The sequence below is a fragment of the Pseudomonas sp. GM30 genome (assembly GCF_000282275.2).
Taxonomy (GTDB): domain Bacteria; phylum Pseudomonadota; class Gammaproteobacteria; order Pseudomonadales; family Pseudomonadaceae; genus Aquipseudomonas.
In genome coordinates this window covers 1-54,900 of the sequence record NZ_AKJP02000019.1, presented here as the reverse complement: position 1 = coordinate 54,900, position 54,900 = coordinate 1, and the positions used below count along the sequence as shown (strand labels likewise).

Here is a 54,900-nt window from a genome sequence, read left to right as displayed (position 1 = left end):
CGAAATCGACACGGTTCGCAGTTCCGTCAGTTTCACCCTGGGGGCCAACGTCGAGAACCTCGTCCTGACCGGCAACGCCGTGACCAACGGTTTCGGCAACGACCTCAACAACACCCTGACCGGCAACGACCAGGCCAACACCCTCGACGGCGGCCTCGGCGCCGACATCATGATCGGCGGCGACGGCTTCGACACCTACTATGTCGATAACGTCGGTGATGTGGTTATCGAGACCGATGCCTCGCTGACGGCACTAGACCGTGTGTTCGCCTCCATCAGCTACACCCTCGGTGCCAACGTCGAGAATCTGATTCTGATTGGCAACGATTCCATCAACGGCACCGGCAACTCGGTCAACAACCGCATCACCGGTAACGACGCAAACAACACGCTCGACGGCGGCGCCGGTATCGATACGTTGATAGGGGGCGCAGGCAACGACACGTATATCGTCGACAACTCTGCCGATATCATTATCGAGACCAGTATCCTGACAACCGAAATCGATACCGTACGGTCTTCAGTCGATTGGACGCTGGGGGCCAATCTGGAAAATCTCGTGCTGACCGGCAGCGCCATCAATGGCACCGGCAACGACCTGAACAACATGCTCACGGGTAACAGCGCCAACAACACGCTCAATGGCGGCGCCGGTGACGACACCCTCGATGGCGGTCTTGGTGCCGACACCATGATCGGTGGCGACGGTTTCGACAGTTACTACGTTGATAACGTCAATGACGTCGTCATCGAGACCGACGCCTCGCTGACGGCACTCGACCGTGTGTTCTCCTCCATCGACTACACCCTCGGCGCCAACGTCGAGAATCTGGTCCTGATTGGCAGTGCCAACCTCAACGGCACGGGCAACGCAGTCAACAACCGCATCACCGGTAACATCGGCAATAACATCCTCGATGGCGGCATGGGTGCCGACACCATGATCGGGGGCGCCGGCGATGACACCTATGTCGTAGACAACGTCAACGATGTCGTGATCGAACAGGCTGGCGAAGGCCACGACCTGGTCCGAACCGGCTTTGGCTATACCCTTGGCGCCAACATCGAAGACCTGACGATGACGGGCAATTTCGATGGCTCGCTGAAGGGCAACGAGCTGGACAACGTCATCACCGGTAACGCGGGCCACAACTATATCGATGGCGGGCTTGGCGCGGACACCATGATTGGTGGCGCCGGCAATGATGTCTACTTCGTCGATAATCTTCAGGACGTTGTCATTGAGCTTGCCAATGAAGGAAATGATACCGTTTGGTCCAGTGTCGATTTCACGCTCCCGGACAACGTCGAAATCGGTTCCTTGATTGGCAACGCCAATCTGAATCTGACGGGTAGTGCGCAGAATAACTTCTTGAATGGTAACGAAGGCAACAACATTCTCGATGGCGGCCTTGGTGCCGATCAAATGTTTGGCGGGGGCGGCGACGATACCTATATCGTGGATAACGTCAATGACGTCGTGATGGAGGCCCCGGATAAAGGTCACGACCTTGTCCTGACCTCGGTCGACTACACCCTTGCGTATGACCTCGAGGACGGCACGATAACAGGCAATGCAGATGTGTACCTGAGAGGCAACAATCGCGATAACATCCTGATCGGAAACTCTGGCAATAACGAACTCCAGGGCTTTGACGGTATCGACCAGCTGTACGGTGGAGCAGGTAACGACACGCTATACGCCGGAATCGGCAATACCACACTGAACGGTGGCACCGGTGCCGACACCTTTGCCTTCACCAACCTGTTCCTTATCAATGCCGCAATGGGCGGACCCTCTCCTCAAAACGTCATTACCGATTTCAACGCCCTGGAAGGAGACAAGATCGACTTCTCCACCTTTGACGGCAACCCGACGACCGTCGGCATCCAGCACATGACCTTCATTGGCTCGAATGAATTCACCGGCTTCGGGCAACTGCGTTTCGTGGATAGTGTTTTGTCGGGGAACATGAGCGCCGACGCAGGCGGTTACTTCGAAGTGCACATGGTGGGTGTCAACTCGCTCAATGCCAACGACGTAATCGTCTAACCTCTGCACGCTCGAGCAATCGAAACCGATCAATAAAAACACCCCGCCTCGGCGGGGTGTTTTTATTCGCGCAAGTTATTCCTTAAGCCAGCAACCCCAGCTCCTTGGCCCTGGCCACTGCCTGTGTGCGCCGCTCGACCCCAAGCTTGCTGTTGATATGACTGGCGTGAGTTTTGACGGTGTGCAGTGAAATGAACAGCTGTTCGCTGATTTCCTGATTGGAACAGCCCTGGGCAATCAAACGCAGCACCGCCAGCTCCCGGCTGCTGAGTTGTTCGGCTGCGGTGGACTCAACCACCGGACGAGTAGCCACCAGCGGAAAATGCACCAGCAACTGCTGCCCTGCCAGCGCCGGTGAGGCGTGCAATTGGCTGCGCAACCAGTCCGGATATTCTCTGATCAGTGCGTCAAACGGCTGTATCACACCGCCAGCCGCCGCTTCCAGCGCCTGGCTCAACGCCTTGCGCGCTTCCGGTTCGCGGCCAGCGCCCAGCAACAAGGCGACCTTCTGCGCCAGCGCCATTACACACAGCAACTGTCGACCGGTTTGCTGACCGTTTTCCAGCAGCACATTCAACCGCCCTTCGGCGAGCATCGGCTGTCCCTGAATCACATCGAGCAGCGCTTGCTGCAGTTCGACATGCAATGGCAACTGTGGATGAAACTCCGGCGGCGCCGCTGCACGCTCGCCGGTGTAGGTCTGGCCCAGTCGTGCCAACCAGGCTTCAGCCAAATCGGTACGTCCCTGCATCAGCCACAGTTCGCATTTGACCAGGGTGATCATCGCCAGGTAGTAGATCGGCGGTACGTCCCAGATATGCATCAGGCGCTCGGCTTCGGCGAGTTCGGCAAAGGCCTTGGCAAACTCGCCTGAGCTGCCGTCCAGACGAGCGATCACGCAATGGCCGATCAACACACTGATATCACGGCAGGCCCGCGCTTCGGCCAGACCGCTCAGCAATCGAGCCCGGGCCTGCTGTGGCTGCAGACGCATGGACAACAGAAAACCTTCGTACAACGTCAGTCGCGCACGCACCGCGTACAGACGTTGCGCCGACAACCCGCGCAGACGATCAAGGCCCTGATGCACCTCATCCAGTGCCCGCAGAATCTCGCCACGGGCCTGCAACACCCGCGCCCGGTCGTAATGCGCCAAGGCTTCGAACAACGGATTGCCAACCCGCTGCGCCAGCTCGAGGGACTCACGGTTCAAGCCCCGGGCGCGCCACAGGTCGCCATCGGCAATCGCCAGATTGGATAACGTGGACAGGCACATCAGCCGCTGCCCATAACGTTTGACTGGCAGGCTTTCCAGCGCCTCGCTGCAATAGCGCTGGGTCAGTTCTCGATGTCCACGCCCACGGGCGATGATCCCGCTGAGCGCCAGCCACTGTGCAAGCATCGACTTCTGTGCGGAGGCCGAAGGCGCCGGCAGAAAGCGACTTAAATGACTGGCCAACTCCTCAGCGGCATCCAGCTGACAGGCCAGCCCCAGCGCCCAGCTATAGAGCACGATCAAGCGCGGCGTACTGATCAGCAGGCTGTCGGGCAGGTCCATCTTCCAACGCAGCAACATGCCGACGTTCTGCTCGGCGAGCAGTTGTTCCTCAGACAGGTTCTGCACCAGATTCGCCGCCACATCCAGATGGCCGGCACGCAGCGCCTGCTCGACCGCTTCATCGAGAAGGCCCTGCGCATTGAACCAGCGGCAGGCACGCAGGTGCAGTGTGGCGGCGGGCACTATCGCCCGAGCGATGGGCCGGCTGCGCAGCAGATCGGAAAACAGATGGTGATAGCGATACCAGTGCCCGTGCTCGTCCAGCGGCACCAGAAACACTTGATGCGCCAACAGAAACCGCAGGATTTCGCCGCTGTCGTGGGCTTCACGTACCGCGTCGCACAGCTCGCTGCAAAAGCGCTCCTGAGGTGCGGTGTCGTAGAGAAATGCCTGCACCTCGACGGGCAGGCAATCGATGACTTCTTCGAGCAGGTAGTCGCGAATCAGCCCTTCCCCGCCGTTCAGCGCTTGCGGCAATGCGGTTTCGTTGCCGGCTTCGGATGCCGCCAGCAACCAGAAACGCAGCCCGGCCACCCAACCTTCGCTGCGCTGAATCAGGTTTTCCAGCGCTTCGCCACGCAGCGACGTGCTATGCCGATCAAGCAGGGTCAGGGCTTCGTCATGGGTCAGGCGCAGATCCTGTTCATGCAGTTCGAGCAGTTGCCGCGACAGGCGCAGCCGCGCCAGATGCCAGTCCGGGCGCTGCCGACTGGTGACCATGACCAGCAAGCCATCGGGCAGATGATTGAGGAAAAACTGCAGGCAACGGTCGAGTACCGGGCCTTGGGCGAGATGGTAGTCGTCGAGCACCAGCAACAGCGGCGCCGTCGGTTGCAGTTGCAGGGCCAACTCATCGAGCAAGCCGTCGAGCCATTCTTCGAAGGCAAAGGGCTGATGACGCTGGCGCATTTTCAACAGGCCAAGCGCGCGACTGCCCAGATCCGGGAAGTAATCCTGCAGCCCTTCCAGCAACCGCTCGAGAAAGCGCCCCGGATCGTTATCCCGTGGACTCAATCCCAGCCACAGGCTTTGCCAGTGCGCCGGCAGGCTCTGACAGAACTCCACCGCGAGCGAACTCTTGCCGAACCCTGCAGGCGCGCAGACCAGCAACAGACGTCCACCGAGCCCGGCACTCAGGCGTTCACACAGACGCGGTCGCAAAACGTAACCGTCGGGCAGTGGCGGGCGAAAAAAACGCCCGTCCAGTGTCGCGACGGCAGCGCTTGCAGGATCCGGAAGCGGGGACAGATCAGTCATGGCCGGCTCTTGTTTGAATGGCTGTTGGCGGCGTAGCAGATGTCCGCAGCCTAGCCTTAAACGTAGCGGTTATGAAGGTTGCTGCTACAAATGGCTACAAAAAGACTGTCAGCGAGCCGGCAGCTCCTGCAAATCAAAGCAAAAAAAACGCCCCGAACCAGTCGGGGCGTTTTTTCGAGGATGCGGCCTCGGGTCAAAGCTTAGCGGATACCGTCCTGGCCCAGGTTGCCCGGCTGGAATTCGCTCTTGGTGGCAGAGAAACCGAAGTCATACGCCTGCTTCTCTTCGTTCTTCATGCCCAGCGCCAGGTAGCGGCCCGATTGCAGGTCGTACAGGGCTTCCAGTGCATACCACGGCACTTGCTTGTCGTAGTAGTCCTCGGCATGCGCCTCGGCCACACGCCACAGCTGACCGCGACCGTCGTAGTGGTCGATGACCGCTGCCTGCCAGGTGTCCTCGTCGATGTAGAAGTCACGTTTGGCATAGATATGGCGCTGACCCGGTTTCAGGGTGGCGACCACGTGCCAGACACGACGCAGCTCGTAACGGGTCAGATCCTGATTGATGTGGCCAGCCTTGATGATGTCGGCGTACTTGAGGGTCGGCGAGTCGATCTTGTAGCTGTTGGAGGCAATGTACATCTCCTTCTTGCCTTCGAGCTTCCAGTCGTAGCGATCCGGCGCACCGTTGTACATGTCGAGGTTGTCGGAGGTACGCAGACCGTCCGCCGCAGTGCCCGGACCGTCATACGATACTTGCGGTGCCTGACGCACACGACGCTGACCAGTGGCGTAAACCCAGGCCTTGCGCGGCTCCTTCACCTGGTCGAGGGTTTCGTGCACCAGCAGTACGGTACCGGCCAGACGTGCCGGCGCAGTCACTTTCTGCTTGAAGTAGAACAGGATGTTGCCCGGGTTGGCCGGGTCGTAGTCCTTCATCTTGTCGCGAAACACGAACTGGTCCTGGAAATACACCAGGCTGAACGAGCCGTTGGTTTGCGGCGTCGCCTGGGTCACCAGACGGGTCACGCTGCCACCGCGATAGCGGGTGATGTGGTTCCAGATCACCTCCAGACCGCTTTTCGGAATCGGGAACGGCACGGCGGTATCGAAGTTTTCCAGACCGTTGCCGCCAGCCACCAGATTGGTGGTGGTGGCGTTTTTCTTGATCGCGGCGAACACGTCATCCGGCACGGTCGAGCCGCGATGGGACGGGTAAACCGGAATCTTGAAGGTGTCCGGGTAGCGCTTGAACATCGCGTACTGGCCCGGTGCAAGCTTGTCCTTGTACTGCTCGACGTTCTGCGCGGTGATGGTGAACAGCGGCTTCTCACTGCCGAACGGATCGGACAGGAAGCCCTTGCTGTCGACCGTGCCGGCATTTTTCGGCAGCGGTTTCCAGGCCGGGATCGAACCGTCGGCGTTGCCGGCCATTTCGGCGCCCATCGGGGTCAGGCTCTTGCCTAGCTTGTCGGCTTCGGCGGCGGGAACGGCCGCCATGACGCTGGTCGCCAGCAGCGACAAGCCCAGAACACCCGCGTGGAACAGACTCTTTGTTATTTTCATATGTGTGTTCGTCCTGAAAAAACTGTGCTTAGAAGTTCACGCCGACGCTCAAGGCCACGAAGTCACGATCGTCCACGGTCGTGTAGTCGCCGCCAAAGAAGTTGGTGTAGGCCAGGCTCGCGGTGTAGGTGTTCTGGTATTCGGCATCGAGACCGAGGCTGATGGCCTTGCGACCTTCCTCGAAGTTGCCGCCAGGACCTGGCGAGTAACCTTTCACGTCATGCGACCAGGCCACGTTCGGCTTGAGGTTCACACCGGCGAACACGTCGCTGTAATCCCAGATGGCCCGAGCGCGATAGCCCCATGAGGTGGCCGTGGTGAAACCGTCGTTGTTGCAGTTGCTGGAAACGTTATCGCGCGAAGCCCCTGGACCGGCACCGTTGACCGTGGAGTTGTTGAGGATCTGCGAGCAGGTATTGAGACCACCCGTGGCAGGCAGCTCACCCGGGCCGAACACCGGGTCGCGGCCGTAACGGGCTTCGGATTTGCTTTCCAGGCCACCGACGTGGGTCACACCGACCTCACCCACCAGGGTCAGACGGTTGGCGCCCATCACCTGATCGAAGAAGTGCGTCAGGGTGGTTTGCAGTTGGGTAATTTCCTTGCGGTTGTAACCGTGCAGGTCCTGACCCGGCACGCCGTTGAGAATCGACGCGTTGGTCAACGCGCCACCCAGCGGACGTACGCCGGCGAACAGAATGTCGGTGGAGTTCAACTGCACCGGCGCATTCGGCCGGTAGCTGACCTCACCGCTCCACGCCGTACCGGTAGGCAGGGTGGTGGAGAAGCTCAGACCGTACAGGCGAATATCTTCAGGGTATTCGATGAAGTAGTTCGAGTTGCCTGCGACGACCAGTGGCCCCAGCGCCTGGAACGGCCCCGGCAATGCCGCCACGCCGTTATAGATACGTTGTGGCGCGCCGGTGGCGCTGAAGATCGGCGCACGGCTGTGGTAGTTCATGAAGTAGGCGCCGAACTCGGTGGCCAGCGGGTCGAACATGTACTTGGCGGAAACGCCCCACTGGCCGCTGTCGCGGGCGTTGCGGTTGGGCGAACGGCGCACCAGCACGCCTTCTTCGTTGACATCCACGCCGGCGGCGGCCAACGGCCCGAGCGCAATGCCCGGAATGGTCGAACGCTTGTTCAGGACCCGCAGGTTGTCGTCGCAACCGGTGGTGACGATGTCCGGCTGCGAGAAGAAGGTGCCGCAGTTGTCGGTCACGGTCTTCTGCCAGTCGATCTGGTAGAAACCTTCGGCCGAGAGGTTTTCGGTGATGCTCTGCGATACGTAGAACATGTTGACCGGAATCAGGCCTTCCTTGATTTCGGCACCCGGACGGCGGAACGCGGACACGTCGATCGGGTTGATCGAGTTGATGCCGCCACCGATGAAGGTACTTTCACCCCAGTTCACCACCTGCTTGCCCAGACGCACCGAACCCGGCTCATCGGCGATCGAGTAGTTGTGGTAAACGAAGGCGTCGAGGATCTGCCCGCCGGAGGAGCGCGCCGCGACGTCGCGGTTGTGGTTGCTGACGTCCTTGTATTCCAGGTCCTGATTCTGCAGCGCGAAGTCGTACCAGTATTTGCCCCGGACGAAGACCCCGGTGTCGCCGTATTTCAATTCGAGATCATGGATGCCCTTGAAGATCTTCGAGAAGGCTTGCCCGCTCTTGAAGTTCAGGTGGCCGTTATCGGAGGTCTGGGACAGGCCCTTTCCGCCGTTGTTGACACCAATAAGGTCCTTGTTCGGCTGCTGAGTCGAGATACTCATGCCCAGGGAGAGCGAGGAGTCGAACTGACCTTCGATTTCACCGACGTTGAAACTGACGCCGAATGCGGGCCCGGCGAGCGTAGAGGCAAGACTGACGGCCAGAGGCAGTTTAGCCCGGCGCCAGAACTGGTTTACTGATGTCATCGACGCTACTCCATGTGCATTATTGTTATGGCAGTGAGTACTTTTAAAAACGCCTGGAAGACCGGGAGCCAATAGCCGCCCGACGTCACTCCAAAGTTGCATCGCCCCTGTTCGTGCGTGTGCCCCGTTCTTAAAAATCCTTGAGCGGACTATAGCCAGCAGGGGGTACTGCTTGATCCCTCTAAAGTGTGATTTGCAACTGCCGGCCACTCTGGAACAGTCCTTTCGCCAGTCCGACAGATGTCGGCCCGGCAAGGATGGCTGATTTTTTCGATTTCACAAGCCAAGCGCTTGCTTGGTGGGTCTGGCGCGCCGGTTTCGGCGCGCCAGCAGACGCTCAGAGCGTCGAGAGGAAGGTGCTGTTGTTGGCCTGCCATTCGGTGATGTCGAGGCGAATGCGCTTCTTGTCGAGTTTGCCGACACTGGTCTTGGGAATTTCCGTAACAAGGGCGATCTGACTTGGAATCGCCCACTTGCTCAGGTGCCCCAGTTCCACGAACGGCTTGAGGTGTTCCTTGAGTTCGCGTGCGCCGATCGCGTGCCCTTCGCGGATCACCAGCAGTGCAAACGGCCGCTCGCCCCACTGCGGATCGGCGATGCCCACCACTGCTACTTCGCGTACCGCCGCGTGGCGGCTGATCAGGTCTTCCAGGTCCAGCGAGGAGATCCACTCACCGCCGGTCTTGATCACGTCCTTGATGCGGTCGCGGATGTCGATCACGCCCATGCTGTCGAGCGTTGCCACATCGCCGGTGTGCAGCCAGCCGCCGGCCCAGAGCTCGGCGCCCTTCTGCGGCTCGTTGAAATAGCCCTCGGTGAGCCATGGCGCACGCAGCACCAATTCGCCCTGGGTTTCGCCATCGGCGGGCAGGAAGTTGCCGTCGCCATCGACGATCGCCGCTTCCACCAGCGGCCCCGGCACACCGGCCTTGATCCGGTAAGTGGTGCGTTCGTCTTCGGTGCCGGCCATCAACTCGTCGTTGAGGTGCGCGCAGGAAACCAGTGGCCCGGTTTCCGACATGCCGTACGCCGCCGTCAGCTGAATGCCCCGGGCCTTGGCGGTTTCATACAGCGTGCGGTTGAGCGCGCTGCCACCGATGACGATCTTCCAGCCGCCGAAATCGGTGCCTTGCGCGCCTTTGGCATTGAGCAGCATCTGCAGGATGGTCGGCACGCAGTGGGAGAACGTGACCTTCTCCTTGCGCCACAGCTCGACGAGGAATTCAGGGTCGTAACGCCCCGGATAAACCTGCTTGAGACCAAGCATGGTCGCCACGTAAGGCAAGCCCCAGGCATGCACGTGGAACATCGGAGTGATCGGCATGTACACGTCGTTGGTCCCGAGCAGCCGTACGCTGTCGATCGCGCCCATGATCGTCGACACGCCCATGGTATGCAGCACCAGTTGCCGATGGGTGAAGTACACGCCTTTCGGGTTGCCGGTGGTGCCCGTGGTGTAGAAGGTGGTGGCGACCGAGTTTTCGTCGAAATCCTGGAAGTCGTAGTGCGGACTCGCGGCGGCCAGCAGTTGCTCGTACTCGCCGACCAGGTTCGGCAGCTCGGCGGTCTTTTCCGGCAGATCGGTGAGCAGCAGGGTTTTCTCCACCGTGGTCAGGTGCGGCGCGATGGCCTGATACAGCCCGACGAACTCGCTGTTGACCAGCACGAAGCGGTCCTCGGCGTGGTTCATGGTGTAGAGGATCTGCTCCGGCGACAGACGCACGTTGATGGTGTGGATCACCGCGCCGATCATCGGAATGGCAAACATGCATTCGAGGTAGCGATGGCTGTCCCAGTCCATCACCGCCACGGTGTCACCCGCCTTCACCCCGGCCGCCGTCAACACGTTGGCCAGCCGCGCAACCCGCTCGATCAGGGTCGGATAGCTGTAGCGCAACTGGTCTCGGTAGATGATCTCGCGGGTTTTCTCGTAACGGGCGCCGGACATCAGCAGCCGTTTGATCAGCAATGGATACTGGTAGGCCCCATCGGCCGGGGGAATGACGCGAGTCTGCAACATATGAATCCCTTTTCTGGCTGCACGGTGTTGGCGTAGAGAGCGTTACTCTAGAGCCGTTATACCCCAGTCAAATCAGCCGAAGGAATGATTTGCACAGCCGTACAAATGCTAGCTTTGCGCCAGCATTTGCCGGTATTCAGCGCGGATCAGGCGGATTGTCCTCCGGTAGGAGCTGCCGCAGGCTGCGATCTTTTGACTCTGCTTTTAGAAGATCAAAAGATCGCAGCCTGCGGCAGCTCCTACAAGTGAGTGTGATCAATGCATCTCGGTAAACGCGATTTTCACGCCGAGAGCGATCAGCACCGCGCCCATGGTGCGGTCGAACCAATGGCCCATGCGGGCAAAACCGGCACGTACACGTTGCTGACTGAACAGCATTGCCACCAGACAGAACCAGAACGCGGTCGCAACGGCCAGGTAAACCCCGTAACCCGCCTGCACCGCCAGTGGCGTGTGCGGGTTGATCACAACGGTAAACAGCGACAGGAAGAACAGCGTGGCTTTCGGATTCAGACCATTGGTCACGAAGCCCGAGGTGAACGCGCCGCGCGCCGTGCGTACGCCGGCCTCTTTGTGCAGATCATCGGCCACGACTTTCGCCGGTTGCGCGCGCAGCGCCTTGAAGCCGATGTACAGCAAGTAAGCGGCGGCGGCCCATTTCAAGGCGTTGAACAGCACGATCGACTGCGACACGATCAGGCCGATGCCCAGCAACGAATAACCGACATGCAGGAAAATCGCCGTGCCCACGCCCAGTGCGGTCCAGGTGCCGGCGCGACGGCCATGGGTCACGCTCTCGCGCACCACCACGGCAAAGTCCGGGCCGGGGCTGGCCACGGCCAGCAGATGGATCAGGGCAACGGTCAAGAATTCGGTCCAGTACATGGGGGCTCCTCTTTAATGAGTAAAACAATTCATCAACTGGCTCAAACCCTGTGGCGAGGGAGCTTGCTCCCGCTCGGCTGCGCAGCAGTCGTAAAACCTGAAACACCGGTGTGCCTGACACAGTACGGTGAATGGGTTTGGGTCTGCTTCGCAGCCCAGCGGGAGCAAGCTCCCTCGCCACAGGGTATTGCGGGCGCTGTGAGTAACCAATTGTTTCATCTGGTAGGCTCGGCAGATTACGCCTTCCGTTCCAAGCACAAAAGGTACAGTTGATGACGAACCCGCGCCGCGCCGTATTCCTTGATCACCCGTCACTGGATCTCGGCGATCTCGACCTCAGCCCGTTGCGCGCCTGCTTCGGCGACCTGCAACTGTTCGCCCAGACCGCCCCTGAACAAGTCGCCGAACGCCTGCACGGCGCCAGCGTGGCGATCACCAACAAGATCCGCATCGATGCCGCCGCGATGGCCGCCAACCCGGATCTGCAACTGATCCTGATCACCGCCACCGGCACCAACAACGTCGATCTGGACGCGGCTCGCGCCCACGGCATCACCGTGTGCAACTGTCAGGGTTACGGCACGCCGTCGGTGGCGCAGCACACGATCATGTTGCTGCTCAATCTCGCCACGCGCCTGGCCGATTATCAGAAAGCCGTCGGCGAAGGTCGCTGGCAGCAGGCGCAACAGTTCTGTCTGTTGGACTACCCGATTGTCGAGCTGGAAGGCAAAACCCTCGGTTTGCTCGGTCACGGTGAGCTCGGCGGCGCGGTCGCGCGGCTGGCCGAAGCGTTTGGCATGCGTGTGTTGCTCGGGCAGATTCCCGGCCGCCCGGCACGCCCGGATCGTCTGCCACTAAACGAACTGCTGCCGCAGATCGACGCCCTGACCCTGCACTGCCCGCTCAATGAACACACCCGACACTTCATCGGTGCCCGCGAACTGGCGGCGATGAAACCCGGCGCCTTCGTGGTCAACACCGCCCGTGGCGGGTTGATCGACGAGCAGGCCCTGGCCGATGCCTTGCGCAACGGTCACCTCGGCGGCGCGGCCACCGATGTGCTCAGCGTTGAACCGCCGGTCAACGGCAATCCGTTGCTGGTCGCCGATATTCCCCGACTGATCGTCACCCCGCACAATGCCTGGGGCAGCCGTGAAGCACGGCAGCGTATCGTCGGCCAATTGACCGAAAACGCACAGGCGTTCTTCAGCGGTGAAGCGCTGCGGGTCGTCAGTTGATAAACTGCGGCACTTTTTTTCCAGGGAGCAGTTATGGATCCGCGCAGTGAAGTACTGCTTCGTCAGGCCGAATTATTTCAGGGTTCGCTGCTGTTGGCCGGTTTGCCTGCCGACGATCTGCTCGGGCGCCTGCCCAATGCATTCGGCTGGTGCTGGCATGCCGGCGATCAGGCCGCCCTCGATGCGCGCTTCGAAGGTCGCAGCCATTTCGGCGTGAACGTGCCGGAGCGCGAGTTCGACAGCGCCGTGGTGTTTTTGCCCAAGTCCAAGGATCTGACCGATTACATCCTCAACGCCGTGGCCGCACGTCTGCCCGGGCGCGAGGTGTTTCTGGTCGGGGAAAAGCGCAGCGGCATCGAGGGTGCATCGAAGCAGCTCAACCCGTTCGGCAAACCACGCAAACTCGACAGCGCCCGTCACTGCCAACTGTGGCAAGTGACTGTGGCCAACGCACCTGAAGCCAAATCACTGGAAAGCCTGGCGCAGACCTATGAGCTGCCGCTGGCCGAAGGTCCGCTTAAAGTCATCAGTCTGCCGGGCGTGTTCAGCCATGGTCGACTGGATCGCGGCAGCGCCCTGCTGCTGGAGCATCTGGACAAGTTGCCGAGCGGCCACCTGCTCGACTTCGGCTGTGGCGCCGGGGTTTTGGGCGCGGCGGTCAAACGGCGCTATCCACACAATCAGGTGACCCTGCTCGACGTCGATGCGTTTGCCGCCGCCAGCAGCCGCCTGACGTTGGCGGCCAACGGTCTGGAAGCCGAGGTGCTGACCGGTGACGGCATCGACGCCGCGCCGATGGGGTTGAACGCGATTCTGAGCAATCCGCCGTTCCATGTCGGGGTGCATACCGATTATTTCGCCACCGAGAACTTGCTGCGAAAAGCGGCCAAACATCTGAAAAACGGTGGCGAACTGCGCCTGGTTGCGAACAGTTTCCTGAAGTATCAGCCGCTGATCGAGGAGCATCTGGGCGTGTGTGCGATCAAGGCCGAAGGCAATGGTTTCCGGATTTACCGGGCCAAGCGCGGCTGAAAATTAGCACTTGCCGAATGGGTTCTGCCTAGGCAGAATCCGCTCCGTCCTAGGGGAGTAGTCTCCCACGAGCGCCAAGCTCGTCCGGCATACGTCAACATACTTGATCCTCAGATCATGGCGTATGCGACCCAAGCGTCCGCACCAGACGGATCGCAGGGTTTGACAAGACCTATGACACGCACACCTTACCCGGGGCGGGAAGGCTGTACGTGTCATAGCCGTGTCGACCCGCCCCTTAGGAAAATCCTGATGCTGGACTCGTTACTCGTTCCCACCGCAATCGTTGCCTTGGCCGAAATCGGCGACAAGACGCAACTGCTCGCGCTGATTCTCGCCGCTCGCTTTCGCAAACCCTGGCCGATCATCGCCGGTATCGTCGCCGCGACCCTGGCCAACCACGCGGCAGCCGGTGCGGTAGGCGCCTGGTTCGGCAGCTTCTTCTCCGATTCTGTTCTGCACTGGATTCTCGCCGCGAGCTTCACCGCCACTGCGCTGTGGACACTGGTCCCGGACAAGATGGACGACGATGAAGCCAGCACCGCGCGCAAATTCGGGCCATTCCTGACCACGCTGATCGCGTTCTTCCTGGCGGAAATCGGTGACAAGACGCAGATCGCCACGGTAATGCTGGCGGCGCAATACCCAGAGCTGTGGCTGGTGATTATCGGCACCACGGCGGGCATGCTAATTGCCAACGTGCCGGTGGTATTGGCGGGTAACTTTGCCGCGGAGAAATTGCCACTGACCTTGATCCGTCGCCTGGCGGCTTCGGCGTTCTTCATTCTGGCGATCGTGGCGGTGTACAAGGCGATGCAGAGCAGCGGCTGGGTTTAATTCCAGCCTGAAGTAACACTGAACTGTGGCGAGGGAGCTTGCTCCCGCTGGGCTGCGGAGCGGCCCAACCTCTGCAATCGCGGTTTAACAGTTTCACCGCATTTGCTGCATTTACGACTGCTTCGCAGCCGAGCGGGAGCAAGCTCCCTCGCCACAATGGCCCGGTCTATCTCAGGATTTCGGGGCTTTCTCGTACAGCGGCATGACTTTCGGAATCGCCGCCTGCAACGAGGCGATCCGGCTGGCCGAGGCCGGGTGAGTGCTCATGAACTCCGGCGGTGCACCTTCCGAAGCCTTGCTCATCTTGTTCCACAAGGTGATCGCCGCATTCGGGTTGTAGCCGGCGCGCGCGGCCAGTTCCAGACCGATCAGGTCGGCTTCGTTTTCGTTGGCGCGGCTGTTGGGCAAGGTCATGCCGTAGTTGGCCACGGTGTCGGCCAGCGCCAGGCTGTCCTGTCCCAGACCGAACAACGCACCGGCACCCTGCTTGGCCATTTCAATGCCATAAGCCTTGGACATCGCTTCACGACCGTGCTCGCGCAGGGCGTGGGCGATTTCATGGCCCATGACCGCAGCGATTTCATCGTCGGTCAGTTTCAGGCTGTCGATCAGCCCGGTGTAGAAAATGATCTTGCCGCCAGGGCCGCAGTTGGCGTTGAGCTCATCGCTCTTGATCAGATTGACTTCCCATTGCCACTGCGCGGCGTCCGGACGGAAGTTCGGTGCCTGGGCGATCAGCCGGTTGGCAATCGCCTGAACCCGCTTGGCTTCGGGGCTGGTCTTGTCCAGCACGCCTTTGCTCGACGCCTCGCCAACGGTCTTCTGATAGGACTGGGCATACATCTGGTCGACCTCTTGCGAGGACAGCATGCTGAACATGTACTGCTTGCGCTCCACACCGACGGCTCCGCCGCTGGTGGTGTTGACCGACTGACAACCGGCCAGCAACAGCGCTGCGCTCAGTGCACTTACAACCAATGTCTTGTTCATTCAAAAGCTCCCTGAAAACCTGCCGCGTATCCTAGGGGGTGAATTGTATCGGCGCCAGATACAACAGACGTGTTGCAGCGTCTTTCGGAAATTTCCCACCGCTGCTGTCGTAAAAAATTCACAGCGCCGTTCAGATGCGCTGCCACAGCGTCGCGCACGGGTCCATTTGCGACATCACCCACCCAATGTTCCACTCGCTACTCATGGCGCAATGCCTGCTGCCGATACAACAGCGCAGACGTCCTCTTGCGTGCGGAGCTCCCATGAAGTTCAAGTCGATCCAGTTTTCCGTCGCCGCCCTGGCCGGCGCCATCGTGCTCAGCGTGGTTGCCGCGCTGGTGCTGTACGCGCTGTTTTCCGGCGCCCGCACCCAGGACATGGTGCAACAGCGCACCCAGGCGCAGTTCGAGCAAGTCATCGAACAGCGTCTGACCTCGCTGGCACAGACGCAGGTCAGTCAGATCCAGCGTGAACTCGAAGCGCCACTGCTGATTGCCGGCGGACTGGTGCGGGTCAACGCGTTGCTCGGCACACCGGGCGCCGACGGCCAGCCGAAACTGACCGTCAGCCGTGAGCAATTGATCAGCCTGATCAAGGAAAACGTCGAGAAGAACCCGAAGATTCTCGGCACCTACATCGGCTGGGAAAAAAACGCCCTGGACCACAATGACGCCGCCTACATCGGCACCAGCGTGGTCGGTATCGACGCGGCCAACGGGCGCTTTCTGCCCTGGTGGTTCCGCAATGACGACGGCACCCTGGGCCTGGACAAACTGGTGGACGTCGACGACCAGAAAGTCCTGTCCACCGGCGTGCGCGCCAGCGAGTACTACCTGTGCTCGAAAGAGAGCAAGAAATCCTGCGTGATCGATCCGGCGCCGTACAAAGTCGGCGACAAGGTCGTGATGCTCGCTTCGTTCATTGAACCGATCATGCTCAACGGCGCGTTCCAGGGCATCGTCGGCGCCGACCTGTCGGTGAACTTCATCCAGGAAATGCTCCTCGGCGCCAACCAGAAGCTGTACGGCGGCGCCGGGCAGATGGCCCTGATCGGTGGCAACGGCCGGATCGTTGCCTACACCCAGGACCCGAGTAAATTCGGTGAAAAGGTCAGCGACATTCTCGACGCCGAGCAGATTGCCAACATGGCCAATCTCAAACGTGGCGAAGTCACCTACTCCGTCAACAAGGACAAGGGCCGCATCGAGCTGTACCTGCCGTTCGGCATCGGCCAGACAGACGCGCGCTGGACACTGATGCTGCAACTGCCGCTGAACGCGGTGATGGCGGATCTGCAGAAACTGCAAGCCGACCTCGATGCCCAGCGCAAATCCGACACTTTCGGCATGGCCATGGTCGGCCTGATCATCGCCGCCATCGGTCTGCTGGTGATCTGGCTGGTGGGCCACGGTATCGCCCGACCGCTGAAGCAGATGGTCGCCATGCTCGATGACATTGCCAAAGGTGAAGGCGATCTGACCCGCCGCTTGAGCAGTGATCGCAGCGATGAACTGGGCTCGATTGCCAAAGGCTTCAACACCTTCCTCGCCAAATTGCAGGCGATGATCACGCAGGTGGTGACATCAGTGCAGAGCGTCAGCGATTCCTCCGAACATACCGCCGACATTGCGATTCGCACCAACATCGGCATTCAGAAGCAAATGGCCGAGATCGATCAGGTCGCCACCGCGGTGCAGGAAATGACCGCCACCGCGCAAGACGTGGCGCGCAATGCCACTCAGGCTGCGCAAGCCGCCAGCCATGCGGATCAGGCTGCCGGTCAGGGCATGCAGATTGTCCGTGACACCTCGAATTCGATTGGTGTGCTGGCGGTGGAAATCGGCAAGGCCGTGGAGGTGGTGCAGACCCTGGCCAAGGACAGTGAAAACATCAATGCGATCCTCACCGCGATTCGCGGGATCGCCGAGCAGACCAACCTGTTGGCATTGAACGCGGCAATCGAAGCGGCGCGAGCCGGCGAGCAGGGGCGCGGCTTTGCCGTGGTGGCGGACGAGGTGCGCAATCTGGCGCAGAAAACCCAGAAGGCCACCGAAGAAATCCAGAGCATGATCCAGCAATTGCAACAGGGCACCCGCGATGTGGTGCGGGTCATGGAAGACAGCCAGAACCGCACCGACGAAAGCGTGCAGCATGCGGCGAAAGCCGCCGAGGCGCTGGAGACGATTACTCAGGCGGTGTCGGTGATCAATGACATGAACACGCAGATCGCCAGTGCGGCGGAAGAGCAGAGCGCGGTGGCGGATGACATCAACCGCAACGTGATCAATATCGGTCAGGTGGCGAATGAAGTCGCGGGTGGTGCGGACGAGTCGAGTTCGGCCAGTGCGGGTCTGACCAAACTGGCGGAGCAGCAGCGGCGGTTGATCAATCAGTTCAAGGTTTGAGAGCAAGATCAAAAGATCGCAGCCTGCGGCAGCTCCTACACAGGGATATGCGTTTCCCTGTAGGAGCTGCCGCAGGCTGCGATCTTTTCGCTTTTCACATCAACCCGGGGTCAGACACTCCGGCCCATTGAGCTTCGGATCATTCACCAGATTCGCCAGCACCCGCTCGCGCAACGCGGCCGGTTCACTGGCGAGCAAGCCCTGCAGCACATGCAACGGCGTCGCAGGATCGAGCCAGGCCGCCTGCCCTGCCTCATCGAGAATCAACGGTCGGCGCTGACTGGCCGCCGGCTGCGTGATGACGGCGGTGCTCAGCCACACTTGCTCCTGCACCGGATAGGCCTCCCAGATCGCCGCAAAAAACAGCGACGAACCCTCACCCGGCGTCAACCAGTACGGACGCTTGCGCAGGTTGCCGCGCCATTCGTAGAAACCGTTGGCCGGCAGCAGGCAGCGGCGCAGGCGCAGCGCCTCGCGAAACATCGGCTGTTCGGCCACCGTTTCCGCCCGGGCATGCGCCGGGGTGCGCGACAGATCGGTCAGCCACGGCGGCGTCAGGCCCCAGCGGGCGCGGGCCAGCGTGCGTTGGCCGTCAGCCTCGGCACGCAGCATCAACACCGAATCATTGGGGGAAATGTTCCACTGCGCCTGCTGATCGGCGGGAAACCCGGGCAGGGCCGCAAAATCGCGGTTCCAGCGAAACAGAGCATAACGTCCACACATGGGGCAACACGACTCAAAAGTAAAACGAACGTCAGCCTAACAGACCAGTGTCCCGGGGAAGCTCTCCGGTTCATCGCCGGGCAGCGGCAGCGCGGCATTGTACGCGGTGATCAGTTCGCGGGCGTACTCGGCCTGATCGTTTTCGACCGACAGACCGAGCAGGCCGAAAATCGGCAATTCGCCCGTGCCGCCGAGCAGATCGCGGCCCACCAGGTGCGCCTCGATGCCTTCACTGGCGAGCATGCCCTTGAGCATCTCGCCTTCCATCAGGTTTTCCGGCTCGTAGATTCGCTGCATGCGCGCCCCTCACTCGTTTTCGCTGAAGACTTCCAGAAACCAATCCTCGCCATGCACCTGCAAGACAAACGTGATCGGTCGACAACACACCTGACAGTCCTCGATGTAGGTCTGATCGCCGCCAGACAGGTCTACCGTCGTCTCGACCGTTTCCCCACAATAAGGACATTCGTATTCAGCGGCTTCCAGCATCGCGGTCTCCCAGGTGACTTGTGCGTATAATCGCCGGTCTATTTGCAGGGCTATTTTTGTCTGGCTACTTTTTCAGACCGTGCCCCGCGGGTTTTCGATCAAAACCTTTACTTACCCTAGCCGTTTCCAACAAGAGAGCATGATGGGCGAATTCGATGCCATCCGACCTTACGACGACAGCGAAGTACCTGCGGTACTGGCAAGACTGCTCGGCGACAAGGCGTTTCTAGATATCCTCACCCACTTCCGCTTCCCGCGTTTTGCCGGTGCCTTCGGCTGGATGCTCAAACCACTTATAGCCCATCGATTGCGTCGTGAGTTTGCCGACGTGACCTCCGTGGCCACTTTGCAGGACAAAGTCGAGTTCTACGTCGACCACACCATCGAGCGCGCCACTGATGGCGTGACCTACACCGGTGTCGAGCAATTCAAGTCCGGCAGCGCCTACCTGTTCATCGCCAACCACCGCGACATCGTGATGGACCCGGCCTTCGTCAACTACGCGGTGTACCACGCCGGCCTGCCGACGCCGCGCATCGCGATCGGCGACAACCTGCTGCAAAAGCCCTTCGTCAGCGATCTGATGCGCCTGAACAAGAGCTTTATCGTGCACCGCTCGATCACCGGGCGTCGCGAGAAGATGGCGGCGTATCAGTTGCTGTCGGCGTACATCAACCACTCGATCCGCAATGATTGCGCCTCGATCTGGATCGCCCAGGCCGAGGGCCGGGCGAAGGATGGCGACGACCGTACCGAGTCGGCGATCCTCAAGATGTTCCACATGAGCCGCAAGGACGAGCCGTTCGGCGAAGTGATTCAGTCGCTGAACCTGACCCCGGTGTCGATCAGTTACGAATACGACCCGTGCGACCAGGCCAAGGCCCGCGAGCTGTACATCCGCGCCACCACCGGCACCTACGCCAAGGCGCCGGGCGAGGATGACGTGAGCATTGCCAAGGGCATCACCGGCTACAAGGGTCGGGTGCACGTGAACTTCGCCGCACCGATCAGCGAGCTGTTCGAAGACACCAAGCAATTGGCGGTCGAGATGGACAAGCAGATTCTCGGCGGATATCGCCTGTTCCCGGTGCATTACCTGGCGTATGCGATGTGGGCCGATGCCGATCCGCAATTGAACGTGCCGAAGGCCGCCGAGGTGTTCCCGGCCGATGAACTGGCCAAGGCGCAGGAAGAATGGCAGCGCCGACTGGATGCCTGCCCACAGGAACATCGTCCGTATCTGGTGCTGCAATATGCGACGCCGGTGCGTAATCAGTACCGCGTAAAGGCCGGGTTGCCGTTGTAAACAGGCATAGCGGAGCCCCTGTGGCGAGGGGATTTATCCCCGATGGGTCGCGAAGCGGCCCCAGGATTCTGCCTGAATAATCATGGGCCTGCTGCGCAGGCCATCGGGGATAAATCCCCTCGCCACAAGGTTTTGCATTCGCTTCAGAAGCGCGTACTGATCCAGGAAACGATCAGCGCCAGCCCGAGGCAGGCAAAACCGAAGCGGTAGAAAAAGCGGTTCATGCGCAACGTCGCCCAATCCAGAATCGGTTCGGCGTTCGGCTGGGCCTGGCGTTGAGCGGCGATGCTGGCCATGGCGCGTTGCTCACGACGGCGGGTCGCGTGCAGCAGCCAACTGCCCGGGAAGGCCAGGGCCAGCGCCAGCAGGTTGATCAATTTGGCGGGATGGGCAGTAAACAGCGTCATCAAGTGCAGCGACATCACAGACCTCGGAACTGAATCGGTGTGGCAGACGCCCGATCGACGACTGCGGCGCGGATTCTACCGAAACACGCCTGCACTCCCCTACCCTTTACGACAAATAACCTGACAATCGACCGATGGCTGTCCTGTGTCACGGCATCGTCATTTACATCGGCCACCATGCGCGCCTCGAAACACACATGGAACGCGACATGCTGCACGCCGAAAACCAGGATCGCCTGTACCTCATCACCCCGACCGACGAACAACAAAGCCTCGTCGGCAGCCTTGCCTTCAATGTTCAGGATCGCCACTGGCTGGTGTATTGCGCCCTCGGCGGGCATCAGCATGCGGATTTGCCGGAAACAGATCTGCTGACCGGTGTGAGCATGCTCGACTTCTACTCCCAAGCCGCCTGAACAACACCGCCCCCCTGTAGGAGCTGCCGCAGGGTCAGCGGGGAATCAGTGGACATTAAAAAGCCCGGGCCATCACTGGCACCGGGCTTTTTCACGTCAGCCGCAAAGCTTATTCGGCGAGGATCTGACCCACGGTCGGGTCCTTGAACAGACGGGTCAGGGCATCGCTCAACACGTCGCTGACCAGCTTGGTGTTGGTTTCCTGGTTCGGCGCCATGCCGAAACGCTGATCCAGCGAAGCGCCGTAGCGGCCGCTGTAGCGACGATTGCCGCTCTGCACGTCGGAGCGGAAGGTCGCGCCGATGGTGGCTTCGGTCACGTACATGCCTTCTTTCGGCGATTGGTACTTCAGCTCGGTCAGGGTCACGGTCAGTTGCGGTGCGTTCATCCCGTTGCTGGTCGGGGTGAAGCCGAGCAGACGCACGGCGGCTTCAGCCTGAGCCTGCAGCTTGGGCAGGATCTGCTCGCGCTGCACGGTGATCGCGCTGGTTTCCGGGTACAGGCCGCCACGGGTGCCGAGGGTTGGCGACGGACGACCGTCCACCACGCGCACCACCACTTGCTGACCATGGCCGACCGGGGCCAGCTGGGTGGTCAGCTTCGGTTCCGGGCTCAGTTGTTGCGGGCTGTGGGCGCAGCCAACCAGGGTCAAACTGGTCACAGTGATCAAACCGAACAACAGGCGTTGCAACATGCTCTTTTCTCCAGAATCAGGCACAGACAGGCCGGCAGTATAGCGGTGGGCCACTGCGGGTCACCAGCACTCGACAGTGAATACTGAAATGTCTGACAAACCCTGGGGAACGCGGTTCCTGTCACAGATTATTCACCGCCCATACACCTTGGCGTCACGGCCGCCCGGCACGCTTCAAACCAGTCCCCAACAAGGTACTCGGCCATGCGTTATCTGATCTCGTTGTTCGCTCCACGCCCGCTGCACCGCAGCTTTGCCCTGCTCGACCGCAACGGTCATTGCCAGGCATTCAAGCAATGCAGCCTGCAACCGATGGGCGATGGCTGGGTGGAAATCGAAGAAATCCGTCTCAACTGGTTGCACCAGCCACTGCCCGCCAGCGCCCGCGTCATACCGTCGCAGCCCCGTGCACGGGTGCAAGCGATGTTAAGCATCTGACCGGATGCCTAATAAAAGTCATTAAACACGAGCAACTGCCCGCATTTCTTCGATACAATCTCCCCCCGATTATAAGGACGTCTCCTGATCGGGCCCCGCAACAGCGTCAATGCGCATGCATCGACAACCAAATCGCCCACAGAGAGCCGCCCACACAGATCGAGTGAAGTTGGCGCGCTTGCCTGTTCTTCCGGCAAAAACCCCGCTTTTCGCGAATCTGCAGAGCTGTCATGACGCTCGGCCACCGCGTTGTTTTGCCCTTGCGGGCAGGGTGCCAGGCCTGGACAGCCCTTTTTTGAGGTTCACGTCTTCAAAAGAGCGTGAAAAAAACGGGTTTTCACAACTTCACAAGAGTGTGGCGAGCAAATGAAAAGTTTTGCGTCTGAACATGCACCATTAGCGTCTGAAACAGCCCAACGACACAGGACCGGGTATACCTCGAACATCGGAGCCTGAAGCCTGTCCGCTACGGATTTGGTTGCACAAAAACGGATGTCTCGACCATAAGTCGAATTGCCAGCCGCGTGCTGAAATGAGTTCATGGAGCTCTTGAAGCCAGGCCGCATGCATCCGTCGAAGTTGCGAAAAATTGCGAAGATTCGGACATGACGAACCTGACCATGGGTATCCGGGGCGCAACTGACCTGCCCCGTCACTCCCTGGCAGCCATGCCGACAATTTGGTGCTGCAGATTTTGGAGACGCGTTAAATGGCGCATAACGAAGCAGTCGACGTAGTTCTGGTTGGGGCCGGCATCATGAGTGCCACCCTGGCAGTACTGCTCAAAGAGCTCGACCCGGCGATCAAGCTGGAAGTCGTCGAGTTGATGGATTCCGGTGCCGCGGAGAGTTCCAACCCGTGGAACAACGCCGGTACCGGCCACGCCGGCCTGTGCGAGCTGAACTACACGCCGCAGGCAGCCGACGGCAGCGTCGATATCAAGAAAGCCGTGCACATCAACACCCAGTTCGAAGTGTCCAAGCAGTTCTGGTCGTACCTGACCAAGAAAGGCACCTTCGGCTCGTGCAAATCCTTCATCAGCCCGGTGCCGCACCTGAGCTTCGTGCAGGGTGACAAAGGCGTGTCGTTCCTCAAGGAACGCTTCAACGTGCTGCACAAGCACCACGCCTTCGCCGACATGGAATACACCGAAGACAAGGCCAAGATGGCCGAGTGGATGCCGCTGATGATGCCGGGCCGCTCGCCAGACGAAGTCTTGGCCGCGACCCGCGTGATGAACGGCACCGACGTCAACTTCGGCGCCCTGACCAATCAGTTGCTCAAGCACCTGACCAGCGCACCGGACACCCAGGTTAAGTACTGCAAGCGCGTCACCGGCCTCAAGCGTAACGGCGCCGGCTGGACCGTCAGCATCAAAGACGTCAACAGCGGCGCCAGCCGTGAAGTCGACGCCAAGTTTGTCTTCCTCGGCGCTGGCGGCGCGGCTCTGCCATTGCTGCAGGCCTCGGGCATCGAAGAAAGCAAAGGCTTCGGCGGCTTCCCGATCAGCGGCCAGTGGCTGCGTTGCGACAACCCGGAAGTGGTCAAGCACCACCAGGCCAAGGTTTACAGCCAGGCGGCAGTCGGTTCGCCACCGATGTCGGTGCCGCACCTGGACACCCGTGTGGTCGATGGCAAGAAATCCCTGCTGTTCGGGCCATACGCCGGTTTCACCACCAAGTTCCTCAAGCACGGCTCCTTCATGGACCTGCCGCTGTCGGTTCGCGCCGGCAACATCGGACCGATGCTGGCGGTGGCGAAAAACAACATGGACCTGACCAAGTACCTGGTCAGCGAAGTGATGCAATCGATGGAGCAGCGCCTGGATTCCCTGCGCCGCTTCTACCCGGAGGCGAAAGCCGAAGACTGGCGCCTGGAAGTGGCCGGCCAACGGGTACAGATCATCAAGAAAGACCCGAAAAAGGGCGGCATCCTGCAATTCGGTACCGAACTGGTCGCGGCGAAAGACGGTTCCCTCGCCGCCCTGCTCGGCGCTTCGCCAGGCGCTTCGGTGACCGTTTCGATCATGCTCGAGCTGATCGAGAAATGCTTCCCGGCCAAGGCCAAGGGTGAGTGGGCAGCCAAACTGGCGGAGATCTTCCCGGCCCGCGAGAAGGTTCTGGAAACCGATGCTGCGCTGTATCGCAAGATCAACACGCAGAACAACATCGCCCTGGAACTGGTGGAAGAAAGCAGCGAGACCCCAAGCTTCGCTTGATCTTGCGGCATAAAAAACGCCCCGCACTCAGTGAGTGCGGGGCGTTTTTTTTATGGCCGAAATTTGAAACACTGACCTCTGTGGCGAGGGAGCTTGCTCCCGCTTGAGTGCGCAGCGCTCACAAGAGTTTGGGGCCGCTGCGCAGCCCGGCGGGAGCAAGCTCCCTCGCCACAGGGACGGTGTCAGGCGCGGGCCTTGTCGATCAACTCGATGTATTCCGGGGCATTACGCTGATCCTTGATCAGATCAACAAACGTCTGACCGTGCTCATCCTTGCCATCCACGTCATAACCGGCTGCCACGAAGAACGTCAGGAAGCGCTCGAAATCGTCGATGCGCAGGCCACGATAGGCCTTGATCAGTTTGTGCAGCGACGGCGAAGTGGCGTCGACCGGCTCAAAATCGAGGAACAGCTTGATCTGCTCATCGCCGATCTCGTCACCAATCACCTGTTTCTTATCTTTACGCATTGCCGACTCCAGCTCGCAGACATTACACGGGGCGGGCAGTTTACCCCTGCCCTGCCACCCGGCTCAACGCGAACGAACGGCCCCGGTGTGCAGATCAGCCCAGATGTGGCCATTGGCATAACTGAGGAACTGTACATACACGGTGTCGTTGCGCAGCAGATCGATCACCACCCGGTACTGGGCCAGCGGGTAGAACAGGGTCAGGATTTTGCTCTTGTCGTCATAAACCGGTTTTTTCAGGCTTTTGCTTTCGCCGTCGAAATTGACCAGCACCTGGGCGATGGTTGCGCCCTTGTTCAGCGACTTGCCCTTGAGGCGAATCATCAGCGGCGACGTGACCGGAATCGGCTGCTGATTGGACTGGCGCTGCGCACCGACCACCACCGAATAATCGGTGACTTGCAGCAGTTGTTGCTGTTCGGGTTCGGCATCGCGCAGGGTCAGGTCGTCCGGCGGCAGGAATTGACTGTGCATCGGGGCGGCGGCCAGGGGCAGGCTGAGGGCCAGCAACAGGGCGGCAAGGCTGCGGATCAAGAGGCTCATGACAGGCTCCGGGGGCGTGGCCGAGCACTCTAGCATGGGTGTAGCAGATGGATCAGCACACACAAAACAACTGTGGGAGCGGGCTTGCTCCCGGCGGCGTTCCGACGAAAGCGGTTGTACATTCAAAACTAATGTTGAATGAAAAATCGCATTCGCGAGCAAGCTCGCTCCCACGTTGGATCGAGGCGTGGATTACATGCCTTTAACGGCAAAGATCCCGTTGGCGTTGCGCCAGTAGCCTTTGTAGTCCATGCCGTAACCGAAGATGTAGCGGTCAATGCATGGCAGGCCGACGAAGTCTGCTTTCAGGTCAGGACGCGCCTTGCGGTTGTGATCCTTGTCGATCAGCACGGCGGTGTGCACTTTGCGCGCGCCGGCGTGTTTGCAGAAGTCGATGATCGCGCCCAGGGTGTGACCTTCGTCGAGGATGTCGTCAATGATCAGCACGTCGCGGTCGATGAACGAGACTTCCGGCTTGGCTTTCCAGAACAGGTCGCCGCCGCTGGTTTCGTTGCGATAACGGGTCGCGTGCAAATAGGATGCTTCCAGCGGGAATTGCAGGTGAGTCAGCAGTTTTCCGGAGAAGATCAGCCCGCCGTTCATCACGCAGAACACCACCGGGTTGCTGTCGGCCAGTTGTTCGTTGATTTGTGCACCGACGCGGGCGATGGCGGCCTCGACTTCAGATTCGGTGTACAGGCAGTCAGCCTCTCGCATGATTTGACGGATATGCTCGAGATCAGCGGACATGGCGCTCTCCAGGGGGATGTTTTCGGAAAAGCGGGCAAAGGTACGCATCCCGTGAGGCCGAATCAAGCCTTAATGGACTAACGTACTCAATGTCCTATAGGACATCACCCTCGGATAGATTAATCTAGGCCGGTTTTTTTGCCCGCCGCCGGAGTTTTTCCATGCCCATCCTCGAGATCCGCCATCCGCTGATCCGCCATAAACTCGGCCTGATGCGCCGCGCCGATATCAGCACCAAGAATTTCCGTGAGCTTGCTCAGGAAGTCGGCGCCCTGTTGACCTATGAAGCTACAAAAGATTTGCCGCTCGAATCCTACGATATCGCCGGTTGGTGCGGCACTGTGTCGGTGGAGAAAATCGCCGGCAAGAAGATCACCGTCGTGCCGATCCTGCGCGCCGGTATCGGCATGCTCGAAGGCGTGCTGAGCCTGATCCCGGGTGCCAAGGTTTCCGCGGTGGGCGTTGCCCGCAACGAAGAAACCCTGCAAGCCCACACCTATCTGGAGAAACTGGTTCCGGAAATCGACGAACGGTTGGCGATGATCATCGACCCGATGCTCGCCACTGGCAGCTCCATGGTCGCGACCATCGATCTGCTGAAGAAAGCCGGTTGCAAGGACATCCGCGCGATGGTGCTGGTTGCCGCGCCGGAAGGCATTGCTGCCGTAGAACAGGCTCACCCGGACGTGACCATCTACACCGCGTCCATCGATGAGCGCCTGAACGAACACGGCTACATCATTCCTGGGCTTGGCGACGCCGGTGACAAGATCTTCGGTACCAAGCAGAAGGACGCGTGAGCATGCAGCAAGAGTTCAACGATCCGCTCTGGCGCACGGTGCTGTCCGGCGCGCAGATGCTGTTCGTGGCTTTCGGCGCTCTGGTGCTGATGCCGCTGATCACGGGCCTGGACCCGAACGTGGCACTGTTTACCGCGGGTTTAGGGACGATTCTGTTCCAGATCGTCACCGGGCGTCAGGTGCCGGTGTTTCTCGCGTCGAGCTTTGCCTTCATCACCCCGATCATTCTCGCCAAGGGCCAGTTCGGCCTCGCCGCGACCATGGGCGGCGTGATGGCGGCCGGTTTCGTCTACACCTTCCTCGGCCTGGCCGTGAAGATCAAGGGCACCGGTTTCATCGACCGCTTGCTGCCGCCAGTGGTGATTGGCCCGGTGATCATCTCCATCGGCCTGGCCATGGCGCCGATAGCCGCGAACATGGCGATGGGCAAGGCGGGTGACGGTTCCGAGCTGATCCACTACCAGACCGCGATGATGATCTCGATGCCGGCACTGCTGACCACCTTGATCGTGGCGGTGTTCGGTAAAGGCATCTTCCGTCTGGTGCCGATCATTTCCGGCGTGCTGGTTGGTTTTGCCATGTCGTTCTATTTCGGCGTGGTCGATACCGCGAAGATTGCGGCGGCGCCATGGTTCGCCCTGCCGCACTTCACCGCGCCGGAGTTCAACTGGCAGGCGATCCTGTTCATCGTTCCGGTAGCCCTGGCTCCGGCCATCGAGCATATCGGCGGCGTAATTGCCGTGGGCAGCGTGACCGGTCGTGATTACCTGAAGAAACCAGGCCTGCATCGCACCCTGCTCGGTGACGGCATTGCTACCACGGCAGCCGGTCTGTTTGGCGGCCCGCCGAACACCACCTACGCCGAAGTGACCGGCGCGGTGATGCTGACCAAGAACTACAACCCGAAAATCATGACCTGGGCGGCGATCTTCGCCATCACCCTGGCGTTCATCGGCAAGTTCGGCGCGCTGCTGCAAAGCATTCCGGTGCCGGTGATGGGCGGGATTCTGTGCCTGTTGTTCGGCTCGATCGCAGCGGTAGGGATGAACACCCTGATCCGGCACAAGATCGATCTGGGCGAGGCGCGCAATCTGGTGATCGTGTCGGTGACCCTGGTGTTCGGTATCGGCGGTGTGCTGGTCGGCACCGGCACTGGTCCGGACGACTTCGGCCTCAAAGGCATCGCGCTGTGCGCGGTGGTGGCGATTGCGCTGAACCTGATCCTGCCGGGCAATGACAGCTGGAAGCACAATAAAGCCGATGAGCCGCTGATCTAAAATCTGGCTCATTACCTGTGGCGAGGGAGCTTGCTCCCGCTTGACTGCGAAGCAGTCATAAACTCGGCGGATGCGGTTTCCTGTGAACCGCGTCCGCAGATTTTGGGGCTGCTTGGCAGCCCAGCGGGAGCAAGCTCCCTCGCCACAACAGCTACAGCGCCAGCGGCGCTCTCTCGCACAGAGTTGCCAACGCCTTCGCCCATTGCGGGTCGTCATTCAAGCACGGCACCAGCACCAACTCCTCGCCCCCTGCTTCGCGGAACTGTTCCTTGCCGCGATCACCGATCTCTTCCAGCGTCTCGATGCAATCGGCGACAAACGCCGGGCACATCACCAGAATCTTCTTCACCCCGCTTTGCGCCAGCTCGTCCAGCCGCGCTTCGGTGTAGGGTTCAATCCACTTCGCCCGCCCCAGACGCGACTGAAACGACACCGACCATTTGCCATCGGCAATGCCCGCGCGCCTGGCGAACTCGGCGGCGGTGCGCATGCACTGGGCGCGGTAACAGGTGGCAAGGACTGCCGGCGAAGCGTTCTTGCAGCAATCCGCGTTTTTCAAGCAGTGACTGCCGGTCGGATCGAGCTTGGTCAGGTGCCGCTCCGGCAAGCCATGGAAGCTCAGCAGCAAGTGATCGTAGTCCTGCTGCAAATGCGGGGTAGCGCTGGCGACCAGCGCGTCGATGTATTCCGGCTGATCGTAAAACGGTTGCAACACTGAAAGCTGCACATCGAGTTTCTTCTCGCGAATCACCCGCTTGGCTTCTTCGATCACCGTGGTCGTGGTGCTGTCGGCGAACTGTGGATAAAGCGGTGCCAGCGTGATGCGCTTGTGCCCCGCAGCCACCAGTTGCAGCAATTTGGTTTCAATCGACGGCTCGCCATAACGCATGGCCAGTTCCACCGGGCCATGGGTCCACTGGGTGGTCATCTGTTGCTGCAGACGACGGCTGAGAACCACCAGCGGCGAGCCCTCCTCCCACCAGATCGAAGCGTAGGCATGGGCCGATTGCTCAGGGCGCTTGATCAGGATCAGCGACACCAGCAACCGCCGCACCGGCCATGGCAGGTCGATCACATACGGGTCCATCAGAAATTGATTGAGGTAGCGGCGTACATCGGCCACCGAGGTGGAGGCCGGGGAACCCAGGTTGACCAGAAGCAAGGCGTGATCGGTCATGCATCGTCCTATTTCAAAGGCGGCCGGAGAGATCATCCAGGGCCGCGCGCAAATCCGTGAACTGGAAAGTGAAACCCGCTTCCAGCAAGCGTGCCGGCATGGCCCGTTGGCCGCCCAGCAACAGCAATGACATTTCGCCAAGACCGACCTTCAGGGCCAGGGCCGGCATCGGCATGAACGCCGGGCGGTGCAATACGCTGCCCAGCGTCTTGGCAAACTCGCGATTGCGCACCGGTTTCGGTGCGCAGGCATTATAAGGACCGCTCGCCTGATCGCGGTGCAGAAGAAAATCAATCAGGGCGATTTGATCATCGATGTGAATCCACGGCATCCACTGTCGACCATTGCCCAGCGGCCCGCCCAGCCCGAGTTTGAACGGCAACAACAGCCGCGACAAAAAGCCGCCCTCGGCCGACAGCACCAGCCCGGTACGCACCAGCACCACACGGATGCCCTGAGCCTCGGCACGCTGCGCGGTTTCCTCCCAGGCGATGCACAACTGACTGGCAAAATCGTCGATCACTGGCGGCGAATCTTCGGTCAGCTCGCGTTCACCGCCGTCGCCGTACCAGCCAATAGCAGAACCGGAGATCAACAACGCCGGTTTCTGCTGCCGTGTTTCCAGCCACGCCAGCAGGGTTTCGGTGAGGGTGATGCGGCTGCTCCACAGCAACGCCTTGCGCCGATGGGTCCATGGTCGATCAGCGATCGGCGCACCGGCGAGGTTGACCACCGCGTCCAGCGGCTCGTTGCCGAAGTCTTCGAGGCGCGCAATCGCGCGCACCTGCGCACCACAGATTTTCGCGACCTTTTCCGGGCGTCGACTCCACACCGTCAATTGATGGCCCTGCCCCGACCAGTGTCGGCAGAGCTGACGGCCTATCAAACCAGTACCGCCGGTCAGCAATATGTGCATGACATCTTCCTCGCGTGGCGTTTTACCCGGATCACTAGTCTATTTTTATAAGCAGGGATCTTTTCTATCGGGCAGGCTCTATTGTTTAACCATAGGCCAAGCTGTCAGAACGAGAACGCTAGAAGTTATACCAAAAAACAAAATTGTACAGGTTTCATTGACGGCGTAGTCTGTACAGAAAGGTAAACGAGGCCCCTATGACTGTACCTATCGCAATCATCGGCACCGGCATCGCCGGACTCTCCGCCGCGCAGGCGCTGACAGAGGCCGGCCATACCGTCCAGCTGTTCGACAAAAGCCGCGGCAGTGGCGGGCGCATGTCGAGCAAACGCAGCGACGCCGGTTCTCTGGACATGGGCGCGCAATACTTCACCGCCCGCGACCGGCGTTTCGTCACCGAAGTGCAACGCTGGCAAAGCCTGGGCTGGGTCGCCGAATGGACGCCGCAGCTCTACACCTTTCAGGGCGGGCAACTGAACTTGTCGCCGGACGAGCAGACCCGCTGGGTCGGCACGCCACGCATGAGCGCCATCACCCGGGGTTTGCTCGACGGTCTGGAAGTGCACTTCGCCTGCCGCATCACCGAGGTGTTTCGCGGTGAAGAACACTGGCACCTGCAGGACGCCGAAGGCTTCACACACGGTCCCTTCAGTCACGTGGTGATTGCGACGCCAGCGCCGCAAGCCACGGCGTTGCTGGCTGCCGCACCAAAACTTGCTGGCGCCGCCGCCGGGGTGAAAATGGACCCGACCTGGGCCGTCGCCCTCGCCTTCGATACGCCACTGGATACGCCGATCGAAGGTTGCTTTGTGCAGGACAGCCCCATCGACTGGCTGGCGCGCAACCGCAGTAAACCGGGACGCGACACCACGTGCGACACCTGGGTGCTGCACGCCAGCAGCGCCTGGAGCCGGCAACACATCGACCTGTCCAAGGAAGCCGTCATCGAGCAACTGCACGGTGCATTCGCCGAACTGCTGCACAGTGCGATGCCCGCTCCGACCTTCAGCCTTGCCCACCGCTGGCTCTACGCCCGCCCTGCGACCGGCCACGAATGGGGCACGCTGGCCGATGCCGATCTGGGCCTGTACGCCTGCGGCGACTGGTGCCTGTCCGGGCGTGTCGAAGGTGCCTGGCTCAGCGGTCAGGAAGCTGCACGCCGTTTGCATGAACACCTGCAATGAACCGTATCAATCCGCAGAAACTGCTGCTGTCGAAGTGGACAGCAGCCCACCCGCAAAACCGCGAAAAACATTTTCTGGTGACCCAGCTGTTCCGTGATGAGGAAGGCACGGTGCTGGAGATCGAGTTGCAGGCGGTGCTGACCAAGCGCGCCGCACGCCTCGATTGGCAGACGCTGAAGAACAACGATCACTGGCTACTGGGCTGGAAATAAACACCCTGTAGGAGTGAGCCTGCTCGCGATGGCGTCGTATCAGTCAACATCAACGCGGCCGACATATCGCAATCGCGAGCAGGCTCACTCCCACAGGGGATTGGGGGAAACCGCAAAAACTTATACAAATGATTTGACTTGTACACGCATGAATCTATGCTGAGGAAAAGTTGTACAGAGATAACTGTCTGTACAGGAATAGATTCGAGGTGCGCATGTCCGACCTTTCTGCTTCCCGGCCCAAAATCGCCATCAGCGCCTGCCTGATGGGCGCTGAAGTGCGCTACAACGGCGGACACAAGGAATCACGGCTGTGCAGCCGCACCCTTGCCGAGCATTTCGAATTCGTCCCGGTATGCCCTGAAGTCGCCATTGGCCTGGGCATCCCCCGTGAACCGATCCGCCTGGTCGGCGACCCCGACGATCCTGAAGCTGTCGGCACGGTCAATCCGCACATCAATGTCACCGAACCGCTGGCGGCCTACGGGCAGAAAATGGCCGGCGAGCTCGATGACATCTGCGGCTACATCTTCATGCAACAGTCGCCTTCGTGCGGTCTGGAGCGGGTCAAGGTCTATCACACCAATGGCGCGCCGGTGAACGGCGGTGGCCGTGGCATCTACGCCCAGGCGTTCTGCGCGCAGCACCCTGACCTGCCGGTGGAAGAAGCCGGGCGCCTGAACGATCCGGTGCTGCGGGAAAACTTCATTACCCGCGTGCTCGCCTACAGCGCCTGGCAGCAGGTGCTCGAACAAGGCTTGAGTCGCCGCGCACTGACCGAATTCCACTCGCGCTACAAATACCTGCTGATGGCGCACAACCCGGAGCAATACAAAGCCTTGGGCAAACTGCTGGGCAACATGGGCAACACCGATCCGGTCGAACTCGGCCCACACTATTTCAGCGAGTTGATGAGCGCGTTGAAGAAATGCGCCACCCGCCGCACCCACAGCAATGTCCTGCAGCACATCAGCGGCTACCTGAAACAGGCAATCAGCCCTGAAGACAAACAGGAAATGCAGCATGTGATCGGCCAGTACCGCCACGGCATCGTGCCGCTGGTGGTGCCGTTGACCTTGCTCAAGCACCACTTTCGCCAACACCCGGATCCCTACATTGCGCAGCAGGTTTACCTGCAGCCGCATCCGGAAAACCTCAGCCTGCGAAACGCCATTTGATGAACGACAAACTCGACACCAGCGCCCAGGAAGACCTGGGTGCCGACTTTAAGAAAGCCCTCGACGAAGGCTGGCTGCCGATCCGTGAAGTAGCGCGGCAGACCGGGGTCAACGCCATCACCCTGCGCGCCTGGGAGCGCCGGTACGGGTTGATCGTGCCGCAACGTACGCCCAAGGGCCATCGCCTGTATTCCAGCGAACATGTGCAACGAATCCTGACCATCCTGACCTGGCTCAACCGCGGCGTGGCGGTCAGTCAGGTCAAGCCGCTTCTCGACACTCCGCAAGCCTTTACCGAGACGGTGGAAAACGACTGGCAGCGCCAGCGCCAGGTGTTGCTCGACGCCGTCACCCGCCTCAACGAACGCAGCCTCGACGACAGCATCAATCAGGCCATGGCCCTGTATCCGCCGCGCACCCTGTGCGAGCAATTGCTCCTGCCGCTGCTGGCCGAACTCGAGCAGCGCTGGCAAGGCCAGTTCGGTGCGCAGATGGAGCGCGGGTTCTTTTATTCGTGGTTACGCAGCAAATTCGGCGCGCGCATCTACCATAACAATCGACAGTTACACACCGCGCCGCTGCTGTTGATCAATCACTCTGACCTGCCACTGGAACCGCACCTGTGGCTATGCGCGTGGCTGATCAGCAGTGCCGACTGCCCGGTGCAAGTGTTCGACTGGCCGCTACCGGCCGGAGAACTGGCGCTGGCGGTCGATCATCTGCAAGCGCGCGGCGTGCTGCTGTATTCCAGCAAGGCGATGAATCTGGCGCAGCTGCCAAAACTGCTGAATGGCGTCAGTGTTCCCAAACTGCTGGTCGGACCAACGGTATGCATCCACCAGACCGAGTTGTCCGTAAGAACTCATGAGATTGCTGATTTGATCCTGGCCGAAGACCCGCTCTCGGCGCATCAGGAACTGGTTCAGCGTGGGCTGATTTGATGGAAACCGCGATGCAATTGATCTGGCTGCGCAGCGACTTGCGCCAACATGACAACACCGCTCTCGCGGCCGCCGCAGCGCGCGGTCCGACGGTTGCCGTGTATCTGTCGAGCCCGCAGCAATGGCTGGAACATGACGACGCCGCGTGCAAGGTCGACTTCTGGCTGCGCAACCTGCGTGAATTGAGTGCCAGCCTCGGCGCATTGAACATCCCGTTGTTGCTGCGTACCGCCGACCATTGGGATCAGGCTCCGGCGGTGCTGCTTGAGCTTTGTCGGCAACTGAACATCGAGGCCGTGCACGTCAACGAAGAATACGGCGTTGACGAAAGCCGTCGCGATGCTGCAGTGGCCGTGGCCCTGAAGAGCAAAGGCATCGCTTTCCACAGCTATCTTGATCAACTGCTGTTCAAGCCCGGTACGGTACTGACCAAAACCGAAACCTACTTTCAGGTGTTCAGTCAGTTCCGCAAGGTCTGCTATGAACGCCTGCACCGCTCGATGCCAGCGCTGGTAAAAGCGCCCGGCAAGCAAGCGAAGCTGAATATCGACAGTGATCCGGTACCGGCATCCGTCCCCGGTTTTGCAACGCCGAGCGAGTCTTTGCGCGCACTATGGCCGGCCGGCGAACAGGAAGCCCAGCGCCGTCTCGACACCTTCGCCGACGCGCAGATCGACTACTACCAGAGCGAACGCGACTTCCCGGCCAAACCCGGCACCAGTCAACTCTCGGCCTATCTCGCCGCCGGAGTGATCTCGCCACGCCAATGCCTGCAGGCGGCCCTGCAAAGCAATCAGGGCGAGTTCGACAGCGGCAAGGTCGGCGCGGTGACCTGGATCAACGAGCTGCTGTGGCGCGAGTTCTACAAACACATTCTGGTCGGCTACCCACGGGTTTCGCGCCACCGCGCGTTTCGCCCGGAAACCGAAGCCCTGGCCTGGCGGGATGCACCGGACGATCTGACGGCTTGGCAAGAGGCGCGCACCGGTTTGCCGATCATCGATGCAGCCATGCGCCAACTGCTGGAAACCGGCTGGATGCACAACCGGCTGCGGATGATTGTGGCGATGTTCCTGACCAAAAACCTGCTGATCGACTGGCGTGAAGGCGAACGCTTTTTCATGCGTCACCTGATAGACGGTGATCTGGCGGCGAACAACGGTGGCTGGCAATGGAGCTCCTCGACCGGCACCGATTCGGCGCCGTACTTCCGCATCTTCAATCCGTTGAGCCAATCGGAAAAATTCGACAGCGAAGGCCTGTTCATCAAGCACTGGTTGCCTGAACTGGCCGGCCTGAACAAGAAGGAAGTGCACAACCCGGCCAGTGCCGGCGGGCTGTTCGGCGTGGCGGATTATCCGGCGCCAATCGTCAATCTGGGGGCTTCGCGCGAACGGGCGCTGGCGGCCTTCAAGAACCTGCCGTCGCGCTCGTCTATCGGAGAGGCTCATGAGTGAATTCCTGCGCCGCTTCGCCCAGCAGTTTGCCGGGTTGGATAAAGACAACTTGCAACGCCTGAGCGAGCTGTACAGCGATGACATTCACTTCACCGATCCGCTGCATGAAGTGCAGGGGCTGGCGCAATTGCGAGATTACTTCAGCGAGCTGTACGCCAACGTCAGCGAACTGCGCTTCGATTTCCACGGCTTCGACCAGATCGGTGATGGTGAAGGTTACCTGCGCTGGGTCATGAGTTACCGCCACCCGCATCTGGCTGGCGGTCGTTTGATTCGCGTCGCCGGGTGTTCGCACCTGCTCTGGCGCGACAAGGTTTATCGCCACCGGGATTACTTCGATGCCGGGGCCATGCTGTATGAACATTTACCCGTATTGGGCCGGGTGATCGCCTGGCTGAAAAGGAGAATGGGATGAGCCGTACACCTCCACGGCGTTATTGGCTGACCGGTGCCAGCAGTGGCATCGGCGCTGCTCTGGCGGAAAACATTCTGAAAAGCGGCGCGCATCTGGCTGTCAGTTCGCGTCAGGTGGCACCGCTCAAGGTGCTTTCGCAACGTTATCCGGGGCAAGTGCTGGTGGTCGCGGGCGACCTGACTGACAGTCAGACCGTGCGTGAAATCGGCCAGCAGATCGAACAGGCCTGGGGTTCGCTCGACAGCGTGATCCTCAATGCCGGCACCTGCGAATACGTGGACGCGCGCCAGTTCGATGCCTCGATCATCGAGCATGTGGTGCGCACCAACCTGCTCGCCAGCAGCTACTGCATCGAAGCAGCCCTGCCCTTGCTGCGCGAAGGCACCGCACCGCATCTGATCGGCATGGCCAGCTCCGTGACCTACCTGCCGCTGCCCCGGGCCGAGGCCTATGGCGCGTCGAAAGCCGGACTGCGCTACCTGTTTGAATCGCTGCGCATCGATCTGGCGGACGAGGGCATCGAAGTCACCATCATCAGCCCGGGTTTTGTCGAAACCCCGCTGACCGCGAAAAACGATTTCCCGATGCCGTTGAGCTGGCCTGTGGATAAAGCGGCGCGGCACATCTTTGCCAAACTCAAGGATCGTCCTCTGGAAATCGCCTTTCCGGCGCTGTTCATGGCGGCGCTGTGGCCACTGTCCAAACTGCCGGCGCGCCTGCAACTGGCGATCGGCAAGCGCATGGTGCGCAGCAATCCACCGCTGCGAGACCCGATATGAAGATCGCCATTGTCGGCAGCGGGATCGCCGGCCTGACCTGCGCCCACCTGCTCAATCGCCGACACGACATCACGGTGTTCGAGGCCAGCGACTGGGTCGGCGGCCACACGCACACCGTGCAGGTGACCGTCGATGGCCGCGAATACGCGGTCGACACTGGCTTCATCGTGTTCAACGACTGGACCTACCCGAATTTCATTCGCTTGCTCGGCCAACTTGGCGTGTCGTTCAAACCGACGCAAATGAGCTTCTCGGTCACCGACCCGGACACCGGGCTGGAATACAACGGCAATAACCTCAACAGCTTGTTCGCCCAGCGCAGCAACCTGCTGTCACCGGGCTTCTGGGGCATGTTGCGCGACATCCTGCGCTTCAATAAAGAAGCCCAGCGCGACCTCGCCGAACAGCGCATTGCCGCCGATACCACGCTCGACGATTACCTCAAGGCCGGCGGTTATGGCGAACGTTTCATCCTGCATTACATCGTGCCGATGGGCTCGGCGATCTGGTCGATGCCGATGGCCGAAATGCTCAATTTTCCGCTGCAATTCTTTGTCCGCTTCTTCAAGAATCATGGACTGTTGTCAGTCAGTGATCGCCCGCAATGGCAGGTGATCGAGGGCGGTTCAAGTGCCTATGTCGCGCCGCTGACCGCTGCATTCAAGGACAGGATTCGCCTCAGTTGTCCGGTGACGCGCATCGATCGCGACGAACACGGCGTAGTTATCCACAGCGCCGCCGGCATCGAGCGTTTCGACAAAGTCGTGCTCGCCTGCCACAGCGATCAGGCCCTGCAACTGCTCGGTACGCCAAGCCAGGCGGAACGCTCGATCCTCGGTGCCCTGCCCTATGCCGACAACGAAGTCGTGCTGCATACCGATACCCGTCTGCTGCCGACCCGCAAACTGGCGTGGGCCAGCTGGAACTATCGCTTGAGCGGCGCCGGCCATACCCACGCGGCCGTCACTTACGACATGAACATCCTGCAGGGCATTCAGAGCGACACCACCTTCTGCGTCAGCCTCAACCAAAGCGCCGGTATCAGCCCGTTCAAAGTGCTTGCCCGATACACCTACGCCCACCCGCAATTCAGCCTCGCGGCTGTGGCGGCGCAGAACCGCTGGGCCGAACTCGACGGTCAGCAGCACACCCACTACTGCGGCGCTTATTGGGCCAATGGCTTCCATGAGGACGGTGTGGTCAGTGCCCTGCGCGTGGCCGCCGCCTTCGGCGAAAACCTATGAACAGTGCCCTGTACAGCGGCTGGATCGGCCATCGGCGCTTTTCGCCCAGACGCCACGAATTCCGTTACCGGATCGGGCTGCTGTACCTCGATCTGGCGGAACAGGACGCCGTGTTCGGCCTGTCACCGTTTGCCAGTCGCAGCCGCTTTGCACCGTTTTCGTTTCGCGAAACCGACTACCTGAAAACCTTTACCGGCAGCGGCACGCGCCTGATCGATGCGGTACGCCAGCAAGTCGGCGTCGCCATCGGCCATCAACCGCAGGGTTCGATCTGCCTGCTGACCCAACCGCGCAGTTGGGGTCTGGCATTCAATCCGGTGAGCTTCTTTTATTGCCACGAGGCCGACGGGCAACTGGCGGCGATTCTCTGCGAAGTCACCAACACGCCGTGGCGCGAGCGTTATCACTACGTGCTGCCGGCCAGCGCACCGACCGACCTGCAAGACTTTCACCAGCACTTCGCCGTGGCCAAGGCCTTTCATGTCTCGCCGTTTTTGCCGCGTGACCTCGAGTACCGCATGAGCTTCAGCCCGGCCGCGCAAAAGCTCGGTGTGCACATGGCCGACTGGCAAGGTGAGCACAAGCTGTTCGACGCCACGCTCAATCTGCAGCGCGAACCCCTCGACCGTTCCAGTCTGCACCGCTACTTGCGACGTTTTCCGTGGATGACCGCGAAAACCTGTCTGGCGATTTATTGGCAAGCCGTGCGCCTGTTGCTCAAGCGTGCCCCGATTTTTGCTCATCAGGCTGCCGACGGCAGCTTTCAGATCGCCACTGTGCCTCCCAAGGAGCACCGCCATGAAATCCTCTAGCCTGTCGGTCAGTCGCCTCAGCACCAACGGTTTGACCGGTTCGCTGCTGCGTCGCGGCGTTTTGCGGCAACTCAGTCAGCTCAAACACGGGCAATTGCTGGTGGTCGAGGACGGCGAACGCCTGATGTTCGGCACGCCGGGCAGCCACCTGCTCGGCGAAATCCATGTGCAGGACGCAGCGGTCTGGGGCATGGTTGCCGGCAACGGATCGATTGGCGCCGGCGAAGCGTTTATCCACGGTTACTGGAGTTCGCCGGACCTGACGGCGGTCGTGCGCGTGTTCGTCAGCAACCTCGACGTGCTCGACGCCATGGAGCGCGGCCTGGCTCGCCTCAGCCGGCCGCTGGTGCAAGGCCTGCACTGGCTCAACCGCAACACGCGCAAGGGCTCGCAGAAAAACATCGCGGCGCACTATGACCTCGGCAACGATCTGTTCGAACAGTTTCTCGACCCGACCATGATGTATTCGGCGGCACAGTTCCTCAGCCCCGAAGACAGCCTGGAACAGGCGCAGCTGAACAAGCTGGAACGGATCTGCCAGAAGCTCGCGCTCAAACCCGAGGATCATCTGCTGGAGATCGGCACCGGCTGGGGCAGCATGGCGCTCTACGCCGCGCAGCACTACGGCTGCCGCGTCACCACCACGACACTGTCGAAAGAGCAGTACGCGTTTACCGCCAAGCGCATTGAAGCACTGGGGTTGCAGGATCGGGTGACCCTGCTGCTCAAGGACTACCGCGACCTCACCGGCGAATACGACAAACTGGTGTCGATCGAGATGATCGAAGCGGTCGGCCATCGCTTCCTGCCGACCTACTTCAAACAGTGCGCGCACCTGCTCAAGAGCAACGGCCTGATGCTGTTGCAGGCAATCACTATCCGTGAACAACGTTACGAGCAGGCCAGGCGCGGCGTCGACTTCATCCAGCGCTACATCTTCCCCGGCGGCGCCCTGCCCAGCGTGCAGAAAATGCTCGAAGTGGTCAGCCGCGAGACCGACATGAACCTGCTGCACATGGAGGACTTCGGCCTGCACTACGCCCGCACCCTGCGCCTGTGGCAGGAAAACTTTCGTCGCGCCCACGGGCGGTTGAGCGAACTGGGTTACGACGATTATTTCCTCAGGCTGTGGGAGTTTTACCTGTGCTACTGCGAAGGCGGGTTTCTCGAGCGCACCATCGGCACCGCGCAATTGCTGCTGGCCAAACCGGCGGCCATGCCCGCGCCGTTGCTCGGACGCTTCGATGCTTGAGCGGCTGACCAATGCCGCGCTGTTCCAGGTCGGCTGGCTGGCCTGTGTGCTCGGCGGCAACAGTCTGTGGTTGCTGCTGGCCCTGATGGTGCTGGTGATCCATCTGGGCTGGATCAGCAGTTGGGCGGCGGAAGGCCGTTTGATCCTCAGCGTGGTGATTGTCGGTACGGCGGTGGACAGCGTGTTGCGCGCAGCGGGAGTTTTCGATTTTCAGGATCCGGCACCGCTGATTCCGCTGTGGCTGATGCTGCTTTGGGCCTTGCTCGCCACTACGCTGCGTCACTGCCTGCAATGGAGCGCCCGACCATGGTGGCTGGCCAGCGTGCTCGGCGCGGTGGGTGGCGCCCTATCCTATTACAGCGGTGGACGCTTGGCCGGAGTGCAATTTCCCTACGGTGAACTGCCGACCCTGATCGGCATCGGCCTGCTCTGGGCGCTGCTGTTTCCGTTGCTGCATGCGATGGCTCGACGGCTGGCGCACTGAGCGTCTGTCAGGCCTTTCACACAGCAACCGGCGGCTGCCTTACACTGCGCCCCATGAAAACCATTCCCCACCAGCAAATCACCGAGCCAGCGGTCACGTGTTCGACCTGCGCAGCGTGCTGTTGCCAGCTCGAAGTGATGCTGATCACCGACACCGGCGTGCCCGAACGCTTTATCGATACCGATGAGTGGGGAGGTGAAGTGATGCTGCGTCTGGACGACGGCTGGTGCGCGGCGCTGGATCGCGACAGCATGATGTGCACGATCTACGAGAAACGCCCGCTGATCTGTCGCGAATTCGAGATGGGTGCACCGGAGTGCATTGAAGAACGCAAAGGGATTGCCACGGCCTACCGTTGATTCCGAAAAACACCACTGAAACAAATGTAGGAGTGAGCTTGCTCGCGATTGCGGAGTACCAGTCAAACAAATGTTGGCTGACACACCGCAATCGCGAGCAGGCTCACTCCTACAGAGGTGATGTATAGCGCTTACAGCGGCATCGTGTAATGCAGCGCGTAGCTTTCTACACCGTCGTTGCTGCTGGCCAGGCCGGCGTTGGAGTAGTGCGTCGCACGAATCCCCACTTCATGCCCGCCATTGAAGCGCAGACCAAAACCGATACGGTCTTCGAACTGGAAAGAGCCGCCGATGTTATTGCTTTCATATTTGGTGTTGGAGAACGCTGCGACACCAATGCCCGCCTCAACATACGGCTTGACCGACTGACCGGCAAACTCGTAAACGAATACCGGCGAGAACGACAGGCTGTTGTTGCTGGAAGTCTTGTCACCCTCCCAGTAAGTGTAAGCGCCGCTCCAGTAACCGGTCAGGCGACCGACATCACTTTGCAGCCAGCTCTGGTCCCAATCGAAATTCATGCCCAGGCGATAGGTCATGGTCGAATCGCTGGTCGCACCCACTGCAAACTCAACGCCTGCGGCTTGTGCGGTAATACTTTGCCCCATCAGTGCGGCCGCAATCGCGGCCAAGCAGAATAGTCGCTTCACGTTGAAACTTCCTTTTCCGGAACGATCGTTTGGTTTTCTAGATAACTCATCGCTATAGAAGCTAGCGCGTGATTAGAAGTTCAGCTGTTTTTTTAGTTATTTCACACTTTTTTTACAAGCTGAATTTTTCGACGTCGCCGGCAACTTGGCCCAGCAGGGGCAGGGTCTTGCGGAAGAACGCGGGATCGCTACTGGTCCAGAATCTGACCGGGCGGTTCGCCCCCTCGGCGAGCAGATCACGTTCGGCCAGCAACCGTTGCAGTTGCCGCGCTACCGCCGCGCCGGTGTCGATCAGGCTGATGCTGTCGGGAATCATCGTCTTGAGCAGCGGCTTGAGAAACGGATAGTGAGTGCAGCCGAGAATGATCGTGTCGCAACCGTTGGCCAGCAGCGGCTCGACGTAATGCTGAAGCAGGTTGCGCAACTCGACGCTGTGCAGATCACCGCTTTCAATCAGCTCCACCAGACCGGGGCATGGCTGGGTGATGACGCGAACGTCAGCGGCGAAGCGGTCGAGCAACGCGGCGAACTTGGCACTCTGCAAGGTGCCGGTGGTGGCGAGTACGCCGACCACGCCGCTGCGGGTCGCGGCAGCAGCCGGTTTGACCGCCGGTTCCATGCCGACAATCGGCCACTCGGGGAAATCCCGACGCAGATCGGCAACAGCGGCCACCGTCGCCGTGTTGCAGGCGATCACCAGCGCCTTGGCGCCCTGCTCGCGGAAAAATCCGGCCATCACGTTGCAGCGCTGGCGGATGAACTCCGGGGTTTTCTCGCCGTAGGGAATGTGCCCGCAATCGGCGAAATACAGCAGCGATTCATGAGGCAGTAAACGCTGGATTTCCGCCAGTACCGACAAGCCGCCGACACCGGAATCGAACACCGCGATCGGCGCCTCACGCATGCTGCGAACCACAGACGCTGCAACCCGGATCGCGCTTGACCCGCAGTTCACGAAAGCGCGAACCCAAGGCATCGATCAACAGCAAACGACCTACCAAGGGTTCGCCAAAACCCACCAGCACCTTCAACGCTTCAAGCGCCTGCAAGCTGCCGACCAGCCCCACCAGCGGCCCGACCACACCGGCCTCGCTGCAGGTCAGTTCGGCTTCGCTGCCATGCCCGTACAGGCAGTGGTAGCACGGACTTTCCTCGCGCCGTGGATCGAACACCGACAACTGCCCTTCCAGACGAATCGCCGCGCCGCTGACCAATGGCTTGTGCGCGGCCACACACGCGGCGTTGACCGCCTCGCGGGTGGAGAAGTTGTCGGAGCAGTCGAGCACCAGATCCACCGCGGACACGGCGGCGGCCAGGGAATCCTCGTCCAGCGCCTGACGATGAGGCACCAGTTGAATCTCGGGATTGATCGCGCCCAGACGCTTGAGCGCCGAGTCGACCTTGCTCATGCCAACGCTGTCGGTGTCATGAATGATCTGGCGCTGCAGGTTGGTCAGGTCAACCGTATCGAAATCCGCCAGATGCAACTCACCGACACCGGCCGCCGCCAGATACAGCGCGACCGGGGCACCGAGACCGCCAAGGCCGACGATCAGCACGCGGCTGTCTTTCAGCTTCAGTTGCCCATCGATATCGATGTGTTGCAGCAGAATCTGCCGGCTATAGCGCAGCAATTCCTGATCATTCAGCACGGCAGGCGCCCCAGGCTGATCCGTTGATGACCGCCCAGATCGGTGCGGCTGTGGACTTGTTCAAAACCGCGAGTGAGCAGCAGATCGCGTACGGCTTCGGCTTGATCATAGCCGTGTTCGAGCATCAGCCAGCCACCGGCTTCCAGATGATCCGGGGCCTGGGCGACGATCAGGCGCAGATCGTCGAGCCCGTCGATACCGGCCACCAGCGCACTGGTCGGCTCGAAGCGCACGTCGCCCTCGACCAGATGCGGGTCGGCGGCGGCGATATACGGCGGGTTGCTGATGATCAGATTGAAGCGCTGGCCTTCAAGGGCGCTGAACCAGTGGCTGCTCAGCACCGTGGCGTTGTTCAGGTTCAGACGCTGGCGATTGCGCTCGGCCAACGCTACGGCTTCCAGCACGCGATCCACCGCCGTGACCTTCCACGCCGGACGCTCGCTGGCCAGGGCCAACGCAATTGCGCCGCTGCCGGTGCCCAGATCGAGCACTTTGGCCGGCATTGCCGCCAACAGCTCCAGCGCGGCCTCGACCAGCAACTCGGTATCCGGGCGCGGGATCAGCGTGTGCGGCGCCACTTCCAGATCGAGCTTCCAGAACCCCTGCTGACCGAGAATATAGGCCACCGGCTCACCGCCACGACGCCGTTGCAGGTACTCGGTAAAAATCAGCACCGCTTCGCTGGGTACGATGCGCTCGGGCCAGGTGTGCAGGAAGCTGCGCGGTTTGCCCAGTGCCGCAGCCAGGAGCAATTCGGCATCCAGACGCGCGGTGGGCGAGTCCGGCAGTTCGGCGGCGCGCAACAGACTGGCAATGATGGTCATTTATTCACCTATCGCTGCAAGCTGGTCGGCCTGGTATTCGGCCAGCAAAGGCTCGATCACCGCTTCAACGCCACCGGCGAGGATTTCATCAAGGGAGTACAGGGTCAGGTTGACGCGATGGTCAGTGACCCGGCCCTGGGCAAAGTTGTACGTGCGAATGCGCTCGGAACGGTCGCCGGAACCGACCAGCAATTTACGCTCGCTGGCGATGGCATTCGCTGCCGCTGCGGTTTGCTGATCGTTGAGCTTGGCCGACAGCCAGGCCATCGCCCGGGCACGGTTCTTGTGCTGGGAACGTTCTTCCTGACACTCGACGACGGTGCCGGTCGGTATGTGCGTGATGCGGATCGCCGAGTCGGTGGTATTGACGTGCTGACCACCGGCCCCGGAGGAACGGTAAGTGTCGACACGCAGATCCGCCGGGTTGATCTCGATGGCTTCGCGCTCGTCCGGCTCGGGCAACACCGCCACGGTGCAGGCCGAGGTGTGGATACGGCCTTGGGATTCGGTGGCCGGTACGCGCTGTACGCGGTGCGCGCCGGACTCGAATTTCAGCTTGCCATAAACGTTGTCGCCTTCAATGCGCGCGATGACTTCTTTATAGCCACCGTGCTCGCCTTCGTTTTCCGAAAGGATCTCCACGCGCCAGCCACGTCGTTCGGCGTAACGCGAGTACATGCGGAACAGATCGCCGGAGAAGATCGCCGCCTCGTCGCCACCGGTACCGGCGCGAATTTCGAGAAAGACGTTACGCCCGTCATTGGGATCCTTGGGCAGCAACATGCGCTGCAAATCATCTTCCAGCCTGATCAGCAACTCCTTGGCTTCGCGGACTTCTTCCACGGCCATTTCACGCATGTCCGGGTCGCTGTCCTTGAGCAGCGCCTGGGCGCCTTCAAGATCACTTTGTACGCCGAGCAGCTTTTTATAGCCTTGTACCACCGGCTCGAGTTCGGCGTATTCCTTGGAATAAGCGCGGAATTTGGCCTGATCGGAAATGACTTCGCCGTCGCCGAGCAGCGCGGTCAGTTCCTCGAAACGGTCCTGGAGGGTGTCCAGCTTATTGAGCAGTGACGCTTTCATTGCGGTTTTTTATCCGAAAAACTATCCGGTGAGCCCTCGAGGGCAAAGAGTTCCTGGGCCATGGCCAGCGCATCGAGGCGGCCTTCGGCAGAAAGCTTTTTCAATTGCACGCTGGGCGCATGCAACAGTTTATTGGTCAGGCCACGGGCCAGCTGCCCGAGCACGTCTTCGGCGTTGCCGCCGTTGGCCAGCAAGCGCAGGGCTTTTTGCAACTCCTCGTCGCGCAGGCGTTCGCTCTGTTGCCGATAGGCCTTGAGCACATCGACCGCCGCCAGCTCACGCAGGCGCACCATGAAATCGTCGGCACCGACCGAGACCATCTCTTCCGCCGCCTGGGCTGCGCCCTGACGACTCTTGAGGTTCTCGGCGACCACTTCGTGCAGATCGTCGACGCTGTACAAGTAAACGTCGTCGAGCTCGCCGACTTCCGGCTCAATGTCACGCGGTACGGCGATGTCGACCATGAAGATCGGCTTGTGCTTGCGCTGCTTCAGCGCGCTTTCCACCGCGCCCTTGCCGAGGATCGGCAACTGGCTGGCGGTCGAACTGATCACGATGTCGCTGCGCACCAGTTCCGCCGGAATGTCCGACAGCAGCACCGCGTGCGCGCCGAACTGCTCAGCCAGCAGACTGGCACGTTCCAGCGTACGGTTGGCAACTACGATGCGCTTGACCCCCAGCTCATGCAAATGACGGGCGACCAGAGTGATGGTCTCGCCGGCACCGATCAGCAGGGCCTGGCTACGTTGCAGGTCGCTGAAAATCTGTTTGGCCAGACTGACCGCTGCAAACGCCACGGACACCGGGTTTTCGCCGATGGCGGTGTCGGTACGCACTTGTTTGGCGGCATTGAACGTCGCTTGAAACAGCCGCCCCAGCAGCGGACCGATGGTCCCGGCCTCACGCGCCACGGCGTAGGCCGATTTCATCTGGCCGAGAATCTGCGGTTCGCCCAGCACCAGCGAGTCGAGCCCGGAGGCGACGCGCATCATGTGACGAACTGCCGCATCATCTTCATGCACATAAGCACTCGCGCGCAGCTCATCGAGGCTTAAATGGTGATAATCGGCCAGCCAGCGCAGAACCAGATCAGCGGAAATCTGATCCTGTTCTATATAAAGCTCACTGCGATTGCAGGTGGAGAGGATCGCAGCTTCGCGGCTGTCGGTGAGTCGGCAGAGCTGCTGCAAGGCCTCAACCAGCTGCTCAGGGGTAAAGGCCACGCGCTCGCGGACGTCTACTGAAGCAGTCTTGTGGTTAATACCGAGTGCAAGGAAGGCCATTCAAGGTCGCTGATGGTGACGTGAAGCCGGCAATTGTCCTACTTCGTCAGATTCAGAACAACTACCGCTGACTATTGTCCCAATTGTCGGCCACTATAAAGGCCACATTCGAGACTCGGTTATGTTTGGCCGAAGGCTTGTGTCATGATGATCCGACCGCAGGTTAGTCGTCCTTCTCTTATATGAATAGATCTTCCGCGTTGCTCCTTGCTTTTGTCTTCCTCAGCGGCTGCCAGGCCATGGCACCCGTTTCGCCGGACGGTACCCCGCCGGTCGAAGACACCGCGTCCACGCCTGAAAAACCCAAGGTTTACAGCTCGTTCAGCGAGGAAACCGTTTTCAGCCTGCTGAGCGCCGAACTGGCCGGCCAGCGCAATCGTTTCGACATTGCCCTGGATAACTACGTGACCCAGGCGATCAACACCCAGGATCCGGGCGTTTCCGAGCGCGCGTTCCGCATCGCCGAATACCTCGGCGCCGACCAGCCTGCGCTGGACACCGCACTGATCTGGGCGAAAAACGCTCCGGACGACCTCGAAGCGCAACGCGCCGCCGCCGTGCAACTGGCCCGCGCCGGGCGTTACGACGACTCTATGGTGTATATGGAGAAAGTCCTGCAGGGCAAGGGCGATACCCATTTCGACTTCCTCGCGCTGTCGGCCGCCGACACTGATCAGGAAACCCGCAACGGCTTGATGAAAAGCTTCGACCGTCTGTTGCAGCGCCACCCGAAAAACAGCCAGCTGATTTTTGGCAAGGCCCTGCTCCTGCAACAGGACGGCGACAACAAAGCCGCATTGACCCTGCTCGAAGACCATCCGCCGGAAGACGGCGAGATCGCTCCGATCCTGCTGCGCGCCCGCCTGCTGCAAACCATGAATCGTGGCGACGAGGCCGTGCCGTTGCTGCAGAAAAGCATCAAGAAGTACCCGGACGACAAGCGCCTGCGCCTGACTTATGCGCGCACCCTGGTCGAACAGGACCGCATGGACGACGCCAAGGTCGAGTTTTCCACCCTGGTTCAGCAATACCCCGAAGACGACGAACTGCGTTACTCGCTGGCCTTGGTATGCCTGGAAGCGAAGGCCTGGGACGAGGCCAAGGGTTACCTGGAAGACCTGATCGCCCGCGAAAGCCACGTCGATTCGGCGCACCTGAACCTAGGCCGCATCGCTGAAGAGCGCAACGACCCGCAGGGCGCGCTGATCGAATACGCCCAGGTCGGCCCGGGCAATGACTATCTGCCGGCGCAACTGCGTCAGGCGGACATTCTGATGAACAACGGCAAGACCGCCGAAGCCCAGAGCAAACTGGCCGCCGAACGTGATGCCCAGCCGGATTACGCGATCCAGCTGTATCTGATCGAATCCGAAACCCTGTCGGCCAACAAACAGGACGACAAGGCCTGGAAAACCCTGGATAAAGCCTTGCAGCAATACCCGGACGATCTGAATCTGCTCTACACCCGGGCCATGCTCGCGGAAAAACGCAATGATCTGGCACAGATGGAAAAAGACCTGCGCCTGATCATCAAGCGCGACCCGGACAACGCCATGGCGCTCAATGCGCTGGGCTACACCCTGTCCGATCGCACCACCCGCTACGCTGAAGCCAAAGCGCTGATCGAACAGGCACACCAGATCAACCCGGAAGACCCGGCGGTACTCGACAGCCTCGGCTGGGTGAATTTCCGCATGGGCAATCTGGACGACGCCGAGAAATACCTGCGTCAGGCGCTCGAGCGTTTCCCTGACCACGAAGTCGCCGCGCACCTGGGCGAAGTGTTGTGGGTCAAGGGCAACCAGCGCGAAGCCAAACAGGTCTGGGGCAAGTACCTCAAAGATCAGCCCGACAGCACCATCCTGCGCAGCACCATCAAGCGCCTGACCGGATCCGAGACTCTTTAACTCATGTTTTTGCGCCACGTTATTGTTTTCAGCCTCATCGCCCTGCTCGCCGGTTGCGCGGGTTTCGGCGCTCGCGAATCGGTCGAGGGCCACGGCAGCCCGGCTCAGTGGGCCGCGAACAAACAACAGCTGACCGGCCTCGACGGCTGGCAGATCGACGGCAAGATCGGCATTCGCGCGCCGAAAGACTCCGGCAGCGGCACGCTGTTCTGGCTGCAACGCCAGGACTACTACGACATTCGCCTGTCCGGCCCGCTGGGTCGTGGCGCGGCACGTCTGACCGGGCGCCCGGGCAAGGTCTCGCTGGAAGTCGCCAATCAGGGTCGCTATGACTCCGAGTCGCCGGAAGCGCTGCTCGAAGAGCAACTCGGCTGGAAATTGCCGGTGTCGAATCTGGCCTGGTGGGTCCGTGGCCTGCCGGCACCCAGCAGCAAGAGCCGCCTGACCCTGGATAACGACAGTCGCTTGGCCAATCTGGAACAGGACGGCTGGAAGGTCGAGTACCTCAGCTACGCCGAGCAAAACGGTTACTGGCTGCCCGAGCGAATCAAGCTGCACGGCACCGATCTGGACGTGACGCTGGTGATCAAGACCTGGCAACCGCGTAAATTGGGGCAATAAAGCATGACCGCTCCACGTCTGACGCTGCCGTCGCCGGCCAAGCTCAACCTGATGCTGCACATTCTCGGTCGCCGTGCAGACGGCTATCACGAACTGCAGACGCTGTTTCAGTTTGTCGATTACGGCGACGAAATCACCTTCGCCGTGCGCGATGACGGTGTGATTCAGCTGCACACTGAATTCGCCGGCGTACCGCATGACAGCAACCTGATCGTGCGCGCGGCAAAAATGCTGCAGCAACAATCCGGCTGCTCGCTCGGTATCGATATCTGGATTGATAAAGTTCTGCCCATGGGCGGCGGCATCGGTGGCGGCAGCTCGAATGCCGCGACCACCCTGCTCGGCCTCAATCACTTGTGGCAATTGGGCTGGGATGAAGATCGCCTCGCGGCATTGGGCCTTTCGCTCGGCGCTGACGTACCGGTTTTCGTCCGTGGTCACGCGGCATTTGCCGAAGGCGTGGGCGAAAAACTGACCCCGGTCGACCCCGAAGAACCGTGGTATCTGGTGCTCGTGCCGCAAGTCTCTGTAAGTACGGCAGAAATTTTTTCCGATCCTTTGTTGACACGTAACACGCCGCCCATTAAAGTGCGCCCCGTTCCCGAGGGAAACAGTCGAAATGACTGCTTGCCGGTGGTTGCAAGGCGTTATCCAGAAGTACGTAACGCATTGGATTTGTTAGGTAAATTTACCGAAGCAAAACTCACCGGAACTGGAAGTTGTGTGTTTGGGGGCTTCCCAAGCAAAGCTGAAGCTGATAAAGTCTCGGCCCTTCTGACAGAGACCCTTACAGGGTTTGTAGCGAAAGGAAGCAACGTTTCGATGTTGCATCGCAAGCTGCAAAGTCTGCTCTAAAAGGAATCAAGTGCCAGGCACTTGAAGCAACAGATACAGGGGCGTCGCCAAGCGGTAAGGCAGCAGGTTTTGATCCTGCCATGCGTTGGTTCGAATCCAGCCGCCCCTGCCATTTTCTATACTCATCCAGGTTACCCTCAGCCTCTAGGTACTGCGCGTGTCCAAGATGATGGTCTTTACGGGGAACGCTAACCCCGATCTGGCTCGGCGTGTCGTACGTCAGCTGCATATCCCTCTCGGTGACATCTCTGTCGGCAAGTTCTCCGACGGCGAAATTACTGCCGAGATCAATGAAAACGTTCGCGGTAAAGACGTTTTCATTATTCAGCCGACTTGCGCTCCGACCAACGATAACCTGATGGAACTGGTAGTGATGGCTGATGCCTTCCGCCGCTCCTCGGCTACTCGTATTACTGCTGTTATTCCTTATTTTGGTTATGCCCGTCAGGATCGCCGTCCGCGTTCCGCACGTGTGGCTATCAGCGCGAAAGTCGTTGCTGACATGCTTACCGTAGTCGGCATCGACCGTGTTCTCACGGTTGATCTGCATGCTGACCAGATTCAGGGCTTCTTCGATATTCCGGTAGATAACATCTACGGCTCCCCGGTTCTGGTGGATGACATTGAAGATCAGCGCTTCGAAAACCTGATGATCGTGTCCCCGGACATTGGTGGCGTCGTGCGTGCACGGGCTGTTGCCAAATCCCTGGGCGTGGATCTCGGGATCATCGACAAACGCCGTGAGAAAGCCAATCACTCTGAAGTGATGCATATCATCGGTGATGTCGAAGGGCGCACCTGCATTCTGGTCGATGACATGGTCGATACCGCCGGCACTCTGTGCCACGCGGCCAAGGCCCTGAAAGAGCATGGCGCAGCCAAGGTCTTTGCCTACTGCACACACCCTGTGCTGTCGGGTCGGGCCATCGAGAATATCGAAAATTCCGTGCTGGACGAGCTGGTGGTGACTAACACCATCCCGCTGTCCGCAGCAGCACAAGCCTGTGCACGTATCCGTCAACTGGATATCGCACCGGTTGTTGCCGAAGCGGTTCGCCGCATCAGCAATGAAGAATCGATCAGCGCGATGTTCCGTTAAGGGCCCTGCCCTTCTCGAAATGTCTCGTTGACGAAAAGCGCCCCGCCCCGGCATACCTGTCGGGGCGGGGCTTTTTTGCCCATACCGTGTTTGGCGCTGGTCGCAAACGCCACCCGGTCATGGCTATTTTGGAGATACAAAATGAACGATTTTACTCTGAATGCTGAAGTGCGTTCCGACCTGGGGAAAGGTGCGAGCCGCCGCCTGCGTCGTCTCGCCGCTCTGGTTCCAGCTGTTGTTTACGGTGGCGACAAAGCCCCTGAATCCATCAGCATGCTGGCCAAAGAAGTTGCCAAACTGCTCGAAAACGAAGCGGCTTACAGCCACATCATCGAGCTGAACGTTGGTGGCAAGAAACAAAACGTCGTCATCAAAGCCCTGCAACGTCACCCGGCCAAAGGCCACGTGATGCACGCTGACTTCGTACGCGTTGTCGCTGGGCAGAAACTGACCGCTATCGTTCCTGTGCACTTCATCAACGAAGCTGCTCCAGTGAAGAAAGGCGGCGAAATCTCGCACGTTGTTGCCGAGATCGAAGTTTCCTGCCTGCCAAAAGACCTGCCTGAGTTCATCGAAGTCGACCTGGCTAACGCTGAAATCGGCACCATCGTTCACCTGTCGGACCTCAAAGCTCCTAAAGGTGTCGAGTTCGTTGCTCTGGCACACGGCGATGACAAGGCAGTAGCCAACGTCCACGCTCCACGTGTTGCTCCAGAAGCTACCGAAGAAGGCGCAGCAGAGTAATTTCACTCTGTTCGTCGGAGTGAGTGAAACATCGCGGACTGGAACGTAGCGAGAAAGCGGGCGAGAACGCGGAGTTTACATTCATGGTAAATGAGCAATTTTCGTCCACTTTCGCCGCCTTCACTGATCGCGGCGATGTTAACCACCACTCCAAGGAAGGGCCCCTATCGTGACTGCCATCAAACTGATCGTTGGCCTGGGAAATCCAGGCGCTGAATACGAACAGACCCGGCATAACGCAGGGGCCCTTTTTGTTGAGCGTATCGCCGCCGCGCAAGGTGTGAACCTTGTGGCCGATCGCAAATATTTCGGCCTGACCGGGCGCTACTCGCATCAGGGTCAGGATGTTCGTCTGCTGATTCCCACCACCTACATGAACCGCAGCGGCCAGGCCGTGGCGGCACTCGCCGGTTTCTTCCGCATCAAGCCTGAAGAAATCCTGGTGGCGCACGACGAACTCGACCTGCCTCCGGGCGTCGCCAAGCTCAAGCAGGGCGGCGGCCATGGCGGTCACAACGGGTTGCGCGACATCATCGCGCAACTGGGCAATCAGAATACTTTCTACCGCCTGCGGCTTGGCATCGGCCACCCGGGCGTCGCCAGTATGGTTTCAAATTTCGTCCTGGGTCGTGCGCCACGCGCCGAACAGGAAAAACTCGATGCCAGCATCGACTTTGCCCTCGGCGTGCTGCCGGATATCCTCGCCGGTGAATGGAACCGCGCGATGAAAAACCTGCACAGCCAGAAGGCCTGACTCTAATCCGAGGGGAAACACCATGGGATTCAATTGCGGCATCGTCGGCCTGCCTAACGTCGGCAAGTCCACCCTGTTCAACGCCCTGACCAAATCCGGTATCGCGGCCGAGAACTTCCCCTTCTGCACCATCGAGCCGAACAGCGGCATCGTGCCGATGCCGGATCCGCGCCTGGAAGCCCTGGCGGCCATCGTCAATCCGAAGCGCATCCTGCCGACCACCATGGAATTCGTCGACATCGCAGGCCTGGTGGCCGGCGCCTCGAAAGGTGAAGGTCTGGGCAACAAGTTCCTGGCCAACATCCGCGAAACCGACGCGATCGCTCACGTGGTGCGCTGCTTCGAAGACGACAACGTGATCCACGTTTCCAACAGCGTCGACCCCAAGCGCGACATCGAAATCATCGACCTGGAACTGATCTTCGCCGACCTCGACAGCTGCGAGAAGCAACTGCAGAAAGTCGCACGCAACGCCAAGGGCGGTGACAAGGACGCAGTCGTTCAGAAAGCTCTGCTGGAGCAACTGATCGCGCACTTCACCGAAGCCAAGCCTGCGCGCAGCCTGATGAAGAACATGAGCGCTGACGAAAAGTCGGTGATCAAGGGCTTCCACCTGCTGACCACCAAACCGGTCATGTACATCGCCAACGTCGCTGAAGACGGTTTCGAGAACAACCCGCACCTGGACGTGGTCAAGGCCATTGCCGAAGAAGAAGGCGCCATGGTCGTTCCGGTGTGCAACAAGATCGAAGCGGAAATCGCCGAGCTCGACGACGGCGAAGAGAAAGACATGTTCCTCGAGGCCCTGGGCCTGGAAGAGCCTGGCCTGAACCGCGTGATCCGCGCCGGTTACGAAATGCTCCACCTGCAGACCTACTTCACCGCCGGTGTCGAAGAAGTCCGCGCCTGGACCGTCAAAGTCGGTGCCACCGCACCACAAGCTGCTGGCGTGATCCACACCGACTTCGAAAAAGGCTTCATCCGCGCCGAAGTCATCGCCTACAACGACTTCATCCAGTACAAGGGCGAAGCCGGTACCAAGGAAGCCGGTAAATGGCGCCTGGAAGGCAAGGACTACATCGTCAAAGACGGCGACGTGATGCACTTCCGCTTCAACGTGTAAGCGACACGCCCAAGAAAAAGCCGCGTTTGATACGCGGCTTTTTTGTGCCTGAAATTTACTGCTGAACATATTTCCCCTGTGGGAGCGAGCCTGCTCGCGAAAAGGGAGTGTCAGTCACATCTCTGTGAATGCCATACCGCATTCGCGAGCAGGCTCGCTCCCACAGTTGGAAATAGTGCGGGGTCAGGCCTTTTTGGTGCGCGGCAAGAAGATCGCCAGCACGCCAAACAACGGCAAAAACGAGCACAGGAAATACACATACTCGATACCGTGCACATCCGCCAGATGCCCCAGCAACGCCGCACCAATCCCGCCGAAGCCAAACATCAAGCCGAAGAACACCCCGGCAATCATCCCGACGTTACCCGGCACCAGCTCTTGCGCATACACCACAATCGCCGAGAACGCCGAGGCGAGGATGAAGCCGATCACCACGCTGAGGACAGTGGTCCAGAACAGATCGACGTGCGGCATCAGCAAGGTAAACGGTGCCACGCCGAGAATCGAAAACCAGATCACCGCCTTACGCCCGATCTTGTCGCCAATCGGCCCGCCAAAGAACGTACCCGCCGCTACCGCACCGAGAAACAGGAACAGGTGCAGTTGCGAGCTGGCCACCGACAGGTCGAACTTCTCGATCAGGTAAAAGGTGAAATAGCTGGTGAGGCTGGCCATGTAGAAATACTTGGAGAACACCAGCAGGCCGAGCACTACCAGCGCACTGATCACCCTGCCCTTCGACAGTCCGTGAGTCGCCGCCTGACCAGCCTTGAGCTTGAACAGGTTGAGGTGATGAGCGTACCAGCGGCTGATGCGATACAGCACGAACAGCGCAAACACCGCGAACAGACCGAACCACGCCACGTTGCCCTGACCGAACGGAATAATGATCGCCGCTGCCAGTAACGGGCCGAACGCTGAACCGGCGTTACCGCCGACCTGAAAGGTCGATTGCGCCAGACCAAAGCGTCCACCCGAGGCCAGCCGGGCAATCCGTGAAGCCTCGGGGTGAAAGGTCGAGGAGCCGATACCGATCAGCGCCGCCGCCAGCAGAATCAATGGAAAACTGCCGACCATCGACATCATCACGATGCCAATCAGCGTGCAGATCGAACCCGCCGGCAACAGCCACGGTTTCGGATGGCGATCAGTGTGATAACCGACCCACGGCTGCAGCAGCGACGCAGTCAATTGGAAGGTCAGCGTGATCAGGCCGACCTGGGTGAAGCTCAAGCCATAGTTGGCCTTGAGCATCGGATAGATCGACGGCAGCACCGACTGAATTAGGTCGTTGATCAAATGCGCCAGCGCCACCGCGCCGATGATACGCATCACCAACGGGCTGCTTTGGGGGGAAGCGGACGCCGAGGCAGCGGCGGTCTGAGCGTTGCTGATAGCCATGAAAGTTTCCGTACAGCAGATGGGTGCACGCGGGCAGGTGCGTCAATGTGCCATTTTTCGGTGCGCCAGCGCCATCCCCTTAGCCAGCTAACTAACCAACCGAACGCCCTAGTCCTGTAGGAGCTGCCGAAGGCTCGGGCCGCGATCGGACGATCTTTTGATTTTGTTTTTAAAGGGCAAGATCAAAAGATCGCAGCCTGCGGCA

The 54,900-nt window shown here is 60.2% G+C and carries 53 protein-coding genes, 1 tRNA gene, 1 pseudogene and 1 riboswitch; of the genes and pseudogenes, 32 read left to right on the top strand and 23 right to left on the bottom strand.

Features of this window, described 5'->3' with window-relative positions:
• Positions 1 to 2,053 (top strand): beta strand repeat-containing protein (locus PMI25_RS13205; RefSeq protein WP_007961827.1); only part of this gene is annotated, 2,053 nt, incomplete at its 5' end.
• 82 nt (positions 2,054 to 2,135) lie between these two features.
• Here the strand turns inward: PMI25_RS13205 and PMI25_RS13200 are convergent.
• The 5 genes from PMI25_RS13200 to PMI25_RS13180 all read right to left on the bottom strand — a co-directional run bounded on the left by PMI25_RS13200 (position 2,136) and on the right by PMI25_RS13180 (position 11,256).
• Complete coding sequence (locus tag PMI25_RS13200) at positions 2,136 to 4,868, bottom strand: LuxR C-terminal-related transcriptional regulator (protein ID WP_007961830.1); 2,733 nt, start codon at positions 4,866 to 4,868, stop codon at positions 2,136 to 2,138.
• Between the two features lie 200 nt (positions 4,869 to 5,068).
• Positions 5,069 to 6,433, bottom strand: coding sequence for a DUF1329 domain-containing protein (locus PMI25_RS13195; RefSeq protein ID WP_007961831.1), 1,365 nt, complete (start codon positions 6,431 to 6,433; stop codon positions 5,069 to 5,071).
• 28 nt (positions 6,434 to 6,461) lie between these two features.
• Positions 6,462 to 8,351, bottom strand: a complete 1,890-nt coding sequence (locus PMI25_RS13190; RefSeq protein ID WP_007961832.1) for a DUF1302 domain-containing protein — start codon at positions 8,349 to 8,351, stop codon at positions 6,462 to 6,464.
• Positions 8,352 to 8,688: 337 nt separating this feature from the next.
• Complete coding sequence (locus tag PMI25_RS13185) at positions 8,689 to 10,371, bottom strand: fatty acid--CoA ligase (RefSeq protein WP_007961833.1); 1,683 nt, start codon at positions 10,369 to 10,371, stop codon at positions 8,689 to 8,691.
• A gap of 255 nt (positions 10,372 to 10,626) precedes the next feature.
• Entirely contained in the window at positions 10,627 to 11,256 is a 630-nt protein-coding gene (locus PMI25_RS13180) for a LysE family translocator (protein WP_007967726.1), read from the bottom strand.
• 272 nt (positions 11,257 to 11,528) lie between these two features.
• Between PMI25_RS13180 and PMI25_RS13175 the strand changes: the two genes are divergently transcribed.
• From PMI25_RS13175 to PMI25_RS13165, 3 genes are all read left to right on the top strand, one after another.
• Positions 11,529 to 12,494, top strand: a complete 966-nt coding sequence (locus PMI25_RS13175) for a 2-hydroxyacid dehydrogenase (RefSeq protein WP_007967723.1) — start codon at positions 11,529 to 11,531, stop codon at positions 12,492 to 12,494.
• Between the two features lie 33 nt (positions 12,495 to 12,527).
• Complete coding sequence (locus PMI25_RS13170; protein WP_003228088.1) at positions 12,528 to 13,526, top strand: class I SAM-dependent methyltransferase; 999 nt, start codon at positions 12,528 to 12,530, stop codon at positions 13,524 to 13,526.
• 39 nt (positions 13,527 to 13,565) lie between these two features.
• A riboswitch (yybP-ykoY riboswitch) is annotated at positions 13,566 to 13,690 on the top strand.
• Positions 13,691 to 13,778: 88 nt separating this feature from the next.
• Positions 13,779 to 14,363, top strand: a complete 585-nt coding sequence (locus PMI25_RS13165; RefSeq protein ID WP_007967721.1) for a TMEM165/GDT1 family protein — start codon at positions 13,779 to 13,781, stop codon at positions 14,361 to 14,363.
• A 171-nt stretch (positions 14,364 to 14,534) separates the two neighbouring features.
• Here PMI25_RS13165 and PMI25_RS13160 read toward each other — a convergent pair whose 3' ends face one another.
• Positions 14,535 to 15,353, bottom strand: a complete 819-nt coding sequence (locus tag PMI25_RS13160) for a M48 family metallopeptidase (RefSeq protein ID WP_007967719.1) — start codon at positions 15,351 to 15,353, stop codon at positions 14,535 to 14,537.
• 134 nt (positions 15,354 to 15,487) lie between these two features.
• Here PMI25_RS13160 and PMI25_RS29925 point away from each other — a divergent pair.
• Both PMI25_RS29925 and PMI25_RS29920 read left to right on the top strand, forming a co-directional pair.
• Positions 15,488 to 16,903: pseudogene (locus PMI25_RS29925) on the top strand (HAMP domain-containing protein); the annotation flags it as partial.
• 12 nt (positions 16,904 to 16,915) lie between these two features.
• Complete coding sequence (locus PMI25_RS29920; RefSeq protein WP_371921170.1) at positions 16,916 to 17,758, top strand: methyl-accepting chemotaxis protein; 843 nt, start codon at positions 16,916 to 16,918, stop codon at positions 17,756 to 17,758.
• A gap of 99 nt (positions 17,759 to 17,857) precedes the next feature.
• Here PMI25_RS29920 and PMI25_RS13150 read toward each other — a convergent pair whose 3' ends face one another.
• Genes PMI25_RS13150 through PMI25_RS13140 form a run of 3 tightly spaced genes read right to left on the bottom strand, consistent with a single transcriptional unit; the run spans position 17,858 to position 18,970 of the window.
• Positions 17,858 to 18,481: an SOS response-associated peptidase gene (locus PMI25_RS13150; RefSeq protein WP_007967716.1), complete on the bottom strand. Its 624-nt coding sequence runs from the start codon at positions 18,479 to 18,481 to the stop codon at positions 17,858 to 17,860.
• 36 nt (positions 18,482 to 18,517) lie between these two features.
• Positions 18,518 to 18,778 (bottom strand): putative signal transducing protein, encoded by a 261-nt coding sequence (locus PMI25_RS13145; RefSeq protein ID WP_003228093.1) that lies wholly within the window; start codon positions 18,776 to 18,778, stop codon positions 18,518 to 18,520.
• Between the two features lie 9 nt (positions 18,779 to 18,787).
• Positions 18,788 to 18,970, bottom strand: a complete 183-nt coding sequence (locus PMI25_RS13140) for a CPXCG motif-containing cysteine-rich protein (protein WP_007967714.1) — start codon at positions 18,968 to 18,970, stop codon at positions 18,788 to 18,790.
• 142 nt (positions 18,971 to 19,112) lie between these two features.
• Here PMI25_RS13140 and PMI25_RS13135 point away from each other — a divergent pair, with 142 nt between their 5' ends.
• A complete protein-coding gene (locus tag PMI25_RS13135; RefSeq protein ID WP_007967711.1) occupies positions 19,113 to 20,276 on the top strand; it encodes a 1-acyl-sn-glycerol-3-phosphate acyltransferase in 1,164 nt (387 codons plus the stop codon).
• Between the two features lie 143 nt (positions 20,277 to 20,419).
• On the opposite strand, the gene PMI25_RS13130 is transcribed toward PMI25_RS13135, so the two are convergent.
• Positions 20,420 to 20,698 carry a hypothetical protein gene (locus tag PMI25_RS13130; protein ID WP_007967709.1) on the bottom strand — a complete coding sequence of 93 codons (279 nt, stop codon included), beginning with the start codon at positions 20,696 to 20,698 and terminating at the stop codon, positions 20,420 to 20,422.
• Positions 20,699 to 20,892: 194 nt separating this feature from the next.
• On the opposite strand from PMI25_RS13130, the gene PMI25_RS13125 reads away from it, so the two are divergent.
• Positions 20,893 to 21,099, top strand: a complete 207-nt coding sequence (locus PMI25_RS13125; protein ID WP_045122054.1) for a hypothetical protein — start codon at positions 20,893 to 20,895, stop codon at positions 21,097 to 21,099.
• 109 nt (positions 21,100 to 21,208) lie between these two features.
• On the opposite strand, the gene PMI25_RS13120 is transcribed toward PMI25_RS13125, so the two are convergent.
• Positions 21,209 to 21,793, bottom strand: coding sequence for a YajG family lipoprotein (locus tag PMI25_RS13120; RefSeq protein ID WP_003228101.1), 585 nt, complete (start codon positions 21,791 to 21,793; stop codon positions 21,209 to 21,211).
• A 204-nt stretch (positions 21,794 to 21,997) separates the two neighbouring features.
• Here PMI25_RS13120 and PMI25_RS13115 point away from each other — a divergent pair, with 204 nt between their 5' ends.
• Together PMI25_RS13115 and mqo are read left to right on the top strand one after the other, a co-directional pair.
• Positions 21,998 to 22,231 carry a hypothetical protein gene (locus PMI25_RS13115; RefSeq protein WP_003228102.1) on the top strand — a complete coding sequence of 78 codons (234 nt, stop codon included), beginning with the start codon at positions 21,998 to 22,000 and terminating at the stop codon, positions 22,229 to 22,231.
• Between the two features lie 709 nt (positions 22,232 to 22,940).
• Positions 22,941 to 24,449, top strand: a complete 1,509-nt coding sequence (gene mqo, locus PMI25_RS13110) for a malate dehydrogenase (quinone) (protein WP_007967703.1) — start codon at positions 22,941 to 22,943, stop codon at positions 24,447 to 24,449.
• 182 nt (positions 24,450 to 24,631) lie between these two features.
• On the opposite strand, the gene PMI25_RS13105 is transcribed toward mqo, so the two are convergent.
• The 3 genes from PMI25_RS13105 to PMI25_RS13095 all read right to left on the bottom strand — a co-directional run bounded on the left by PMI25_RS13105 (position 24,632) and on the right by PMI25_RS13095 (position 26,212).
• Entirely contained in the window at positions 24,632 to 24,919 is a 288-nt protein-coding gene (locus tag PMI25_RS13105) for a PA4642 family protein (protein ID WP_007967701.1), read from the bottom strand.
• Between the two features lie 63 nt (positions 24,920 to 24,982).
• Positions 24,983 to 25,462: a hypothetical protein gene (locus PMI25_RS13100; RefSeq protein ID WP_007967698.1), complete on the bottom strand. Its 480-nt coding sequence runs from the start codon at positions 25,460 to 25,462 to the stop codon at positions 24,983 to 24,985.
• A 192-nt stretch (positions 25,463 to 25,654) separates the two neighbouring features.
• Positions 25,655 to 26,212 carry a hypoxanthine-guanine phosphoribosyltransferase gene (locus PMI25_RS13095; protein ID WP_007967696.1) on the bottom strand — a complete coding sequence of 186 codons (558 nt, stop codon included), beginning with the start codon at positions 26,210 to 26,212 and terminating at the stop codon, positions 25,655 to 25,657.
• Positions 26,213 to 26,373: 161 nt separating this feature from the next.
• Here PMI25_RS13095 and upp point away from each other — a divergent pair, with 161 nt between their 5' ends.
• Together upp and PMI25_RS13085 are read left to right on the top strand one after the other, a co-directional pair.
• Positions 26,374 to 27,012 (top strand): uracil phosphoribosyltransferase, encoded by a 639-nt coding sequence (upp, locus tag PMI25_RS13090; RefSeq protein WP_003228118.1) that lies wholly within the window; start codon positions 26,374 to 26,376, stop codon positions 27,010 to 27,012.
• Positions 27,013 to 27,014: 2 nt separating this feature from the next.
• The gene (locus tag PMI25_RS13085) at positions 27,015 to 28,289 is read left to right on the top strand and encodes a uracil-xanthine permease family protein (protein ID WP_007967693.1); all 1,275 of its coding nucleotides are present in this window, start codon (positions 27,015 to 27,017) and stop codon (positions 28,287 to 28,289) included.
• A gap of 151 nt (positions 28,290 to 28,440) precedes the next feature.
• Here the strand turns inward: PMI25_RS13085 and hemH are convergent, their stop codons facing one another.
• The gene (hemH, locus tag PMI25_RS13080) at positions 28,441 to 29,466 is read right to left on the bottom strand and encodes a ferrochelatase (protein WP_007967690.1); all 1,026 of its coding nucleotides are present in this window, start codon (positions 29,464 to 29,466) and stop codon (positions 28,441 to 28,443) included.
• Between the two features lie 13 nt (positions 29,467 to 29,479).
• Positions 29,480 to 30,382: a TIGR01777 family oxidoreductase gene (locus PMI25_RS13075; protein WP_007967688.1), complete on the bottom strand. Its 903-nt coding sequence runs from the start codon at positions 30,380 to 30,382 to the stop codon at positions 29,480 to 29,482.
• A gap of 197 nt (positions 30,383 to 30,579) precedes the next feature.
• On the opposite strand from PMI25_RS13075, the gene PMI25_RS13070 reads away from it, so the two are divergent.
• The 12 genes from PMI25_RS13070 (at position 30,580) to PMI25_RS13015 (ending at position 40,699) form a co-directional block, all read left to right on the top strand.
• Positions 30,580 to 31,566 (top strand): NAD(P)/FAD-dependent oxidoreductase, encoded by a 987-nt coding sequence (locus tag PMI25_RS13070; RefSeq protein WP_007967686.1) that lies wholly within the window; start codon positions 30,580 to 30,582, stop codon positions 31,564 to 31,566.
• Entirely contained in the window at positions 31,563 to 31,778 is a 216-nt protein-coding gene (locus PMI25_RS13065) for a TIGR02450 family Trp-rich protein (RefSeq protein WP_007967683.1), read from the top strand. The genes PMI25_RS13070 and PMI25_RS13065 overlap by 4 nt, the downstream gene beginning before the upstream one ends.
• 215 nt (positions 31,779 to 31,993) lie before the next feature.
• Entirely contained in the window at positions 31,994 to 32,956 is a 963-nt protein-coding gene (locus PMI25_RS13060; protein WP_007967680.1) for a YbgA family protein, read from the top strand.
• Positions 32,956 to 33,897, top strand: coding sequence for a MerR family transcriptional regulator (locus tag PMI25_RS13055; protein ID WP_007967679.1), 942 nt, complete (start codon positions 32,956 to 32,958; stop codon positions 33,895 to 33,897). The genes PMI25_RS13060 and PMI25_RS13055 overlap by 1 nt, the downstream gene beginning before the upstream one ends.
• An 11-nt stretch (positions 33,898 to 33,908) precedes the next feature.
• A complete protein-coding gene (gene phrB / locus PMI25_RS13050) occupies positions 33,909 to 35,354 on the top strand; it encodes a deoxyribodipyrimidine photo-lyase (RefSeq protein ID WP_007967677.1) in 1,446 nt (481 codons plus the stop codon).
• On the top strand, positions 35,347 to 35,769 hold the full coding sequence (locus tag PMI25_RS13045) for a nuclear transport factor 2 family protein (protein WP_007967675.1): 423 nt from the start codon (positions 35,347 to 35,349) through the stop codon (positions 35,767 to 35,769). Before phrB ends, PMI25_RS13045 begins: the two co-directional genes overlap by 8 nt.
• A complete protein-coding gene (locus PMI25_RS13040) occupies positions 35,766 to 36,548 on the top strand; it encodes an SDR family NAD(P)-dependent oxidoreductase (protein WP_007967673.1) in 783 nt (260 codons plus the stop codon). The genes PMI25_RS13045 and PMI25_RS13040 overlap by 4 nt, the downstream gene beginning before the upstream one ends.
• Positions 36,545 to 37,792, top strand: coding sequence for an NAD(P)/FAD-dependent oxidoreductase (locus tag PMI25_RS13035; protein ID WP_007967671.1), 1,248 nt, complete (start codon positions 36,545 to 36,547; stop codon positions 37,790 to 37,792). The genes PMI25_RS13040 and PMI25_RS13035 overlap by 4 nt, the downstream gene beginning before the upstream one ends.
• The gene (locus PMI25_RS13030; protein WP_007967669.1) at positions 37,789 to 38,604 is read left to right on the top strand and encodes a DUF1365 domain-containing protein; all 816 of its coding nucleotides are present in this window, start codon (positions 37,789 to 37,791) and stop codon (positions 38,602 to 38,604) included. Before PMI25_RS13035 ends, PMI25_RS13030 begins: the two co-directional genes overlap by 4 nt.
• Positions 38,591 to 39,856, top strand: a complete 1,266-nt coding sequence (locus tag PMI25_RS13025) for an SAM-dependent methyltransferase (protein WP_007967668.1) — start codon at positions 38,591 to 38,593, stop codon at positions 39,854 to 39,856. The genes PMI25_RS13030 and PMI25_RS13025 overlap by 14 nt, the downstream gene beginning before the upstream one ends.
• Positions 39,849 to 40,340 carry a DUF2878 domain-containing protein gene (locus PMI25_RS13020; RefSeq protein WP_007967666.1) on the top strand — a complete coding sequence of 164 codons (492 nt, stop codon included), beginning with the start codon at positions 39,849 to 39,851 and terminating at the stop codon, positions 40,338 to 40,340. Before PMI25_RS13025 ends, PMI25_RS13020 begins: the two co-directional genes overlap by 8 nt.
• A 53-nt stretch (positions 40,341 to 40,393) precedes the next feature.
• Positions 40,394 to 40,699, top strand: coding sequence for a YkgJ family cysteine cluster protein (locus tag PMI25_RS13015; RefSeq protein ID WP_007967664.1), 306 nt, complete (start codon positions 40,394 to 40,396; stop codon positions 40,697 to 40,699).
• 131 nt (positions 40,700 to 40,830) lie between these two features.
• Here PMI25_RS13015 and PMI25_RS13010 read toward each other — a convergent pair whose 3' ends face one another.
• The 6 genes from PMI25_RS13010 to hemA all read right to left on the bottom strand — a co-directional run bounded on the left by PMI25_RS13010 (position 40,831) and on the right by hemA (position 46,191).
• On the bottom strand, positions 40,831 to 41,349 hold the full coding sequence (locus tag PMI25_RS13010; protein WP_007967661.1) for an acyloxyacyl hydrolase: 519 nt from the start codon (positions 41,347 to 41,349) through the stop codon (positions 40,831 to 40,833).
• A 112-nt stretch (positions 41,350 to 41,461) separates the two neighbouring features.
• A complete protein-coding gene (murI, locus tag PMI25_RS13005) occupies positions 41,462 to 42,253 on the bottom strand; it encodes a glutamate racemase (protein ID WP_007967660.1) in 792 nt (263 codons plus the stop codon).
• Positions 42,246 to 43,001, bottom strand: a complete 756-nt coding sequence (locus PMI25_RS13000) for a molybdopterin-synthase adenylyltransferase MoeB (protein ID WP_007967658.1) — start codon at positions 42,999 to 43,001, stop codon at positions 42,246 to 42,248. The genes murI and PMI25_RS13000 overlap by 8 nt, the downstream gene beginning before the upstream one ends.
• Positions 42,995 to 43,825, bottom strand: coding sequence for a peptide chain release factor N(5)-glutamine methyltransferase (prmC, locus tag PMI25_RS12995; protein WP_007967657.1), 831 nt, complete (start codon positions 43,823 to 43,825; stop codon positions 42,995 to 42,997). Before prmC ends, PMI25_RS13000 begins: the two co-directional genes overlap by 7 nt.
• Positions 43,826 to 44,908: a peptide chain release factor 1 gene (prfA, locus tag PMI25_RS12990; RefSeq protein ID WP_007967655.1), complete on the bottom strand. Its 1,083-nt coding sequence runs from the start codon at positions 44,906 to 44,908 to the stop codon at positions 43,826 to 43,828.
• Positions 44,905 to 46,191, bottom strand: coding sequence for a glutamyl-tRNA reductase (gene hemA / locus PMI25_RS12985; RefSeq protein ID WP_007967653.1), 1,287 nt, complete (start codon positions 46,189 to 46,191; stop codon positions 44,905 to 44,907). Before hemA ends, prfA begins: the two co-directional genes overlap by 4 nt.
• Positions 46,192 to 46,373: 182 nt before the next feature.
• Between hemA and PMI25_RS12980 the strand changes: the two genes are divergently transcribed.
• From PMI25_RS12980 to ychF, 8 genes are all read left to right on the top strand, one after another.
• A complete protein-coding gene (locus PMI25_RS12980) occupies positions 46,374 to 48,098 on the top strand; it encodes a tetratricopeptide repeat protein (RefSeq protein ID WP_045122052.1) in 1,725 nt (574 codons plus the stop codon).
• Between the two features lie 3 nt (positions 48,099 to 48,101).
• Positions 48,102 to 48,719, top strand: coding sequence for a lipoprotein insertase outer membrane protein LolB (lolB, locus tag PMI25_RS12975; RefSeq protein WP_007967649.1), 618 nt, complete (start codon positions 48,102 to 48,104; stop codon positions 48,717 to 48,719).
• Between the two features lie 3 nt (positions 48,720 to 48,722).
• A complete protein-coding gene (gene ispE / locus PMI25_RS12970) occupies positions 48,723 to 49,574 on the top strand; it encodes a 4-(cytidine 5'-diphospho)-2-C-methyl-D-erythritol kinase (protein ID WP_007967648.1) in 852 nt (283 codons plus the stop codon).
• A gap of 37 nt (positions 49,575 to 49,611) precedes the next feature.
• Positions 49,612 to 49,686: transfer RNA gene (locus PMI25_RS12965), tRNA-Gln, on the top strand.
• A 45-nt stretch (positions 49,687 to 49,731) separates the two neighbouring features.
• Positions 49,732 to 50,673: a ribose-phosphate pyrophosphokinase gene (locus PMI25_RS12960; protein ID WP_003171603.1), complete on the top strand. Its 942-nt coding sequence runs from the start codon at positions 49,732 to 49,734 to the stop codon at positions 50,671 to 50,673.
• Positions 50,674 to 50,814: 141 nt separating this feature from the next.
• Entirely contained in the window at positions 50,815 to 51,417 is a 603-nt protein-coding gene (locus tag PMI25_RS12955; RefSeq protein ID WP_007967646.1) for a 50S ribosomal protein L25/general stress protein Ctc, read from the top strand.
• A gap of 169 nt (positions 51,418 to 51,586) precedes the next feature.
• The gene (gene pth / locus PMI25_RS12950; RefSeq protein WP_003228164.1) at positions 51,587 to 52,171 is read left to right on the top strand and encodes an aminoacyl-tRNA hydrolase; all 585 of its coding nucleotides are present in this window, start codon (positions 51,587 to 51,589) and stop codon (positions 52,169 to 52,171) included.
• 22 nt (positions 52,172 to 52,193) lie between these two features.
• A complete protein-coding gene (gene ychF, locus PMI25_RS12945; RefSeq protein WP_007967645.1) occupies positions 52,194 to 53,294 on the top strand; it encodes a redox-regulated ATPase YchF in 1,101 nt (366 codons plus the stop codon).
• A gap of 183 nt (positions 53,295 to 53,477) precedes the next feature.
• On the opposite strand, the gene PMI25_RS12940 is transcribed toward ychF, so the two are convergent.
• The gene (locus PMI25_RS12940; RefSeq protein ID WP_007967644.1) at positions 53,478 to 54,695 is read right to left on the bottom strand and encodes an MFS transporter; all 1,218 of its coding nucleotides are present in this window, start codon (positions 54,693 to 54,695) and stop codon (positions 53,478 to 53,480) included.
• Positions 54,696 to 54,900 lie beyond the last annotated feature (205 nt).

Bases quoted from the DNA above. Each gene is read 5' to 3' on its own strand.
- PMI25_RS13200 (WP_007961830.1), bottom strand. From the start codon at position 4,868: ATGACTGATCTGTCCCCGCTTCCGGATCCTGCAAGCGCTGCCGTCGCG.
- PMI25_RS13195 (WP_007961831.1), bottom strand. From the start codon at position 6,433: ATGAAAATAACAAAGAGTCTGTTCCACGCGGGTGTTCTGGGCTTGTCG.
- PMI25_RS13190 (WP_007961832.1), bottom strand. From the start codon at position 8,351: ATGACATCAGTAAACCAGTTCTGGCGCCGGGCTAAACTGCCTCTGGCC.
- PMI25_RS13185 (WP_007961833.1), bottom strand. From the start codon at position 10,371: ATGTTGCAGACTCGCGTCATTCCCCCGGCCGATGGGGCCTACCAGTAT.
- PMI25_RS13180 (WP_007967726.1), bottom strand. From the start codon at position 11,256: ATGTACTGGACCGAATTCTTGACCGTTGCCCTGATCCATCTGCTGGCC.
- PMI25_RS13175 (WP_007967723.1), top strand. From the start codon at position 11,529: ATGACGAACCCGCGCCGCGCCGTATTCCTTGATCACCCGTCACTGGAT.
- PMI25_RS13170 (WP_003228088.1), top strand. From the start codon at position 12,528: ATGGATCCGCGCAGTGAAGTACTGCTTCGTCAGGCCGAATTATTTCAG.
- PMI25_RS13165 (WP_007967721.1), top strand. From the start codon at position 13,779: ATGCTGGACTCGTTACTCGTTCCCACCGCAATCGTTGCCTTGGCCGAA.
- PMI25_RS13160 (WP_007967719.1), bottom strand. From the start codon at position 15,353: ATGAACAAGACATTGGTTGTAAGTGCACTGAGCGCAGCGCTGTTGCTG.
- PMI25_RS29920 (WP_371921170.1), top strand. From the start codon at position 16,916: ATGATCACGCAGGTGGTGACATCAGTGCAGAGCGTCAGCGATTCCTCC.
- PMI25_RS13150 (WP_007967716.1), bottom strand. From the start codon at position 18,481: ATGTGTGGACGTTATGCTCTGTTTCGCTGGAACCGCGATTTTGCGGCC.
- PMI25_RS13145 (WP_003228093.1), bottom strand. From the start codon at position 18,778: ATGCAGCGAATCTACGAGCCGGAAAACCTGATGGAAGGCGAGATGCTC.
- PMI25_RS13140 (WP_007967714.1), bottom strand. From the start codon at position 18,970: ATGCTGGAAGCCGCTGAATACGAATGTCCTTATTGTGGGGAAACGGTC.
- PMI25_RS13135 (WP_007967711.1), top strand. From the start codon at position 19,113: ATGGGCGAATTCGATGCCATCCGACCTTACGACGACAGCGAAGTACCT.
- PMI25_RS13130 (WP_007967709.1), bottom strand. From the start codon at position 20,698: ATGTCGCTGCACTTGATGACGCTGTTTACTGCCCATCCCGCCAAATTG.
- PMI25_RS13125 (WP_045122054.1), top strand. From the start codon at position 20,893: ATGCTGCACGCCGAAAACCAGGATCGCCTGTACCTCATCACCCCGACC.
- PMI25_RS13120 (WP_003228101.1), bottom strand. From the start codon at position 21,793: ATGTTGCAACGCCTGTTGTTCGGTTTGATCACTGTGACCAGTTTGACC.
- PMI25_RS13115 (WP_003228102.1), top strand. From the start codon at position 21,998: ATGCGTTATCTGATCTCGTTGTTCGCTCCACGCCCGCTGCACCGCAGC.
- mqo (WP_007967703.1), top strand. From the start codon at position 22,941: ATGGCGCATAACGAAGCAGTCGACGTAGTTCTGGTTGGGGCCGGCATC.
- PMI25_RS13105 (WP_007967701.1), bottom strand. From the start codon at position 24,919: ATGCGTAAAGATAAGAAACAGGTGATTGGTGACGAGATCGGCGATGAG.
- PMI25_RS13100 (WP_007967698.1), bottom strand. From the start codon at position 25,462: ATGAGCCTCTTGATCCGCAGCCTTGCCGCCCTGTTGCTGGCCCTCAGC.
- PMI25_RS13095 (WP_007967696.1), bottom strand. From the start codon at position 26,212: ATGTCCGCTGATCTCGAGCATATCCGTCAAATCATGCGAGAGGCTGAC.
- upp (WP_003228118.1), top strand. From the start codon at position 26,374: ATGCCCATCCTCGAGATCCGCCATCCGCTGATCCGCCATAAACTCGGC.
- PMI25_RS13085 (WP_007967693.1), top strand. From the start codon at position 27,015: ATGCAGCAAGAGTTCAACGATCCGCTCTGGCGCACGGTGCTGTCCGGC.
- hemH (WP_007967690.1), bottom strand. From the start codon at position 29,466: ATGACCGATCACGCCTTGCTTCTGGTCAACCTGGGTTCCCCGGCCTCC.
- PMI25_RS13075 (WP_007967688.1), bottom strand. From the start codon at position 30,382: ATGCACATATTGCTGACCGGCGGTACTGGTTTGATAGGCCGTCAGCTC.
- PMI25_RS13070 (WP_007967686.1), top strand. From the start codon at position 30,580: ATGACTGTACCTATCGCAATCATCGGCACCGGCATCGCCGGACTCTCC.
- PMI25_RS13065 (WP_007967683.1), top strand. From the start codon at position 31,563: ATGAACCGTATCAATCCGCAGAAACTGCTGCTGTCGAAGTGGACAGCA.
- PMI25_RS13060 (WP_007967680.1), top strand. From the start codon at position 31,994: ATGTCCGACCTTTCTGCTTCCCGGCCCAAAATCGCCATCAGCGCCTGC.
- PMI25_RS13055 (WP_007967679.1), top strand. From the start codon at position 32,956: ATGAACGACAAACTCGACACCAGCGCCCAGGAAGACCTGGGTGCCGAC.
- phrB (WP_007967677.1), top strand. From the start codon at position 33,909: ATGCAATTGATCTGGCTGCGCAGCGACTTGCGCCAACATGACAACACC.
- PMI25_RS13045 (WP_007967675.1), top strand. From the start codon at position 35,347: ATGAGTGAATTCCTGCGCCGCTTCGCCCAGCAGTTTGCCGGGTTGGAT.
- PMI25_RS13040 (WP_007967673.1), top strand. From the start codon at position 35,766: ATGAGCCGTACACCTCCACGGCGTTATTGGCTGACCGGTGCCAGCAGT.
- PMI25_RS13035 (WP_007967671.1), top strand. From the start codon at position 36,545: ATGAAGATCGCCATTGTCGGCAGCGGGATCGCCGGCCTGACCTGCGCC.
- PMI25_RS13030 (WP_007967669.1), top strand. From the start codon at position 37,789: ATGAACAGTGCCCTGTACAGCGGCTGGATCGGCCATCGGCGCTTTTCG.
- PMI25_RS13025 (WP_007967668.1), top strand. From the start codon at position 38,591: ATGAAATCCTCTAGCCTGTCGGTCAGTCGCCTCAGCACCAACGGTTTG.
- PMI25_RS13020 (WP_007967666.1), top strand. From the start codon at position 39,849: ATGCTTGAGCGGCTGACCAATGCCGCGCTGTTCCAGGTCGGCTGGCTG.
- PMI25_RS13015 (WP_007967664.1), top strand. From the start codon at position 40,394: ATGAAAACCATTCCCCACCAGCAAATCACCGAGCCAGCGGTCACGTGT.
- murI (WP_007967660.1), bottom strand. From the start codon at position 42,253: ATGCGTGAGGCGCCGATCGCGGTGTTCGATTCCGGTGTCGGCGGCTTG.
- prmC (WP_007967657.1), bottom strand. From the start codon at position 43,825: ATGACCATCATTGCCAGTCTGTTGCGCGCCGCCGAACTGCCGGACTCG.
- prfA (WP_007967655.1), bottom strand. From the start codon at position 44,908: ATGAAAGCGTCACTGCTCAATAAGCTGGACACCCTCCAGGACCGTTTC.
- hemA (WP_007967653.1), bottom strand. From the start codon at position 46,191: ATGGCCTTCCTTGCACTCGGTATTAACCACAAGACTGCTTCAGTAGAC.
- PMI25_RS12980 (WP_045122052.1), top strand. From the start codon at position 46,374: ATGAATAGATCTTCCGCGTTGCTCCTTGCTTTTGTCTTCCTCAGCGGC.
- lolB (WP_007967649.1), top strand. From the start codon at position 48,102: ATGTTTTTGCGCCACGTTATTGTTTTCAGCCTCATCGCCCTGCTCGCC.
- ispE (WP_007967648.1), top strand. From the start codon at position 48,723: ATGACCGCTCCACGTCTGACGCTGCCGTCGCCGGCCAAGCTCAACCTG.
- PMI25_RS12955 (WP_007967646.1), top strand. From the start codon at position 50,815: ATGAACGATTTTACTCTGAATGCTGAAGTGCGTTCCGACCTGGGGAAA.
- ychF (WP_007967645.1), top strand. From the start codon at position 52,194: ATGGGATTCAATTGCGGCATCGTCGGCCTGCCTAACGTCGGCAAGTCC.
- PMI25_RS12940 (WP_007967644.1), bottom strand. From the start codon at position 54,695: ATGGCTATCAGCAACGCTCAGACCGCCGCTGCCTCGGCGTCCGCTTCC.